Annotated in this window: 58 protein-coding genes and 1 riboswitch (1 of these 59 running past the window's edge); of the genes, 18 read left to right on the top strand and 40 right to left on the bottom strand. The window is 31.2% G+C overall.

The genetic code is table 11. From position 1 onward, the window contains the following. The 10 genes from ACWJJ2_RS18280 to hcp form a co-directional block, all read right to left on the bottom strand. Positions 1-138, bottom strand: the 5' portion of a protein-coding gene (locus ACWJJ2_RS18280; RefSeq protein WP_165411718.1) for a hypothetical protein. 21 nt of this gene lie to the left of the window's left edge; 138 of the gene's 159 nt are visible here — the first part of the coding sequence; it begins with the start codon at positions 136-138; the stop codon falls past the left edge of the window. A gap of 67 nt (positions 139-205) precedes the next feature. Further along, complete coding sequence (locus tag ACWJJ2_RS18275) at positions 206-436, bottom strand: DUF1292 domain-containing protein (RefSeq protein ID WP_165411717.1); 231 nt, start codon at positions 434-436, stop codon at positions 206-208. 369 nt (positions 437-805) lie between these two features. Then, the gene (locus ACWJJ2_RS18270) at positions 806-2,173 is read right to left on the bottom strand and encodes a CCA tRNA nucleotidyltransferase (RefSeq protein ID WP_253198084.1); all 1,368 of its coding nucleotides are present in this window, start codon (positions 2,171-2,173) and stop codon (positions 806-808) included. A gap of 35 nt (positions 2,174-2,208) precedes the next feature. Next, positions 2,209-3,072 (bottom strand): DUF6414 family protein, encoded by an 864-nt coding sequence (locus ACWJJ2_RS18265; protein WP_165411716.1) that lies wholly within the window; start codon positions 3,070-3,072, stop codon positions 2,209-2,211. A gap of 120 nt (positions 3,073-3,192) precedes the next feature. Further along, entirely contained in the window at positions 3,193-4,398 is a 1,206-nt protein-coding gene (locus tag ACWJJ2_RS18260; RefSeq protein WP_216302006.1) for a DNA polymerase Y family protein, read from the bottom strand. 186 nt (positions 4,399-4,584) lie between these two features. Next, positions 4,585-6,294: a phosphoenolpyruvate--protein phosphotransferase gene (ptsP, locus tag ACWJJ2_RS18255; RefSeq protein WP_216302005.1), complete on the bottom strand. Its 1,710-nt coding sequence runs from the start codon at positions 6,292-6,294 to the stop codon at positions 4,585-4,587. Between the two features lie 12 nt (positions 6,295-6,306). After that, positions 6,307-6,570, bottom strand: coding sequence for an HPr family phosphocarrier protein (locus ACWJJ2_RS18250; protein ID WP_216302004.1), 264 nt, complete (start codon positions 6,568-6,570; stop codon positions 6,307-6,309). A gap of 12 nt (positions 6,571-6,582) precedes the next feature. Next, complete coding sequence (locus ACWJJ2_RS18245) at positions 6,583-7,074, bottom strand: PTS sugar transporter subunit IIA (protein ID WP_165411712.1); 492 nt, start codon at positions 7,072-7,074, stop codon at positions 6,583-6,585. 304 nt (positions 7,075-7,378) lie between these two features. After that, a complete protein-coding gene (locus ACWJJ2_RS18240) occupies positions 7,379-8,215 on the bottom strand; it encodes a PRD domain-containing protein (RefSeq protein WP_216302003.1) in 837 nt (278 codons plus the stop codon). 299 nt (positions 8,216-8,514) lie between these two features. Continuing rightward, positions 8,515-10,158: a hydroxylamine reductase gene (gene hcp, locus ACWJJ2_RS18235; protein ID WP_216302002.1), complete on the bottom strand. Its 1,644-nt coding sequence runs from the start codon at positions 10,156-10,158 to the stop codon at positions 8,515-8,517. A gap of 382 nt (positions 10,159-10,540) precedes the next feature. Between hcp and ACWJJ2_RS18230 the strand changes: the two genes are divergently transcribed. The 4 genes from ACWJJ2_RS18230 to ACWJJ2_RS18215 all read left to right on the top strand — a co-directional run bounded on the left by ACWJJ2_RS18230 (position 10,541) and on the right by ACWJJ2_RS18215 (position 13,852). After that, on the top strand, positions 10,541-11,074 hold the full coding sequence (locus ACWJJ2_RS18230; RefSeq protein ID WP_216302001.1) for an ECF transporter S component: 534 nt from the start codon (positions 10,541-10,543) through the stop codon (positions 11,072-11,074). A 148-nt stretch (positions 11,075-11,222) separates the two neighbouring features. Continuing rightward, positions 11,223-12,830, top strand: a complete 1,608-nt coding sequence (locus tag ACWJJ2_RS18225) for a Na/Pi cotransporter family protein (protein WP_216302000.1) — start codon at positions 11,223-11,225, stop codon at positions 12,828-12,830. 230 nt (positions 12,831-13,060) lie between these two features. Beyond that, a complete protein-coding gene (locus tag ACWJJ2_RS18220) occupies positions 13,061-13,480 on the top strand; it encodes a YtxH domain-containing protein (RefSeq protein WP_462954361.1) in 420 nt (139 codons plus the stop codon). A gap of 30 nt (positions 13,481-13,510) precedes the next feature. Beyond that, positions 13,511-13,852 (top strand): hypothetical protein, encoded by a 342-nt coding sequence (locus tag ACWJJ2_RS18215; RefSeq protein WP_216301998.1) that lies wholly within the window; start codon positions 13,511-13,513, stop codon positions 13,850-13,852. 244 nt (positions 13,853-14,096) lie between these two features. Here ACWJJ2_RS18215 and ACWJJ2_RS18210 read toward each other — a convergent pair whose 3' ends face one another. From ACWJJ2_RS18210 to ACWJJ2_RS18200, 3 genes are all read right to left on the bottom strand, one after another. Beyond that, positions 14,097-15,416, bottom strand: a complete 1,320-nt coding sequence (locus ACWJJ2_RS18210; RefSeq protein WP_216301997.1) for a replication-associated recombination protein A — start codon at positions 15,414-15,416, stop codon at positions 14,097-14,099. A 51-nt stretch (positions 15,417-15,467) separates the two neighbouring features. Next, the gene (locus tag ACWJJ2_RS18205) at positions 15,468-16,568 is read right to left on the bottom strand and encodes a toxic anion resistance protein (protein ID WP_216301996.1); all 1,101 of its coding nucleotides are present in this window, start codon (positions 16,566-16,568) and stop codon (positions 15,468-15,470) included. A 106-nt stretch (positions 16,569-16,674) separates the two neighbouring features. Continuing rightward, a complete protein-coding gene (locus ACWJJ2_RS18200) occupies positions 16,675-18,306 on the bottom strand; it encodes a YceG family protein (RefSeq protein ID WP_216301995.1) in 1,632 nt (543 codons plus the stop codon). A 401-nt stretch (positions 18,307-18,707) separates the two neighbouring features. Here ACWJJ2_RS18200 and rsxC point away from each other — a divergent pair, with 401 nt between their 5' ends. From rsxC to ACWJJ2_RS18170, 6 genes are read left to right on the top strand one after another with little or no spacing between them, the layout of a single operon-like run. Continuing rightward, positions 18,708-20,030: an electron transport complex subunit RsxC gene (gene rsxC / locus ACWJJ2_RS18195; RefSeq protein WP_216301994.1), complete on the top strand. Its 1,323-nt coding sequence runs from the start codon at positions 18,708-18,710 to the stop codon at positions 20,028-20,030. A 15-nt stretch (positions 20,031-20,045) separates the two neighbouring features. Beyond that, positions 20,046-20,966 (top strand): RnfABCDGE type electron transport complex subunit D, encoded by a 921-nt coding sequence (locus ACWJJ2_RS18190; protein WP_216301993.1) that lies wholly within the window; start codon positions 20,046-20,048, stop codon positions 20,964-20,966. Continuing rightward, positions 20,967-21,533 (top strand): RnfABCDGE type electron transport complex subunit G, encoded by a 567-nt coding sequence (locus ACWJJ2_RS18185; RefSeq protein ID WP_165411699.1) that lies wholly within the window; start codon positions 20,967-20,969, stop codon positions 21,531-21,533. Then, positions 21,533-22,225, top strand: a complete 693-nt coding sequence (locus ACWJJ2_RS18180) for an RnfABCDGE type electron transport complex subunit E (protein WP_216301992.1) — start codon at positions 21,533-21,535, stop codon at positions 22,223-22,225. The genes ACWJJ2_RS18185 and ACWJJ2_RS18180 overlap by 1 nt, the downstream gene beginning before the upstream one ends. Positions 22,226-22,250: 25 nt before the next feature. Then, entirely contained in the window at positions 22,251-22,838 is a 588-nt protein-coding gene (gene rsxA / locus ACWJJ2_RS18175) for an electron transport complex subunit RsxA (RefSeq protein ID WP_216301991.1), read from the top strand. Positions 22,839-22,844: 6 nt separating this feature from the next. After that, a complete protein-coding gene (locus tag ACWJJ2_RS18170; RefSeq protein ID WP_216302046.1) occupies positions 22,845-23,696 on the top strand; it encodes an RnfABCDGE type electron transport complex subunit B in 852 nt (283 codons plus the stop codon). A 69-nt stretch (positions 23,697-23,765) separates the two neighbouring features. On the opposite strand, the gene ACWJJ2_RS18165 is transcribed toward ACWJJ2_RS18170, so the two are convergent. The 6 genes from ACWJJ2_RS18165 to ACWJJ2_RS18140 form a co-directional block, all read right to left on the bottom strand. Continuing rightward, a complete protein-coding gene (locus tag ACWJJ2_RS18165; RefSeq protein ID WP_216277559.1) occupies positions 23,766-23,969 on the bottom strand; it encodes a helix-turn-helix transcriptional regulator in 204 nt (67 codons plus the stop codon). Beyond that, positions 23,970-24,401, bottom strand: coding sequence for a hypothetical protein (locus ACWJJ2_RS18160; protein ID WP_216301990.1), 432 nt, complete (start codon positions 24,399-24,401; stop codon positions 23,970-23,972). A 475-nt stretch (positions 24,402-24,876) separates the two neighbouring features. Further along, a complete protein-coding gene (locus ACWJJ2_RS18155) occupies positions 24,877-25,380 on the bottom strand; it encodes a Gx transporter family protein (protein WP_216302045.1) in 504 nt (167 codons plus the stop codon). 22 nt (positions 25,381-25,402) lie between these two features. Further along, complete coding sequence (locus tag ACWJJ2_RS18150) at positions 25,403-25,789, bottom strand: NusG domain II-containing protein (RefSeq protein WP_165411695.1); 387 nt, start codon at positions 25,787-25,789, stop codon at positions 25,403-25,405. Continuing rightward, positions 25,773-26,702 carry an FAD:protein FMN transferase gene (locus ACWJJ2_RS18145; protein ID WP_216301989.1) on the bottom strand — a complete coding sequence of 310 codons (930 nt, stop codon included), beginning with the start codon at positions 26,700-26,702 and terminating at the stop codon, positions 25,773-25,775. Before ACWJJ2_RS18145 ends, ACWJJ2_RS18150 begins: the two co-directional genes overlap by 17 nt. 391 nt (positions 26,703-27,093) lie before the next feature. Beyond that, positions 27,094-27,300, bottom strand: coding sequence for a hypothetical protein (locus ACWJJ2_RS18140; RefSeq protein ID WP_165411693.1), 207 nt, complete (start codon positions 27,298-27,300; stop codon positions 27,094-27,096). A gap of 271 nt (positions 27,301-27,571) precedes the next feature. On the opposite strand from ACWJJ2_RS18140, the gene ACWJJ2_RS18135 reads away from it, so the two are divergent. Both ACWJJ2_RS18135 and ACWJJ2_RS18130 read left to right on the top strand, forming a co-directional pair. Beyond that, complete coding sequence (locus ACWJJ2_RS18135; protein WP_220286042.1) at positions 27,572-28,153, top strand: 5-formyltetrahydrofolate cyclo-ligase; 582 nt, start codon at positions 27,572-27,574, stop codon at positions 28,151-28,153. 46 nt (positions 28,154-28,199) lie between these two features. Beyond that, a complete protein-coding gene (locus tag ACWJJ2_RS18130; RefSeq protein ID WP_216301987.1) occupies positions 28,200-28,946 on the top strand; it encodes an HAD-IB family hydrolase in 747 nt (248 codons plus the stop codon). A gap of 58 nt (positions 28,947-29,004) precedes the next feature. Here the strand turns inward: ACWJJ2_RS18130 and ACWJJ2_RS18125 are convergent, their stop codons facing one another. From ACWJJ2_RS18125 to ACWJJ2_RS18100, 6 genes are all read right to left on the bottom strand, one after another. Beyond that, a complete protein-coding gene (locus ACWJJ2_RS18125; RefSeq protein ID WP_216301986.1) occupies positions 29,005-29,310 on the bottom strand; it encodes a hypothetical protein in 306 nt (101 codons plus the stop codon). Between the two features lie 285 nt (positions 29,311-29,595). After that, entirely contained in the window at positions 29,596-30,057 is a 462-nt protein-coding gene (gene ribH, locus ACWJJ2_RS18120; RefSeq protein ID WP_216301985.1) for a 6,7-dimethyl-8-ribityllumazine synthase, read from the bottom strand. 55 nt (positions 30,058-30,112) lie between these two features. After that, a complete protein-coding gene (locus ACWJJ2_RS18115; RefSeq protein WP_220286044.1) occupies positions 30,113-31,321 on the bottom strand; it encodes a bifunctional 3,4-dihydroxy-2-butanone-4-phosphate synthase/GTP cyclohydrolase II in 1,209 nt (402 codons plus the stop codon). Between the two features lie 84 nt (positions 31,322-31,405). Then, positions 31,406-32,056, bottom strand: coding sequence for a riboflavin synthase (locus tag ACWJJ2_RS18110; RefSeq protein WP_216301983.1), 651 nt, complete (start codon positions 32,054-32,056; stop codon positions 31,406-31,408). After that, positions 32,041-33,147 (bottom strand): bifunctional diaminohydroxyphosphoribosylaminopyrimidine deaminase/5-amino-6-(5-phosphoribosylamino)uracil reductase RibD, encoded by a 1,107-nt coding sequence (gene ribD / locus ACWJJ2_RS18105; RefSeq protein ID WP_216301982.1) that lies wholly within the window; start codon positions 33,145-33,147, stop codon positions 32,041-32,043. Before ribD ends, ACWJJ2_RS18110 begins: the two co-directional genes overlap by 16 nt. 293 nt (positions 33,148-33,440) lie before the next feature. Next, a riboswitch (FMN riboswitch) is annotated at positions 33,441-33,554 on the bottom strand. A 105-nt stretch (positions 33,555-33,659) separates the two neighbouring features. Next, positions 33,660-33,794, bottom strand: coding sequence for a hypothetical protein (locus tag ACWJJ2_RS18100; RefSeq protein WP_258280636.1), 135 nt, complete (start codon positions 33,792-33,794; stop codon positions 33,660-33,662). A 213-nt stretch (positions 33,795-34,007) separates the two neighbouring features. On the opposite strand from ACWJJ2_RS18100, the gene ACWJJ2_RS18095 reads away from it, so the two are divergent. Genes ACWJJ2_RS18095 through ACWJJ2_RS18085 form a run of 3 tightly spaced genes read left to right on the top strand, consistent with a single transcriptional unit; the run spans position 34,008 to position 36,254 of the window. Continuing rightward, the gene (locus ACWJJ2_RS18095) at positions 34,008-34,805 is read left to right on the top strand and encodes an amino acid ABC transporter substrate-binding protein (RefSeq protein WP_462953643.1); all 798 of its coding nucleotides are present in this window, start codon (positions 34,008-34,010) and stop codon (positions 34,803-34,805) included. A gap of 33 nt (positions 34,806-34,838) precedes the next feature. Further along, positions 34,839-35,480: an amino acid ABC transporter permease gene (locus tag ACWJJ2_RS18090; RefSeq protein WP_462953642.1), complete on the top strand. Its 642-nt coding sequence runs from the start codon at positions 34,839-34,841 to the stop codon at positions 35,478-35,480. Between the two features lie 33 nt (positions 35,481-35,513). Continuing rightward, positions 35,514-36,254 carry an amino acid ABC transporter ATP-binding protein gene (locus ACWJJ2_RS18085; RefSeq protein WP_216301979.1) on the top strand — a complete coding sequence of 247 codons (741 nt, stop codon included), beginning with the start codon at positions 35,514-35,516 and terminating at the stop codon, positions 36,252-36,254. A gap of 488 nt (positions 36,255-36,742) precedes the next feature. Here ACWJJ2_RS18085 and megL read toward each other — a convergent pair whose 3' ends face one another. From megL to ACWJJ2_RS18055, 6 genes are all read right to left on the bottom strand, one after another. Continuing rightward, positions 36,743-37,945, bottom strand: a complete 1,203-nt coding sequence (gene megL / locus ACWJJ2_RS18080; RefSeq protein ID WP_220319628.1) for a methionine gamma-lyase — start codon at positions 37,943-37,945, stop codon at positions 36,743-36,745. 367 nt (positions 37,946-38,312) lie between these two features. Next, positions 38,313-39,884 carry a sigma 54-interacting transcriptional regulator gene (locus tag ACWJJ2_RS18075; RefSeq protein ID WP_462953641.1) on the bottom strand — a complete coding sequence of 524 codons (1,572 nt, stop codon included), beginning with the start codon at positions 39,882-39,884 and terminating at the stop codon, positions 38,313-38,315. A gap of 122 nt (positions 39,885-40,006) precedes the next feature. Then, entirely contained in the window at positions 40,007-40,429 is a 423-nt protein-coding gene (locus ACWJJ2_RS18070; protein WP_216301976.1) for a ribosomal maturation YjgA family protein, read from the bottom strand. 184 nt (positions 40,430-40,613) lie between these two features. Then, positions 40,614-41,177, bottom strand: a complete 564-nt coding sequence (locus ACWJJ2_RS18065; protein ID WP_253198082.1) for a hypothetical protein — start codon at positions 41,175-41,177, stop codon at positions 40,614-40,616. 36 nt (positions 41,178-41,213) lie between these two features. After that, a complete protein-coding gene (locus ACWJJ2_RS18060) occupies positions 41,214-41,624 on the bottom strand; it encodes a hypothetical protein (protein ID WP_253198081.1) in 411 nt (136 codons plus the stop codon). A 16-nt stretch (positions 41,625-41,640) separates the two neighbouring features. Continuing rightward, on the bottom strand, positions 41,641-43,614 hold the full coding sequence (locus ACWJJ2_RS18055; protein ID WP_462953640.1) for a DUF4153 domain-containing protein: 1,974 nt from the start codon (positions 43,612-43,614) through the stop codon (positions 41,641-41,643). A 356-nt stretch (positions 43,615-43,970) separates the two neighbouring features. Here ACWJJ2_RS18055 and ACWJJ2_RS18050 point away from each other — a divergent pair, with 356 nt between their 5' ends. Beyond that, entirely contained in the window at positions 43,971-44,555 is a 585-nt protein-coding gene (locus tag ACWJJ2_RS18050) for a phosphatase PAP2 family protein (protein WP_216301974.1), read from the top strand. Positions 44,556-44,938: 383 nt separating this feature from the next. Here the strand turns inward: ACWJJ2_RS18050 and ptsG are convergent, their stop codons facing one another. From ptsG to ACWJJ2_RS18035, 3 genes are all read right to left on the bottom strand, one after another. Next, positions 44,939-46,474 carry a glucose-specific PTS transporter subunit IIBC gene (gene ptsG, locus ACWJJ2_RS18045; RefSeq protein ID WP_216301973.1) on the bottom strand — a complete coding sequence of 512 codons (1,536 nt, stop codon included), beginning with the start codon at positions 46,472-46,474 and terminating at the stop codon, positions 44,939-44,941. A 579-nt stretch (positions 46,475-47,053) separates the two neighbouring features. Continuing rightward, positions 47,054-48,196 carry a tRNA uracil 4-sulfurtransferase ThiI gene (thiI, locus tag ACWJJ2_RS18040; RefSeq protein WP_216301972.1) on the bottom strand — a complete coding sequence of 381 codons (1,143 nt, stop codon included), beginning with the start codon at positions 48,194-48,196 and terminating at the stop codon, positions 47,054-47,056. Positions 48,197-48,221: 25 nt separating this feature from the next. Beyond that, positions 48,222-49,364 (bottom strand): cysteine desulfurase family protein, encoded by a 1,143-nt coding sequence (locus ACWJJ2_RS18035; protein ID WP_216301971.1) that lies wholly within the window; start codon positions 49,362-49,364, stop codon positions 48,222-48,224. Positions 49,365-49,714: 350 nt separating this feature from the next. Here ACWJJ2_RS18035 and ACWJJ2_RS18030 point away from each other — a divergent pair, with 350 nt between their 5' ends. Next, positions 49,715-50,614, top strand: coding sequence for a DMT family transporter (locus ACWJJ2_RS18030; RefSeq protein WP_220319624.1), 900 nt, complete (start codon positions 49,715-49,717; stop codon positions 50,612-50,614). 46 nt (positions 50,615-50,660) lie between these two features. Here the strand turns inward: ACWJJ2_RS18030 and ACWJJ2_RS18025 are convergent, their stop codons facing one another. Then, positions 50,661-51,257 carry a metallophosphoesterase family protein gene (locus ACWJJ2_RS18025; RefSeq protein ID WP_258280634.1) on the bottom strand — a complete coding sequence of 199 codons (597 nt, stop codon included), beginning with the start codon at positions 51,255-51,257 and terminating at the stop codon, positions 50,661-50,663. 20 nt (positions 51,258-51,277) lie between these two features. Beyond that, the gene (locus tag ACWJJ2_RS18020) at positions 51,278-53,191 is read right to left on the bottom strand and encodes a BMP family ABC transporter substrate-binding protein (RefSeq protein WP_220286051.1); all 1,914 of its coding nucleotides are present in this window, start codon (positions 53,189-53,191) and stop codon (positions 51,278-51,280) included. Positions 53,192-53,416: 225 nt separating this feature from the next. Here ACWJJ2_RS18020 and ACWJJ2_RS18015 point away from each other — a divergent pair, with 225 nt between their 5' ends. Then, a complete protein-coding gene (locus ACWJJ2_RS18015) occupies positions 53,417-53,845 on the top strand; it encodes a CBS domain-containing protein (RefSeq protein WP_165411673.1) in 429 nt (142 codons plus the stop codon). A gap of 84 nt (positions 53,846-53,929) precedes the next feature. Here ACWJJ2_RS18015 and nagB read toward each other — a convergent pair whose 3' ends face one another. Genes nagB through ACWJJ2_RS17995 form a run of 4 tightly spaced genes read right to left on the bottom strand, consistent with a single transcriptional unit; the run spans position 53,930 to position 57,596 of the window. Next, positions 53,930-54,655 (bottom strand): glucosamine-6-phosphate deaminase, encoded by a 726-nt coding sequence (gene nagB, locus ACWJJ2_RS18010; protein WP_220286052.1) that lies wholly within the window; start codon positions 54,653-54,655, stop codon positions 53,930-53,932. 32 nt (positions 54,656-54,687) lie between these two features. Next, entirely contained in the window at positions 54,688-55,851 is a 1,164-nt protein-coding gene (gene nagA, locus ACWJJ2_RS18005) for an N-acetylglucosamine-6-phosphate deacetylase (RefSeq protein WP_216302041.1), read from the bottom strand. Between the two features lie 34 nt (positions 55,852-55,885). After that, a complete protein-coding gene (gene murQ / locus ACWJJ2_RS18000; RefSeq protein WP_462953639.1) occupies positions 55,886-56,761 on the bottom strand; it encodes an N-acetylmuramic acid 6-phosphate etherase in 876 nt (291 codons plus the stop codon). A gap of 55 nt (positions 56,762-56,816) precedes the next feature. Next, the gene (locus tag ACWJJ2_RS17995) at positions 56,817-57,596 is read right to left on the bottom strand and encodes a GntR family transcriptional regulator (protein ID WP_187351394.1); all 780 of its coding nucleotides are present in this window, start codon (positions 57,594-57,596) and stop codon (positions 56,817-56,819) included. Positions 57,597-57,671 lie beyond the last annotated feature (75 nt).

The raw sequence follows: 57,671 nt of genomic DNA, 5'->3' as shown, positions 1-57,671 counted from the left end.
TTCAAAAACACTTTCGTTATATGCGCTTTCTTCAACGGTTTGAATAATTTGATTTTTAGAATGTCCATTTTGTGTTTTTGTATCTTTCTTAATATAATCACGTAAATTTTCCTTCTTAGCTTCTTCACGACTCTTCATATATACTCCTCCTAATTACTTATTATTACTACATACTTCTAAATATGTTGCCTCTGCCACCGCAGTATTACTGCTCGCTAAACTTCTGTAATACTTTTTTAAACTCTTGGCCCTGTCCTATGGACAAGTATTCTGTTTCTCCATTAACTACAACTGACTTGTAAGCATATGCCTCATCCGAATCTTTAGGACCAACTATCACATATTCATTTCCATCCATTTTAATAGCATCGATCAGTTCTAAGTCGACTTTCTCACCATTTTCATTTAGTACAGTAATTATTTCACTAGCTTTCAAACACTACACCTTCTCTCATGTATTATTTTGTGCCTAAGTAAATGTTTTATACCAAATTTTCATAATAACTCAAAAGGAAATCTCCTAGGATAAAAAAAAATGCATCCGTATAACTTTCCCCTGTGCGACCTGAAATCATTTCCAGAGAAAGTTCATACTATTATGCATATCTATATTCGAAGGAGATACTATTCAAGCGCTTCTAACACTCTTTGAAGCAAATGGAGCATTACATTTTGATATTTCACCTATTGAAGGAACTCCTATAAAGGATTTAATACCTATGATTCTAAAAACTATGAAAAATAAGGGAAGTAAAGAACCTTTACTTGAAGAAATAGGAGAAGAGTAGTCTTCGATTTTAGTTTTTCACTTTACATATTCATCATAAATTATAGCTAAAAGTTTCTCTTTACTATTCAATTGCGGATTTTCTAATACTTTATCTAAAAGAAATCTAAGCATATCACCTATTTTTTCTCCTGGTTTAATAGAAAATTCACTCATTAAATCTCCACCGTTTATTGCAAGTTCTTTTATAGATAGTGGAACTTTAGATTCTAAGATAGCTAATGTTTTTTCTTCTACCTTATTAATTTCTTTTAATCTCACTTCTGGAAAACGTGAACCTAGTGCATCCGCTCTTTGCAAGGCGAAGAGATCACATACTAAATCTACACCCACTCTATTAATAAGACGTTTTACAGATGCATCTGTTGGTTTTGTAAGCACATTCATATGTTCCCTTACTAAAACACTAATTTCACTTATACTTTGATTATCAAATCTAAGACGCCCTAGTATTTGCTCAGATAATATAACACCTTTTTTATCATGTCCATAAAAATGACCTATCCCATCTTTGTCAATAGTGAAACAGTAAGGTTTAGCTATGTCATGTAATAATGCTGCTATTCTCACATTAAGTGAATGTGGGCATTTTTCCACAACCGACAAAGTATGTTCAAATATATCTTTATCATGATGAGGATTTTGCTGATTAAACCCTACAGCTAATTGAATCTCTGGTAGTATGACCTCTAATAGTTTAGTCTCTTCAAGTAATCTTAAAGCTTTAGTAGTATTATTAGATACCATCATTTTGCATAATTCATCTCTAATTCTTTCATTACTTACATTTAATATAAGTAACGAATTTGCTTTTATAGCCTCTAAAGTTTTTTCTTCTATTTCAAAATCTAACCTGGCTGAAAACCGAATAGCTCTAAGCATTCTTAGCGCATCTTCTTGAAACCTTTTATTAGGCTCACCTACGGCTCTAATTATTTTATTCTCTAAATCTTCGGTGCCACCAAAATAATCTATAAGCCCATCTTCCTCATTAAAAGCTAAAGCATTTATAGTGAAATCACGTCTTGATAAGTCTTCTTTTAAATTTAAAACAAAAGTAACACCATCCGGTCTTCTATTGTCCAAGTATTCACCATCTATTCTGTAAGTTGTAACTTCGTATCCATCTCCATTTATCATAACAGTAACAGTTCCGTGTTTTATACCTGTAGGCACAGTTTTGTCAAAGAGTTTGATAACCTCTTGTGGTAGGGCATTGGTAGTTACATCATAGTCCTTGGGCATGGATGTCCCGATTTTGGAATCACGTATACTTCCTCCCACTATATAAGATTCATATCCATTATTTTTTAAAGTGTCTAAAATTACTTTTACATCATTTGGTATAAACATAAAGCCTACAAATATAGTATTATCTTTAATCATTCCACTCACCCTTTATTTTCACTGTAATCTTAATTCTAAATATACATTGCTATAGGTATAATTTCAATCACAGATCCGGTAATTTCTATTTGTTTTTTATCATAATCACTAATTAAACTTGTATCTTTTAGAAATCTATTTTTAAATTCTTTAAAATACTCTTCATTCAAATAATCAAAGTATGTGCCACTTAGTAAACTATAGTTATTAATTTCATTTTCCTTTGGAATTCTTACCACCTTACCAAGGACAGTGATTTTAGCACCTTCAATATAATCTAAATTGTCTGCCATATTTTTTATCTCTAAGGGCACTACAACTTTTGTATTGCTCGTCCCTATATTACTACTAATGAATTTTAAACATTTTTCTCTTTTACAATTTTCCATATCATCTTTTAAGACCTTTAAAACTTGCTTCTTAACTCTTTGCTCTTGGCTTTCAGCACCGTTCTCCACAGTTTCCGGTGAAAAAGCCAATTGCATTTCCATAACCCTAATCATATCTTCTATATATTCTATAACTGGATTTTTATACAATTCACTAGTAAACTGAACAAAATCAAATTCCTTCATATTCTTTACATCACTCTCATTATTTATAACCTTTAACAAACTTTGGTCATTTAGTATATTTTTTATTCTTGACAGTATTGTTATTACAATTGAGACTCTTTCTTCAATTTTCTGCGACGAGAATTCATTAAGAAGTTGAACATTTAAATCTCCTTGCCTTATTTTACCACAAGTAAGTTCATATAATGGTGTATTGGTACTAATAGTTAACTGTTTTCTCGTACTTTCACTTTTGATTTCGGCAAATTCCTGTATTACAATTGTATATAAATTATTTATCATATTTTCATTAAGGTATAATGGTATAAGTGCTCGATTATCCATATTTACATATACCTCCGTTACATTTTCTCAAATAATACTTCTTACCTAGTCTATATCATTTTTTTATTATTTAGAACAACAGTGTATAATATATGTTTGTTCTCTTTGCGACTTAATAAACTATTTATTTTTTAGAAATACTGATTTCATAACTGAAGTTTCACCATATTTGCGTCTAATACTGTCTATAGTTTTGTCTATTGCCCTTTTCTTTTCATCAGAATCATTACCAATATCAAAAATTGATATTTGTTTGAAATTATCCTCACTTAGATTATTAAGAGAAACTCCTAGTAGTCTTATTGGATCTCCCTTCCATAATTCATCAAAAAGTTTTTTTACTGTTTTTAGTATTTCCTGCGTTGAATCTGTAGCACTTTTTAAAGTCGTGCTACGCGAATAATCAACAAATTCATGATTCCTTATAGTTATGCAAATACAGTAACAGCATTTTTTTATATTTCTTAATCTAGAAGCTGTGTGCTCTACTAATGCTAATAATATTTTATAGGCTTCATCTTTACTTTTAACATCTTCTGATAATGTAGTCGAATTGCTTATTCCTTTTAGCTCATGTTTATTTGACTTTACCTCTCTATTATCTATACCATTGGCATATTTCCACATCATAAGTCCACTACTTTTAAAGTGGTATTTCAAAAATCCAACATCATACTGAGCTAAATCTCCTATAGTAAATATGTTTAAATTATTAAGCCTAGGAACGGTTCTCTTTCCAACCATGAAAAGCTCACCAACTGGAAGATTCCACAGTTTCTTTTCTATTTCATTTTCATAAAGCGTATGCACTTTATCAGGTTTCTCAAAATCAGATGCCATCTTAGCTAGAAGCTTAACATTTGATATGCCCACATTTACTGTAAATCCAAGTTCATTTTTTATTCTGTCCTTAATATCCCAAGCTATCTTGAGTGCTGCTTCTTTTGAGGTATTATAACTTGTCATATCTAGAAAACATTCATCTATAGAAAATTTCTCCACATAAGGTGTATAGTCTCCAAAAATTTCTCTCATACTTCTACTACATCTTTCATATAACCTAAAGTCAGGTGATATAACTATCATGTTTTTACACTTCTTTCTTGCAGTAAATAAACTCTCTCCTGTTATTATTCCACTTTTTTTAGCTATCATAGATTTTGCGAGTACTACTCCTCTTCTAGACTCCGCGTCTCCGCCTATTACCGAGGCTATATCTCTTAAATCAATATCCGAGCCTTTTCTAAGTTTATCCGTAGCACTCCAAGAAAGAAACGCTGAATTAACATCTATATGAAATATAAGTTTCTCTTTTAATTTAATCATCTAATCTCATCCTTTACATAATGGACATTTATGAAGGCATCCTTAAAATATTTTTCACATAAATATATTATATAGAATTTTAGTGCAAAAAAGCAACCTATCCTTTATTAAGAATAGATTGCTTTAGTGAAACGATTGATTTTATTACTTATACGTTAGTATAAGCCTTATTTACTAATATAGGCCTTATGCCTTAATATTAGCTTTTATATATTCCTTTATTTCATCTGAATCTCCAAATGATAATACTGGTTCTGATAGCTTTATGCATTCTTCATAGCTAGAATTTGTAACAGTTTTACGTGCTCTTAATATTGAAGAGGCACTCATACTGAATTCATCTAATCCAAATCCAAGTAGTACAGGAATAAGATTTGTATCCCCTGCCATTTCACCACACATGTTTACCTTTATTCCTGCCTTGTGACCATTATCTATTACGATTTTAATAAGTCTTAAAACAGCTGGATGATAAAAATCATATAAATATGATATTTTCTCATTCATTCTATCAACTGCCAATGTATATTGAATTAAATCATTAGTACCTATACTAAAGAAGTCTACTTCTTTAGCTAATACATCTGACATTATTGCAGCTGATGGTATTTCTATCATAATACCCACTTCAATATTCTCATCAAATACTACGCCCTCTGACTTAAGTTCATTTTTACACTGCGCGAGTATTTTTTTAGCCATTCTAAGTTCTTGAAGATTGCATATCATAGGAAACATGATTTTAAGCTTGCCATATGCAGATGCCCTTACTAAAGCTCTTAATTGAGTTGTAAATACGTCTGTTCTATCAAGGCAAAGTCTTATAGCTCTATATCCTAAAAATGGATTCATTTCCTCGTCCATAGGTAAGTAATTCAATTTCTTGTCTCCACCAATATCTAAGGTTCTTATAATAACAGGTTTTCCATCCATTTTTTCAATAACTGACTTGTATTCCTTAAATTGTTCTTCCTCAGTTGGAAGTGCATCTTTTGACATATATAAAAACTCTGTTCTAAATAATCCTATAGCTTCTGCACCATTTTTCAAAACAGATTCTAAATCTTCCGATGATCCTATATTTGCAGCTAATTCAACTGTTTTGCCATCTATTGTAGTAGATTTCATAGTGGCATATTTAAGTAGCTGATGTTTAGATTCAATGAATTCTTTTCGGCGTTCTTTATAATCGTTTAAAGTCGCTTCATCAGGATTAATTATAACTATACCTTCTTCTCCATCTACAATAATTAAATCGCCATCTTTAATTTCACTTATGCCATTACCTGCACCTACTACTGCTGGTAACTCTAAAGAACGTGCAATAATTGAGGTATGTGCAGTTTTCCCACCTATTTCAGTTACAAATGCCAAAACTTTAGCTTTATCAATTTGTGCTGTATCTGACGGAGTAAGATCCTTTGCTATTATTATACACTCTTCTTTAATTTCTGAAATAGAAGCTACTTTTATACCCATTAGCACATTTAACACTCTTTTGCTTACATCTCTAATGTCTGCTGCTCTCTCAGTCATATATTCATTATCCATATTTTCAAAAATAGCTGCTGTTTGTGCTGCTACAGTTTGTAGTGAGTATTCAGCATTGAATTTATCGCTTGCTATTTTCTTTTGAATAGATCCTATGAATTCTGGATCCTCAAGCATACATAAATGTGCTTCGAATATTTCTGACTTCTCACTGCCTAGCTTTTCTTTTACATTTTTAACTATTTTTTCAAGTTCAGTAATTGCTTCTTGCAAGGCATCATTAAACCTAGCTAGCTCAACCTCTGAATCTATTACCTTGCTTTCCTTTATCTCTAAGACTTCTTCTCTAATAACTAATGCTTTGCCTATAGCTATTCCAAGAGATGCACCTATTGCCTTTAACATAGCTTATTCCCCCTATTTTCCAAGTCCTTCTTCTATAAGTTTTACCATAGCTACCGCAGCGGCTTCTTCATCATCACCAGTAGTTTTTATTGTTATTTCATCATCTTTAACAGCTGCCATACACATTATAGCTACTATACTTTTTGCATTATACTCATTGCCCTCTTTTACTATAAGAACTTCTGATTTAAACTTAGAAGCCTCTTTAACTACTGATAATGCCGGCCTTGCATGTATTCCACTTTCACTTTTAACTATTGCTTTTTTTTCCATCATAATATACGCTCCCTATTTTTTTATTTTTATTGTTATAACTTCATCATTTTTATCTACAGTCCCTAACTTAAATTCTACAGATTCCATTATTTCATTATCTGTAAGAACTAGAACACTTAAATTAGTTTTAGCTTTAGCTTTTATTAATTCATTATTAAAAGTTAATAATTTATCTCCAGCCTTAACTTGTTGTCCCTTTTGCGCAAAAGCTTCGAAGCCCTCACCCTTCATCTCTACAGTATCAATACCTATGTGAAGTAGTATCTCTATACCTTCTTTGCTCTTTAAAATTAAGGCATGTTTTGTAGGGAATACTTGAAGAATTTCACCATCAACTGGTGAATATAATACTCCTTCTGTAGATTCAAATCCTATCCCATTACCTAACATTTTAGATGAAAAAACTTCATCAGGTATTTCTGATATGTCAAAACATCTTCCCACAACTGGAGATTTTAAAATCATACTCTTTCCTTCTTTGCTCTTTTTTAAAAAACTAAACATTTTTATCATCCTCGCCTTTCTCTAAGGTAGATTCAATTATTAATTATTATCCACCTAAAATTTCTTTATTATGAGATTTCACTTTAAATCTTAAATAATTATATAAACATTAGTTTATGCAATCTTTCGAATTTCAAATACATTTTAAAATCCACTAAAGTAGCTTTATCTACTTTAGTATCTTTATACATTCTTTTTAAAACGTTCTAAAAAAAGACATAAACTAATAAGATGCTCATTAGCATTTTATATGGCTCATGCCTGATCTAATCAGTAACACACCTAACATTATAAACTTTGTTTTTTAATTTGATTGCTTTAATCTATGTACATGCATACAAATATATGAAGCTTCATCTTCACAAACTTCTTTTGAAAGTTTTTCTGATATAAATTCACATACTTTCTTAGAAATTTCAAAGTCTTCGCTCATCTGAGCTTTAACAGATCCCAGCATTACATTTTTTAGAACCTTATCATTATCTATTCTATCTAAAGCATACCTTAAATGAGAAACTAATCTCCCATATTCCATTGATTTTTCACTAGTTTTTATTCCAAGTAACTCTTGGATATATTCCATTACTTCTTTAACGATTCTAGTATACTTAAGGCTTTGAGACACTTCCTCGTTAACTCTTGCAGAATATATATGAAGAGTAATAAAACCGATTTCACTTTCTGGCAAAGCCACATTTAATTTTTCTTTGATAAATTTTGTTCCTTTTTCTGCTATGCTATATTCATTAGGGTATAATGTTTGTATTTCATTTAGAAATGGATTAACTATATTAATTCCAAGTTCCATTCTTTTAATTGCAAAACTAATATGGTCGCTTAGACCAACATGTATATGTGAATTTAATTTTTCTTGTAACCTATCTTCCGCAAAAGAAATTATTTCTTCTGCTACTGCCAATATTTTACCTTCTACATTTTGAATGATTTCCACATAGTTAGCTTTTTCACTATCATCTATTTTAATAAATTTCTGGTCTATGGCACTCCCTTTAGCTATAAGTTCACCAGGTTTTTTACCAAATCCTATTCCTTTACCAAAAAGAACATAGACATTATCGTCTTTCTCTGAAACAACAACATTACTACTAAGAGATTTTAATACCTTATAATCAATATTCATGTTAAAATTACCTCTTCTATAGTTTAAAATACATTTTGGAATTATTCAAGGGTTTTTTAAAATATATTCTCGAGAATTTAAATATAGCCACTTAAATTGTCGAATTTCACTTAATTTAAAGATTAATCATTATTATTTTGCTTTTAACTATTAAATTAATGTAAACTTATTATGCAATGTAATTAAATCATCTCCTGGATCGCTGCACATATACTCCCACTTATAGAAATTGGAGACTTTCCTTCTGAAATGTCATTAAATAAGTACAAGCACCCTTTTTAGGATGCTTGTTCAACTTCTTAAGCCATAAACATTTTTATATCTTCTTCTACGCTAGAAATTCCAGCTATTCCAAAGTTCTCTACTAATACATTGACAACATTTGGGGATAAAAATGCTGGTAATGTTGGTCCTAAGTGAATATTTTTAACGCCTAGGTGAAGTAATGCTAATAACACTATTACAGCTTTTTGCTCATACCATGCAATATTATATGTTATTGGTAATTCATTGATATCATCGAGTCCAAATACTTCTTGTAGCTTCATTGCAATAACAACTAATGAATATGAATCATTACATTGTCCTGCATCTAGGACTCTAGGAATTCCACCAATATCTCCAAGTTCTAATTTATTGTATCTGTATTTTGCACAACCCGCAGTTAAAATAACTGTATCTGTTGGTAATTCTTTTGCAAAATCAGTATAGTATTCGCGGCCTTTCATTCTTCCATCACAACCAGCCATTACAAAGAATCTTTTAATTGCTCCTGTTTTAACAGCTTCTACAACTTTATCAGCTAATGCTATTACTTGATTGTGAGCAAATCCTCCAACTATTTCTCCTCTTTCAATTTCAATTGGTGCACTACATTTTTTTGCATGCTCAATTATAGCTGAAAAATCTTTTGCAGTTCCATCTTTCCTATCAGCTATATGGTTCATGGAAGGAAATCCAGATGCTCCAGTAGTATAAACTCGCTCTTTATAAGAATCCTTTGGAGGAGTAATACAGTTTGTTGTCATTAGTATTGGTCCATTAAAGCTTTCAAACTCTGAATTTTGTTTCCACCACGCATTTCCGTAGTTACCTACAAGTTGATCATATTTTTTAAAAGCTGGATAGTAGTTTGCTGGTAACATTTCACTATGAGTATATACATCTACTCCTGTACCTTCTGTTTGTTTTAACAATTCTTCCATATCCTTTAAATCATGTCCACTAATTAATATTCCTGGGTTATTACGGGTTCCTATATTAACCTTTGTAATTTCTGGATTTCCGTAGGTAGTTGTATTAGCTCCATCAAGTAGTGCCATAGCATCTACTCCATATTTACCACACTCAAGTACCAATGCAACTAATTCATCAACAGATAAGTTATCATTAGTAGTTTGTGCAAGTCCTTTTTGCATAAATGCATGCAGGTCATTGTTTTCATACCCTAAGTTATATGCATGATCAGCATAAGCTGCCATTCCTTTGATACCGTAAGTTACAAGTTCTCTTAAAGATCTTACATCTTCATTTTCAGTTTTAAGAACTCCTACATTCATAGATTTGCTCTCAAATTCTTCAGAAGTACCTGTCCATATTGCACATTCTGGTATTTTACCATCTATTACTCCACCAGCATTTACGAGTTCTGCCTTAATTATTTCACGTAATTCTAATGCTTTTGTTATTGTTTCTATAAATCTAACTTTATCAAAATTTGCATTTGTTATAGTCATGAATAATCCATTTACTACAAATTTATTTACTTCTTGATTTTCAACCCCTAGTTCCCTTGCTCTTGTGCTATAAATTGATATTCCTTTTAAAACATATATTAATAAATCCTGCATATTAGCTAAATCCTCTGTTTTACCACAAACTCCTCGTGATGTGCATCCTGTGCCCTTTGAAGTTTCTTGACATTGATAACAAAACATACTCATTGTAAATTCCTCCTGTTTTTTGGATAGATAATAATTTTATAATGCCGCTTTCAAATAAATAGCCTCATATTAACTTGGTATTTATTTGAATGCACTAATTATCTTCCATATAAAAATTTAGTATTTTGAATAATTAACATCAACATAAGTAATCTGTCCTTTATTGTTGAACTACCTTTATTATAGTTGCGCACAGATTGAAAGTCGGTAACAAATGTTACAGCATTAATATTTTCTCACTGTTCTTTGTTATTATTTACCAAATATGATATTCTCCACTGCTTCTATTAGTATGCACTTATTGCTGATACCATATAATATCAGCATTTGTCTATTATTATGGTATAATTAGTATTTAAAAAACTATTTAGGAGTGAATAAAATGAAAAATAGAAATGTTACTAACCTGGTAAAAGCAAGTCTTTTTCTTGCTCTAGCTATAGTTTTTCAAGTAGTAGGAAAGACTTTACCTGGAATAAGCCAATTTTTTGTTGGACCAGCTGTTAATGCTATCCTTATACTTACAGCTGCAATTTGTGGAGGTGGTTACGGAGTATTAGTAGCTTCTTTAACTCCGCTACTCGCCTGGTTAACTGGACAACTTGCCAGCGTTTTAGGACCCTTCCTCCCCTTTATAATCATTGGTAACATAATATTTGTTCTTAGTTTTGTAATTTTAAATAAACGTGGAAAATATGGTGAACATTTAGGAGTTATAACTGGGGCTTTTATAAAATACATATTTCTATCAATTTCCGCATCAAAACTTATTCCCTTATTCAATCTAAATATGCCTCCAAAAATAGTTAATAAACTAGTTATTACTATGGGGTCACCTCAGCTTATAACTGCGCTCATTGGAGGAGCTTTTGCATTAATACTAATTGAAATTTTAACAAAAAGAAGAATCTTATAGACCTTTCTTTAATATTTCGCAATATTTGTTGAAATAATGTACATTTTTTTTTTAAAATTAACATAAATTATCGAAACTTAACACTAACTTAACATTGTTGTGATAAAATTTCATCGGAATATTCTATTTAGAGGAGTGTTATTAAAATATGGATTATAAAATGATTTTTCAACTTTTAGGTGGTTTAGGACTATTTGTATACGGAATGAAGCTAATGGGCGATGGTCTCCAGAAGGCTGCTGGCGAAAAGCTAAAAAAAATGCTAGAGGTTCTAACTAGCAATAGGTTTTTCGCTGTACTCGTTGGTGCAGGTGTCACTGCAATTATTCAAAGCAGTAGTGCTACTACAGTAATGACTATAGGTTTTGTAAATGCAGGGCTTATGAATTTATTCCAAGCTGCTGGGGTTATTATGGGAGCAAATGTTGGTACTACAATGACTGCTCAACTTATAGCCTTTAAACTTACAGATGTCGCACCCTTTGTTCTTGCAATAGGTGCTGCTTTAGTTTTATTTTGCAAGAATAAGAAAACTAAAGACATTGGCGAGATTGTTTTGGGTTTCGGTATATTATTTGTTGGTATGTCAATGATGGAAACTGCTATGAGTCCTTTAAGTGAACTAGATAGCTTCAAGAATCTTATTTTAGTTTTAGGAAAGCACCCGTTCATGGGAGTTATTGTTGGTCTTTGTATGACAGCAACAATTCAAAGTAGTAGTGCTACTATTGGAATATTAATGGCACTTGCTTCAAATAGTAGTATAACGCTTGCTGTTGCACTTCCGATACTTTTCGGGGATAATATTGGAACCTGTGCTACTGCACTACTTGCAAGTATAGGCACAACTAAAAATGCTAAAAGAGCTGCACTGTTACATTTGATTTTTAACTTTACAGGCACATTAATATTTATGGTAGCTTTCAAGTTAGTATTAAAAATTGTTCCGATGTTTGGTGGAGATGTTCAAAGACAAATTGCAAATGCTCACACATTATTTAATGTATCAAATGTGTTTATACAAGTTTGGTTTATAAATGCTTTAGTTAAAATTGTTAATAAATTAGTACCTGGTGAGGATGAAAAATCATCTGCTCTAGTACTCGAATACTTAGATCGAAGACTACTGGAAACTCCTTCTATCGCAGTTGGACAACTTATTAAGGAAGTTACTAGAATGGGTCAATTAGCCTCGGTAAATCTTTCTAATGCGATGCAATCTTTCCTTAATTGTGATGAAAAAATGATGAACTCAGTTATTGATCATGAGGTTACAATTAACTATCTTGAGAGAGAAATAACTAGTTATATGGTGTCGCTTTCAAATACATCTCTATCTGAACATCAATCTGAAATTATTACTTCTCTTTACAATGTTGTAAATGATATAGAGAGAATTGGAGATCATGCTGACAACTTAGGTGAGCTTGCTAAAAGCAGAATGGTTAATAAACTCATTTTTTCAGAAAAATCACTATCTGATGTTACATATATGTTTGAAACTGTAAAATACTGTGTTGATAACGCAATAGCCGCTTTAGAAAATTCCGACTTAGAATCTGCTCGCAAAGCAATGAACGTAGAAAAAAAGATAGATACCATGGAAAGACAGCTTAAAAAGGAGCATATATCTAGGTTAAGTCGCCTTGAATGCACTCCTGCTGGTAGCTCTGTGTATCTAGAACTATTAACCAATCTTGAAAGAGTTGGAGACCATTCAAATAATATTGCACAAATGGTTGTAAGCTCTAATTAATCATATGAAAACAAAAAAGATTAGGACCTAGTGTAAAACTAAGTCCTAATCTTTTTGTTTTAATTTGTACTTGTCAGTATATTTTTTTACATTTCCTATATGTATTGACAAAAGTCTACATATTGTATAATATACAACCATATAATGTTTTTATATTTAGAGGGGGAAACATTTATGATATTTTCAAATTGGTATAAAAAACAAAAAAAGAAAAAGAAAGAAAATTAAGAATTAAAGCTGCAAAAAAAATACTTATTGGTACCGCAGCTGGAAGTCTTAGTGGTTTATTAGGTGGTTTACTTTTTTCGCCAAAATCCGGAAAAGAAACTAGAGAAGATATTGCTCGTTCATCAAAAGAGCTTACGAGAACTATTAATAATAAAGTCTCTGATGCTAAAGATAGTGTAACAGATGCTAAAATTAAAATTAAACAAAAAAGTGCTGACCTTAAAGAATCTCTTAACAGTAAAGTCTCAGATGCCAAAGATAGTGTAACAGATGCTAAATTTAAAGTTTCTCAATATTTAAATGAAAAAAAGACTTCAAAAGTAATTTCTGAAACAAAAGATGATATGACTATAACTGACAATGAAGATTTAGATACCGTTGTAGGACAACCTGTTATAGTTGAAAATGAAACTAAAAAATAATCAAAATTTTATAGAATAGTGGTGTTATTAATGTATATAAACTTTTTTAAATTAGGACAAGGCTTATTGCTTTTTCTTGGTGTAGTCATTTTAATTATACTTATAATAGGGTTATTAAAACTTATTAAAACTATATCAAGTGTAAACTCAATTATCGAAAAAAATGAAGATAATATAGATGAAATATTGTCTGTTTTACCAAAAACATTTAAAAACTTATATGAGGTAACAGACAACATAAAAGATGTTACTGAAGTAGTAGTTAAAACAACTGCCTCTGCCATTGGTACAACAGAATATTTTGAAAAATATTTAGTATATATAGTAGATATTTTAACTATTATAAAAAAAATATTTTCAAATAAAAAATAAACAAGTATATATTACTATTAATGCGTTCACTTCGCTAAGAACTACTAATTTTATTTTTAGTTAATCTGCTTAAAAACATAAACTCGCTGTCGCTCAAACATATGTTTTTCTTAACGCATCTTAATTAAAAATAAAACAAGAAGTTCTAAAGCTCGCTTAAATGCATTATACGTAATATATACTTTTTTTTGCGCATTCAAACAAATGAGGCAGATAACATAAACTTAAGTTTATGTTATCTGCTTCATTTGTTTGAATGTGACTTAAGGCGTTCTTTAATTTTTTTCTCATATCCATTGTCAAGGGCTTCATAATATACTTTGCCAATTAGCTCATCAGGCAAATATTGCTGCGCTACATAATTCCCCTCATAATCATGCGGGTACAAATATCCTACTCCATGTCCTAGTTTCTTTGCACCACTATAACTTTGATCCCTTAGATGTACAGGTATTTCCCCTATATTTTTTTCTTCTACATCTTTAATTGCATTATTTATAGCCATATAAGATGCATTACTTTTGGGAGCTGAAGCTATATAAATTGCAGCCTGTGCTAAAATAATTCTTGCTTCTGGCATGCCTATAAACTGAACCGCTTGTGCTGCATTATTTGCTACGAGTAGCGCAATAGGATCAGCATTTCCCACATCCTCGGATGCAGCTATTACAATTCTCCTGGCAATAAACTTTGGATCCTCCCCAGCGTATATCATTCTAGCAAGGTAATGTACTGTAGCATCAGGGTCCGATCCTCGCATACTTTTAATAAACGCAGAAATTACATCATAATGCTCGTCTCTATTCTTATCATATTTTATATGCTTTCTTTGGAGACATTCCTGAACAACTGCAAGGGTTATTTTTATTTTACCATCTTCATCTCTTTCCGTAGTGAGTACTGATAATTCCAAAGCATTAAGTGCACGTCTTGCATCGCCATTTGCCATATCTGCAAGATAACTTATAGCTTCACTCTCCATACAAATATCGGTGTTCCCAAATCCTACTTCTTTATCAACAAGCGCACGTGCAATAATCTTTTCAATATGTTTTTTCCTTAATGGTTCTAATTTAAATAGCATAGATCTAGATATTAATGCATTATTGACTTCAAAATACGGGTTTTCCGTAGTTGCTCCAATTAAAACTATTGTGCCTTTTTCTACAAAAGGTAACAATGCATCCTGTTGAGCTTTATTAAATCTATGAATTTCATCTATAAATAATATGGTTTTAGTATTGTACATGCCTAAATTATTCTTAGCGTCAGCTACCACTTCTCTTAATTCTTTTAGCCCATCTGTTACAGCATTAAGTCTAACAAAATTAGATTTCGTTGTATTTGCAATAACTTTAGCCAAGCTAGTTTTACCTGTACCTGACGGGCCATAAAGTAGTAACGAAGTTATCTTATCCGCTTTTATAGCTCGGTGTAAAAGCTTTCCCTTGCTTAAAATATGCTCTTGCCCTACATAGTCTTCTAATTTTTCAGGTTTTAATCTCTCAGCGAGCGGTGCTTCTTTTTGTAAGTTCTTTTGTGCTTGTAATTCAAACAGATCCATATAATCACCTTTAAATCTTTCGTTTAGTTTAAAACGCTCTATTATAATTAATTAGCTTAAAGATTTTTGTTTTAGTTTTTCTGTCATATCATGTAATTTAACTATTCCGGCTTCTCTTAATTTTTTATTCTCATCTTCAATGTTCTTTGTTTCCTCTATCCCTTGCATAATAGTATTCCAAGTTTTCTCTAGCGTTTCTATTTTTACACTTGTTCCTCCAGCGAGTTTCGCTATGTCAACACTTTGACTTCTTATATTTTCGGCATTTTTCATTAATAATTCATTAGTAGTTCTGTCAAGCTCTGCTAAAGAATCTGATACTAGCTTTTGCTTTTTTAAAGCAATAGCTTGAATTATTCCATTTTTGAATACAGGTATAGTTATTATAAAAGCAGAATGAACTTTAGATATCAACTTATAATTTCCTCTTTGAATCATTTTAATTTGAGGGGCAGTTTGTAATGATACCATCTTAGCCATTTCCAAATCATAAATTCTCTGTTTTAACATTTCAACAGTGGCTTTAGCATTCTCGTAATTTATCATATTTATTTGTTCACCACTCGCTGCTAACGCCTCAAGTCTAGGAATATCTCCATTTTCATTTTTTTCAACAACCATATTTCCTGCTGCAATGTATTTTTCTAATTCTCCATAATACTCAAAATTCTGATTATATAAGTTTTCAAGTGATAAGTTAGAACTATTTATTTCCGCCTTATAACCACTAAGCGCCGTGTAAATTTTGTCTATTTCTCCTCCGATGGTTTTATACTTACCCATCATTTTGTCAATTGCCTTACCTGGTTTACTAAATAGCTTTGCAAGAAAACCCGTTTTGTTTTCCTCAAAATCTTGCTTATCAAATTTCTTCATTATACTTGTAAGTTCTTTTATCATAACACCTGAGTCTTCAACACTACTGCTTTTAATAGAATTTAATATTTGATCCGCAAATTTTGATATTTGCTGAGCCGGTTCATTTCCAAATTCTAATATTGCATTTGCATCTTTAATATTTATATTGGCTGCAATTTGCATCACTTGTGGTGAGACTTTAAGCTGCTGACTTATGCTTATTGCTTTTTGCTCTATAGCCTTATCTTCAATGTTTTCATCCTCGATTTTAAGTATTTGATTATTTTTTTCCATGTTTTTCTCCCCCTAATATCTCGTGCGCCTATGTTTTTCTAACTTATTTTTAAGATTTTTGTGCTATAGCATAAAAATCAGCTTTCACTTTTCAACTATCAAAATATTAACTACGAAACAAATTTTCAAAAAAACCTTTCTTCTTCTCAACATGTTTTTTAAAATGCAACTTAAAACTTACATTTTCTAATCTATGAATGTCATATTTCTCAGGAAATATAAAATTTTCTATGTCGTTATACCCTGAAGGGTTATATATAATTATATCTATTCCCATAGAATTCATAAAGGCAAGCATTATACAATCTTCGAAAGATAAGTTCCCATTTTCTTCATTATTATAAACTACAATTTTAGGAACTTCTTCTGGGTAATCATATGCTTGCAGTAATTCAAGTAATGTTGTATCTAAATTTATTAACACTGAGAAAATATCCACTTGCAAATCCCTTAAATCTTCCTGTTCAACGTTTATTATTACAGGATTAAGGCATAAGTCTTTAATTTTCTCTGCCATAGTTTTTTGAAGTCCAGACCTGAGCTCCTTGTATTTCCACCAAGATGAATTAAGCATTTCCGAAACATTGAACCCTGAAAAAATATTACTCGGGTATATTTTATTAAATTTTCCATATTCCAAATGTACTACATCCATTATAGGTAGTTCATTATAAAACTTAGTAAATTTCCCAGTTGATACCTCGTTAATTTCCTTCCAGTAAATATCAATATTTTCATGAGTGCCACAAATTTTTGAGAACATGTTGGGCACGACTACAGTTGAGTCTTTAACCTTAAACCCTTCCCTTATGTATGCCTTTTCCTTAATCCAAATATATATTTCCTCATATGTAGTATTAAGGGTTACTGCCTCTACATTATAATCTGAAAACTGCCACGGTCTATAAAACCCAGAATCATCCGTATACAATGTCTTATTAAGCTCTTCTTTAGCATTGTATGCAGTGGTCTTAATTCTATCCTCAATATTAGAAGGGAACGGTTTTATTTCATAGTTACAATTATAAACAATTTCATTTGAAAAAGCATTATATTTATCAATTTCATGAAAAGCTCCAGCGTTTTTCGGATTAAAGTATAAAATATCGCAACCCAAGGTTGATAATAATATTAAATAAAAAACTTCTTCTCTTGAAATTTCTCCATAAAAGACTACCTTAGGATTAATTTTCATATAATCAAACTCTTCGAATAACTCTTTAGAATAAATATTTATCCAATGAATCACATAATTGATAATAACTTTAATTTTATGATTATCAATTATTTCATTGCTCTTAATATAATACTCTATTAGTCCCTTTAAATTATTTTTAATTTGTCTGAGCAAAACTTTATTAGATAAATTCGGAAAAAGTCCATTATCACTTATTAAATTTATAATTAAGGATACATCTAGAACTTCTCTTTTGAATACTTTTATCCAAATGTCATTTAATACATTTTGAAGTCTTATGCTAATGTCTTTATCTAATCCCTCACCAAACCGTATGTAACATGACCCTATTTTCTTTAATTCACTGTCTAAACTATGTAAATTTTCATAGTAATCTTTCTCATTATTTTTTATACCTATAAACCTATAAAAATAATTGGGAATAGTAACAACATTAGAATTATATTCAAATTTGCTTCTTTTATAAATCTCTGTTTTTAAACTATTTATGATATCCTCATTAATGTCTAAATTCACACTTTGGATCTCCAAATTATTCAAACTATTATTCTCCATATTCACCTTACCTTTTCAATTATATTTTCTCGTAAATATAGTTTATTATCCATATTAAGTATACCATATTAATCTTATATTTTTCATTGTAATATTCCTTAAGAACACATTTTATACCAGTGGAGTTATTGGAATAATCTCACTTTTTCATAAAAGTTTTTTTTCATAAAAGGTATTCTTTTATACATACAAAAGGTATAATATATATGGTATAGTGGATTTTAGTTGTAACTGCATTAAGCTTTTACACTTTTTTATTTTTTACAATCTTAGCTATAATTTTATAGTAGTATAACAGTTAATTATTGTTATACTACTATAAACCACTAAAGAGGGTAACAATTGATAATTGTTATGCCTCTCAGAGAACTACAAGGAGGTTTATTATGGGACTTTTGACTTTTAAAAAAGGTATTCACCCGAGTGGTAGTAAAGACTTAAGTATGCACAAAGCAATTCAAGATTTGCTTCCAAAGGGCAACTTAGTATTTCCTATGCAACAACATATAGGTGCACCTTGCGAACCTTTAGTAAAAAAAGGTGATAAAGTATTGGTGGGACAAAAAATAGGTGAATCCAAAGCTTTTGTATCTGCGCCAATATATTCAAGCGTATCTGGAACTGTAAAAGACGTAGCGCCGTGGCTACATAGTAATGGAACAATGGTATTGTCTGCCATTATCGAAAACGATAACACTTATGAAGAAGTGCTAACTATGACACCTCACAATGATTATGAAAAGCTATCAAAAAATGAAATCGTAACTATCATTAAAGAAGCTGGTATAGTAGGTATGGGTGGGGCATGTTTTCCTACACATATTAAGCTTACTCCTCCAGAGGGAAAAATTATCGACAGCATTATAATAAATGCTGCAGAGTGTGAACCATATTTAACTTGCGATTACAGAATGATGATGGAAAAATCCACTGAAATAGCTCTCGGCTTAAAAATTATTCTTCAAATGTTCCCTGGTGTAAAGGGATATGTTGGAATAGAAGATAATAAGCCTGATGCAATTGAAGCTATGAAAAAAGCTTGCAAAAGCATGGATAATGTACAAGTTACTCCACTTATTACAAAATATCCTCAAGGTGCAGAAAAACAATTAATTTATGCAATTACTGGTAGAGAATTACCTTCTGGTAAGCTCCCTGCAGACGTTGGATGCATAGTTCAAAATGTTGATTCTGTGTTTGAGATATATAACGCTGTAGTAAACGGTAGACCACTTATGGAGCGAGTACTAACCGTAACCGGAGAAGCAGTTAAAGAACCACTTAATTTAAGAGTAAAATTTGGAACTTCTATAGAAGAAGTTATCGAGGCTGCTGGTGGATTTAAAGAAGACCCCGTTAAAGTAATATCCGGTGGACCTATGATGGGAATGGCTTTAAGTTCATTAAAAACTCCCGTTATTAAAGGAACCTCGGGGATACTTTGTTTAACAAAACAGCAAGCTAAATTAGAACAAGAATCTAGCTGCATAAGATGTGGAAAATGCATGAACGCTTGTCCTATGTTTTTAAACCCTACAAAACTTAACTCTTTAGTTTTAAGAGGTAAGTACGATGAATTTGAAGAATACCATGGTATGGATTGCATTGAGTGTGCTTGTTGCTCTTATGTATGCCCAGCAAAACGTCATTTAACTCAAACTTGCCGTGAAGGTAAACAAACAGTAAATATCAATAGACGAAAAAAATAGATAGAGGTGACTTATATGTATACAGTATCTTCATCCCCACACATAAAATCAAATGATTCTGTGCAGGGCATAATGAGAGACGTAATAATAGCATTACTACCTGCTACCTTTGCCGGCATATATTTTTTTGGAATGCAAGCATTTTTAGTTACATTGGTATCTGTGCTATCATGTATTGCGGCAGAGGCTTTATGGCAGAAACTAACTCATAGAAAAATTACAATAGGAGATCTTAGTGCTGTGGTAACTGGTTTATTACTTGCATTTAATTTGCCCGCTGCTGTTCCGCTTTGGCTTCCTGCAATTGGAGGATTTTTCGCAATAATTATTGTAAAACAATTTTTTGGTGGAATTGGACAAAATGTAATGAACCCCGCTTTAGCCGCTAGAGCATTTTTACTTGCTTCTTGGCCAGTTCACATGACTAATTTTACCGTTGATGGTACTTCCGCTGCTACGGCACTTGGAATACTTAAAACTGGTGGTGACAATTTACCTAGTCTAATGAACGTTTTTATTGGTAATGTCGGTGGTTGCATTGGTGAAACTTCTGTACTTGCATTACTAATCGGTGGAGCCTATCTACTATATAGGAAAATAATAAGCTGGCATACTCCAGTAGTATTTATTGGTACTGTATTTGTTTTAACTGCTATATTAGGTAGAGATGGTTTAATGACTGGAAATGCATTATATGAAATTTGTGCTGGAGGCTTAATGATTGGTGCTTTCTTTATGGCAACTGATTATTCAACTTCGCCAATGACTAAAAAAGGACAACTTATCTTTGGACTTGGATGTGGAGTTTTAACCACAATTATACGTTTATATGGTGGTTATGCTGAAGGAGTATCCTACTCTATATTAATAATGAGCTTATTTGTTCCATTTATTGATAAGTTTACTGCTCCACGTATTTTTGGGGAGGTGAAATAATTGAAAGAAAATATTAAATTAGGTTTGATTTTACTTTTAATTACTGGAGTTGCGGGCTTCTTACTAGGCGGTGCCTATGAAATAACAAAAGCACCTATTGCTAATTCGATTGCTGCTGATAAGCAAGCTGCTATGAAAGCAATATTACCCACAGCTGATAAATTTGAAAAGACAGACGTGAAAATCAATGAAAAGATTTCTGAGGTTAACTCTGGCCTAAAGGGTAATGAAATAGCTGGTTATGCTATAAAAGTTGCTCCAAAAGGATACGCTGGCCCAGTAGAAATCATGGTTGGAATATCAAACGAGGGAAAAGTTACTGGGATTAAAATTTTAGCCCACACTGAAACTCCTGGTCTTGGTGCTAATGCTCCAGAACCTAAGTTTTCAGATCAATTTAAGAATAAACCTATAAACGAAAAATTAGAAGTTGTAAAAGTAGCTCCTTCAAAGGACAACCAAATACAAGCTATTACAGGTGCAACTATTACATCAAAAGCTGTAACTCTTGGTGTTAGCGATGCTATTGATTTTTACAACTCTTCATTGAAAGGAGCTGAAAAATAATGAGCGTATTTTCTGAAAGATTAAAAAATGGTATTGTAACCGAAAATCCAATATTTGTGCAAGTTCTCGCTATGTGCCCTACCCTAGCTGTTACCACAAGTGTAAAAAACGGCATAGGTATGGGACTAGCATCTACAGCAGTGTTGATTTTTTCTAATCTTTTTATATCATTATTAAGAAATGCAATACCTGATAAGGTTCGTATACCAGCTTACATTACAATAATAGCTGCTTTTGTAACATTAATTCAGTTTTTATTGCAAGGTTTTGTTCCATCTCTATATAAGTCACTCGGAATTTTTATTCCACTTATAGTTGTTAACTGTGTAATTCTTGGAAGAGCTGAATCATATGCTTCAAAACACAAAGCACTTCCTTCAATTTTTGATGCTATCGGAATGGGACTTGGGTTTACAGTAGCTTTAGCAATTCTGGGTGCAATAAGGGAATTACTAGGCGCTGGTTCAATATACGGATTTAAATTATTGGGAGCCTCTTTTCAACCTGCTATAATTATGGTTCTAGCACCTGGAGCTTTTATTACTCTAGGAATTTTAATGGCTCTATTAAACCAAAAAGCAATTAATCAAACAAATAAAGTTAATGATAAAATTGCACATTTTCATGAAATTGATCCAGTGACTGGCGCGTGTACTGGATGTGGGTCTTGTGCTCATAGTTGCAAAAAATAATTTTTTTTAAGAAAGGTGGATGGAAATGAGACTTTTTTCAATTTTTATAAGTGCATTTTTGGTAAATAACTTCTTATTAGTTAAATTCCTTGGAGTATGTTCTTTTCTTGGAGTTTCTAAAAAAACCGAAACTGCAAAAGGTATGGGACTAGCAGTAGTATTTGTTATGTTCTTAGCCTCATTCATGACTTATGGAGTCTATAACTGGATTTTAGTTCCTTTGAACATAACTTATTTATCAACACTATCATTCGTGCTAGTTATTGCAGCACTCGTGCAATTTGTTGAGATGGTTATCAAAAAAACTCAGCCAAGTCTCTATAAAGCGCTCGGAATATTTCTTCCATTAATAACAACTAATTGTGCTGTGCTTGGTATGGCTGTTATCAACATAGGTGAAAAATACAACCTAGTAGAATCCATGGTTAATGCCCTTGGAGCATCAGCTGGCTATATGCTTGCCATTGTACTTCTTTCAGGGTTAAGAGAAAGAATGGAAGAGAATGATAATATGCCACTAGCCTTTAGAGGTCTACCTATTTCATTAATTACAGCCGGACTCATGGCCATCGCATTTTTAGGCTTTAGTGGTTTAAAATTGGGGGGTATTTAAATGGATATAAATAATTTAATTTACCCAGTAATAAGCATTGGTGGTATAGGCCTTGTATTTGGTATAGTACTTGGTTATGCTAATAAGAAATTCTACGTAGCTGTTGATCCTAAAATACCACTAGTTAGAGAAGCATTGCCTAGTGCAAATTGTGGTGCATGTGGATTCGCTGGTTGTGATGCTTATGCTGCAGCTGTAGTTGAGGGCGGTGCACTCCTAAATGCATGCAGCGTAGGTGGAGCTTCTGTCGCTGAAAAAATCGGGGAAATAATGGGCGTATCCGTTGAAACCGCTAATCCACAAGTTGCCTTTGTTAAATGTAAAGGAACTTGCACGGTTGCTAAAGAAAAATATGAGTATGATGGAATCAAAGATTGCCGCCAAGCAGTTATTGCTCCTGGTGGTGGTCCTAAAGCTTGCGCTGATGGTTGTTTGGGTTTTGCAAGTTGTGTAAGAGCTTGTGAGTTCAATGCCCTTCACGTCATTGATGGTGTAGCTGTAGTATATAAGGATAATTGTGTAGCTTGTGGCGCATGCATTGCAGTATGCCCTAAGAATTTAATAGAATTAGTTCCAGCTACTCAAGAAGTACTTATTGAATGTAACTCAAAATCAAAGGGTAAAACAGTAAAAGATAATTGCGGTGTTGGATGCATTGCTTGCGGAATGTGTGCGAGAGTTTGCCCATCTAAGGCGATTGTTATGGTTAATAACTTACCTGTAATAGACTTTGAAAAATGTACACAGTGTGGACTATGTTCTACTAAGTGTCCTACAAAGGTTATTTCAAAACCATTAAAAGCTCGTGAAAACTTAAGTAAAGTCACTATTAAAGACGAGAGTGTAGTAAGTAAATAAAAAAGATAAGCAGAAGGGTTTAAACCTTCTGCTTATCTTTTTCATTTTATTTATCTAAAGTTATATTTATTAATCAACAAATTTAAATAATTCTTCAACTGTCGTATTGAATACCTTGGCTATATCCATAGCTAATTTTAAGGATGGGTTATATCTCCCATTTTCTAAATGCACTATAGTTTCTCGTCTAACCTCCACTAATTTTGCAAGTTCAGCTTGCTTCATTAATGCTTTCTCTCTATACTCTTTAATGTTTGTATTTAGAATTGACACTTATTTGCAAATCCCCTTTCTATCATAATACATAAAGGATAATAATCTTATTATAGTGAATATAAATATGATTATCATTAACCAGACTCCTATTGCAAACTTTGAAATAACAAGCTCCTTATAAATTGTAAAAGCTGGAGATGTAAGTCGGTAGCTGAATATAACAATTGAAATTACTAAAAAATTCATACCAATCTTATTTACTTTAGATAATATACTGATTCCTAATTCATCAGTTATACCACTTAATCTTTTTTCATTATAGAAAAATATGGCCACCATCATAATTTCAAAAAGACCTTGAATAAACATGGAAGCACCCTTGTCAGGATTGATTACATTTAGTTTATACAGTAAGAAAACAATTAATTGATATAATGCTACTCCTAATTGCAGAACAAGCTTTGATTTAATACTCATTTTTGGATCCATAAAAGAAACCTCCCTAAAGTTATATATTTATAACATGTATGTTATAAATATATAACTTTAGGGAGATTTTGTCAACATAAAAGTTTAGATTCTATAATAGATTGTTTTCCCTATAGGCAGTGAGTAAGATTGTCCAAATCTTCCTTTTAGTATAAGCAGTGAAAGAGCTTGTGCCACATCAAATTTTCGTATGAATAATGAAGGAGAAAATCTGATGTGGACCAGCCTTTAACTGCGACGTCTTATTATGCCCAAAAGATGAAATTTCTCAGGAGTGACTTGCAATACGAAACGTAAAAACTATTGAAATTTGATTTAGAAATTCTTCTGTTGCGAATGTAAAATCCTCGTAAGACTGCCAGGACGGCGAATGTGAGTGCTAGAGAATTTCACATGAGCAAAAGACTAGAATTCCTTAATCAAATTTCAAGTTTCGAGTTCGTATTGCAATGCTCACAAGAGAAATTTCATACTTTTATTTTAGTGGTAATATTTCTTCTAATCTACTTTTTAAAATACTAGATAGAATTCCAATAAAATACCCTGTAACAATCGCTGAAATTAATAATACCGGTAAATACACATATATTCTTAAATCATTAATTATAAAAGCGGCCACAAGTAGCTGACCTACATTGTGAAAAACAGATCCACAAACACTTATTGAAGGTATACTTAAGTGATTCTTAAGATACTTGTAAAGCAATACCATTACTATATTACTTAGCACTCCGCCTGCAATGCTAAACATAAAGGCTGACATGCTTCCACCAAAAATAGAACCTAATAAGGTTCTTAAAATCATTATTAAAAATGCTTCTTTCCACCCTAGTAATATTAATGCAACTAACGATATAGAATTAGCAAGCCCTAATTTTATTCCTGGAAATAGCACTGGAATCTGGGCCTCAATTAAATAAATAACTAATGCTATTGCAACTAACATACTGAGTAAAACCATTCTTTTAGTCTTTCCCATATTTTCACCTACATTTTTTAATTTAAAAAGTCCCACCATCAATACCTTTATTTGCTTCGCCTTCAATACTAATCATAAGTTTATTAGGTAAACATACAATCATCCCACCTGGCTCTGATATACTTCCACTTTTAACACACTCTTTATGTGCACAATCAGAATCTTTTACCTTAACACCATCATGAGTAACTAGTATGGTATTATAATGGCCATCTTTTGTTTTTATAGTAAACTCTTGTGGCTCTTTTACCTTATTTAAATCAATAGTTCTAATCACTGTACCGGCGCTTTTAATAACTGCAATATTTTCTGACCCCTTGATTGCGATTTTGTATATTAAAGCTACACTAAAAGATATTACTACAATAATTAAAAGTATTATGAAAACTATTTTATCGCCCTTTTTCATAAATAAACTCCTTGTTCGTTAGGTTAAAACTATCTTTAAGGCCTGATGTAACATATATTTTTTTATCCGAGGTAACAAAAATAGCATCTACACCTTTAATAGACTCTATCAATTTAATCCCTTTTTCAAGTCCCATGATATAAGTACTTGTAGATAGTGCATCTCCATCAATTGATTTATCCGATACTATAGTTGTACTTATGATACCTTTATCTGCTGGATACCCAGTTTTAGGATCAAATATATGATGATACCGCACACCATCCTTTATAAAATATCTCTCATAATTGCCTGATGTAACCACGGATTTATCAGTAAAACTAACAGTTCCTAAGTATTCTCCACGCGTATCTAATGGATTTTGTATTCCTATATTCCAGCTAGTTCCGTCTGGTTTGCTTCCTACAGCATAAACATTACCACCTAAATTTATAAGCGCACTGCTAATCTTATTATCTATTAAAACCTTCTTTATTTCATCAGCCGTATATCCCTTTGCTATAGCGCCCAAATCTATAGCTTGGCTCGCTCGCCTTAACTTGATAGTTGAATTTTTTTCATCCAGAATAATATCATTATAATCAACTAGCTTTAATTTTTCATCAATTTCATTTTTTGTTGGAACTCTCTCCTTGTCAGTACCTATACCCCATAGCTTTACAATTGGTTCTATAGTTACATCAAGAGCACCTCCAGTTAATCTACCATATTTAACAGCTTCTTTTATTACGTAATATGTATCGGCGCTAAGTTTCTCACCTGAAATTCCAGATTTAGCATTTAATTTTGTAATTTCAGAAGTTTCAATATTAACAGACATTTTATCTTCTATATCATTTACCCTCTTTAATGCTTTCTCGGTTGCTTTTTCTGCGTTTCCACCATATACCTTTAATTGAACAATTGTGCCCATTAGGTAGGTCTCTTTTTCAACAGGTTTTGTATTACCTTTGCAAGATGTTAAAAGTATTGAAATAGACAATAATAACAGTATACGACATGTTTTACGTGAACCTTTTATGGTACATCACCACCCCTAGATTGTTTTTAAATACAATATATATTATAGCATATATGTATTTAAAATAACCTCCCTATATTACTTGAAATATCCATAAAAACACGTAAAAAGTTCTTTATGTCTTTGTAATTTTACAAACACTATTACAGATATAATAATATCAGACTTTTCAGAAAGCTACAATCATTTTTCAACTTTATCAATTTAAACTGCATTATAAAGAATAAAGGTATAGAATTAAAACTCTATACCCATTTTTGAATAATATTAAATTTATTTAATTCTAATAATCCCTTTGATCCCCATTTAAAATATTCTCTATTTCTACTGCTATTTCACGACCTTTTTTGTAAGAATTAAGCCTATCCTGTGGGATAGAGTCTTTATATCTGTCCTCACCTGAAAGAAAATCTACGATTCCTTTCTTTGCACTTGGCACATCTCCAACGTGGTCTATTCCATTAACTTCTCTTATTTTTGAATTGTCCATGAATATTCCTCCTTATATTTCTTAAAGATACCTAGTATTTTTTAATACTCCTGCATCTTTAATATTATAATTATAGACTTCCCAATTTATAATTTTTAATGTATTAATGCATTACTTGAGACTTATGGAAGTGTTATTTTGCTTAAGATTGGTTATCTAAAATAATATAAACTTATATATAATTCTATAAATTGCATATATGATAAACATATGTTATACTAATTTAAATTTTATAGTATAATATTTAAATAATTTCTAGGGGAGGGTACTTATGGAAGATAATCTTAAAGATACTTTAAGAAAAAATATGCTACATCAAAGAAAAAGTATGAAGATTCAAGATGTAAGTAATTTTAGCAATAAAATTATAGGCACAATTATGGAGTTACCTGAATTTATAAATTGCAAAAATATCATGTTATACCTAAGTTTCAATAAAGAAGTTGATACCTATCCTCTTGCTAAGTGGTGTTTGGATAACGGTAAAACAGTAATTGCACCCTATTGCATACAATCTAAGCGAGAAATAATACCTTTTAAAATAAATAATCTTACTACTGATCTTTCTAAATCTAGTATTGGTGTTATGGAGCCAAAACATGACTCATTAGATAAAGTTAATATTGAGGATATAGATTTAATAATAGTTCCCGGCGTAGTATTTGATAAACATTGCAATAGGATAGGTTTTGGTGCTGGTTATTATGATAGATTTTTACCTAAAAAGACGAAACTTACTCCTACTATAGGCATAGCCTATGACTATCAAATAGTTGATAAAGTGCCCACTGGTGAATATGATGTGCCATTGGATTTCATAATCACTGAAAAAAGAATAATATTTCCCGAATAGCTAATTATAAATTTCTTAAATTTCTTAAAATAATTATATTATACCGATGTTGGAGGTGATCACTTTGAAAAAAAGAATAGCTGCTTTCTTTGATATTGATGGTACTCTCTATAGAGATAGTTTAATTAGTGAGGTATTCAAAAAATTGATTAAAAGCGAAATAATAGAAAATGATAAATGGTACAAAGAAGTAAAACCCTATTATGTTAAATGGGATAAGCGAATAGGAAATTATGATAATTACCTGCTTAAAATGGCTGATATTTATACCGAGGCCATAATTGGACTTCATAAGTGTCAAATCGAGTTTATTGCTAAGCAAATTGTAAAGCAAAAAGGGGATAGGGTTTATACCTACACCCGTGATAGAATTAAATGGCATAAGAGCCAGGGTCATATCATTATCACTGTATCAGGCAGTCCAATAGAACTTGTACGCGAAATGTCTATAAAATACGGGTTTGATGATTATATAGGAACAAAGTATCAATTGAATAAAGATAATATTTACACTGGTGCTATTATTCCTATGTGGGATAGTGTTAGTAAGCATGCCGCCATAGAACATTTTGTTTGTAAATATAATATTGATTTGGATCAAAGTTATGCTTATGGAGATACTTCCGGAGATTACTCTATGTTAAAGTTAATTAGTAACCCTACAGTAATAAACCCTACTAAAGAACTACTCCTAAAAATTCTAGACGATGATGCATTAAAAGAAAAAATTAATATAATGCTAGAAAGAAAAGATGTGGTTTACAAGCTAAAACCAGAGCACATTGAAATATAATATTTTAATCTAAAAAATTAAAAACAGAATGGAAGTCCGCAACCTTCCATTCTGTTTATTATTTTTTGGTTGAAAATTTCTTTTTGGATACTACCGAATAAACAATCCATATGAGAAATAAACTTCCAATTGTTATATTTGTTATTACATTTTTTAATAAAGGTAACCCTTGTCCGAGGAAAGTACCAATTAGAATCATTCCTCCCATTGAAATTAAAACAAGCTTATTTAGTTTTATATATTCATCTAAATTTTCGCCCTTATATTTTTTCCCCTGCTTCTTCTCAAAATTCAAACCAGAAACAACAGCCGATGCACCCATCATAATAAATATAATAGTAAATACACTATCGCCTATACCCATTTGGACTACCCCCATTCTACTTATCTTTAAGAATAGTATATCATAAGTATAGATGAAAGCGAAAAAAGTCTAGGGGTGCATAACAGTTAATAATTGTTATGCACCCCTAATGAATACCCAAAGTAGTACCTAAAAATCAGCTGAATAGCAACTTTGGAATTTCTCCGAAGTGACTTGCAATAAGAAACGTATAAACTATTAAATTTGATTTAGAATTTCTTAATCGAATTTCCAGTTTTAAGTTCGTTTGCAATGCACGCAGGAGAATTTTTTTGTTCTATTATTTTAAATTTCTTTTAATAAATTTGCCATTTCTATTGCAGTTACTGCAGCATCATACCCTTTATTACCTGCTTTTGTACCCGCTCTTTCAATAGCTTGCTCGATATTCTCAGTAGTAAGAATTCCAAAAATAATTGGAACTCCTGTTTCGAGTGATACAGATGCAATTCCCTTAGTTACCTCACCAGATACATATTCATAATGAGATGTAGCGCCTCTTATTACTGCTCCTAAACATATCACACCATCATACTTACCAGACTTAGCCATTTTTTTTGCAACTAGAGGTATTTCAAATGCACCAGGCACCCATGCAATTTCAACATTTTCTTCTGTAACTCCGTGACGTTTTAAACCATCTAGTGCTCCCGTTAATAATTTTCCACCTATAAATTCATTAAATCTTGCTACTATAATCCCAAATTTTAAACCTTCTGCTATTAATTTACCTTCATACGTTATCATTTCTATTCCTCCTATTAATTTAATATCATATTGTTTACTTGAATGTGCTTAACACTTATACTCGTTCAGGGTCAAGTAAATGTCCCATTTTTTCTCTTTTAGTTTGCAAATAGAACTTATCTTTTTCATTGTGATTCATCACTATTGCTACTCTTTCAACTATGTCAATACCATAGCCTGAAATTCCTGTTATTTTTTTAGGATTGTTAGTCATGAGTCTTATTTTTGTAGCACCTAATAGTTCCAATATCTGAGCTCCAATGCCATAATCTCTCATGTCTACAGGGAAACCTAAAGCTACATTTGCTTCTGCGGTATCCATTCCTTTATCTTGAAGATTGTATGCCTTTAGCTTATTAATTAACCCTATTCCACGTCCTTCCTGCCTCATATAAAGCAATATTCCATTTTTCTCTTTTGCTATTGCTTTCATGGCCGCATCATATTGTTCTCCACAATCACATCTCATAGAGCCTAGTGCATCTCCAGTAAGACACTCAGAGTGCACCCTAACAAGTACAGATTCACTACTTCTTACATCACCTTTGACTAATGCTACATGATGCTCTCCATTTATCTTATTAACAAATCCATAGATAGTAAATTCACCATATCTAGTTGGCATTTGTGCCTCCGTAACCATTTCTACAAGGCATTCAGTTTTTCTCCTGTAAGCAATTAAATCTACTATGGTAATCATTTTTAAATCATGTTTTTTCACATAATCCATAAGCTCTGGTACCCTAGCCATTGATCCATCTTCATTCATAATTTCACAAATCACACCTGCAGGATATAACCCTGCAAGTCTTGCTAAATCAACAGCAGCCTCTGTATGACCGCCCCTATTTAATACGCCACCCTCTCTTGCTGCTAGAGGAAATACATGGCCTGGTCTATTGAAATCTTTTGATGAAGCCTCCGAATCTATCACCTTTAATATAGTAGTTGCCCTCTCTGCAGCTGATATTCCTGTAGTGGTAGTTACAGCATCAATAGAAACAGAAAATGCTGTTCCATGCACATCAGTATTATTTACCACCATCTGATTTATATTTAACTTATCTAATCTATCTTTAACTATAGGCATGCATATAAGTCCACGTGCATACCTAGCCATAAAATTTATGTTTTCCTGAGTAGCTTTCTCGGCTGCTATAATTAAATCTCCTTCATTTTCCCTATCTTCATCATCTACCACAACAACCATTTTTCCATTTTTAATATCTTCTAAAGCTTCTTCAATAGTATTAAATTTATACATTTTTCCACCCCTTAATTATCACTTTGTGCTGTAATCATCACTTTTGGCGATGTAATGTTATTTGCTGTGTCTACAACTGATTGCTTATACAAATCCATTTTTTTCGAGAAAATCCATACCAATAGATTTCTTTTTTTCTGGAGCTTCACCATATTTAAGCAGTTTTTCAATATACTTCGCCATCATATCACTTTCAAGGTTAACCTCGTCACCTACTTTTTTACTAATTAAAGTAGTTTCACCTCTTGTATGAGGTATAATTGATACTTTGAAAATGTTTTCATCAACATATGCTACAGTTAAACTAATACCGTCAATTGCAATCGATCCTTTATGTACAATATACTTTAATATATCCACTGTAGTTTCTACAGACACCCAAGTGGCATTTTCTTCGATGCAAAAATCTACAATAGTTCCTATTCCGTCAATATGTCCACTTACTATATGGCCTCCTAACCTATCACTAGCCATTAATGCCCTTTCCAAATTGACATGAGAACCAGATTTCAATTTCCCTAAATTACTACTTCTTATAGTCTCCGCCATTACATCTACACTGAAGCTATTTTTATTAAATTCTGTTACGGTAAGGCACACTCCATTTGTGCTAATACTGTCACCAATCTTTATTCCACATATAACCTTTGTAGCTTTTATGGTAATTCTCGCAGACCTCGCACCTTTTTCTATAGACTTTATTTCTCCAATTTCCTCAATTAACCCTGTAAACATCTATTCACGTACCCTTCTATCATAATGTCCTCGTTAAATCTAGTTACTTCAGTATCCGTAAGCAATATAGCATCACTTACATGTTCTATTCCCTGTCCTCCTACTGGAGTCTTACCTGTTGTTCCGCCGAATATTTTCGGGGAAATAAAAGTAATAACCTTATCAACGATGCCTTCTTCTAATGCAGCATAATTTAGAGTACTGCCACCCTCAATCAAAATACTATCTATCCCCATATCACCTAGTACTCTCATTAAATAGTTTAAATTCACTCGGTTATTTTTACTTGGCGTTATAATAACTTGTGCGCCTTTTTGTTTAATAGCTTCAATTTTTGTCTCTTTCGCAAATTTTGTTGTAACGACAATAGTTTTTGTTTTTTCATCACATTTTAACACCTTTGCATCTATTGGTATTTTTGCTGTGCTATCTATAATTATCCTTATTGGGTTTTTGCTAATTATGCATTCTCTTCTTGTAGTAAGTTCTGGATCATCACTTAGGACAGTTCCAATTCCCACCATAATTCCAGTTACCATATGCCTTAATTCATGCACATACGCTCTAGATTTTTCATTACTTATCCACTTTGACTCACCAATAGAAGTTGCTATTTTTCCGTCTATTGTCATAGCAGTTTTCATGATGCAAAATGGCTTTTTATGAGTTATGTATTTTACAAATATTTCATTTGTTTTCTTTATTTCAGTTTCCATTATGCCCGTAGTTACTTCTATGCCACTACTTCTTAGAATTTCTATTCCCTTCCCTGCAACTAATGGGTTAGGGTCTATCATTCCAATTACCACTTTAGATATTTTATTTTGCACTATAGCATCAGCGCAAGGTGGCGTTTTACCATAGTGTGCGCAAGGCTCTAAAGTTACATACATTGTTGCACCTTCTACATTTTCTTTGGCATTTTTAAAAGCATTTACTTCTGCATGTGGTCCACCAAAATATTCATGATACCCCTCACCGATTATCCTATTATCTTTTACAATAACAGCGCCAACCAATGGATTAGGATTTACAAACCCCACCGCTTTTTTAGATAATTCAAGAGCTCTTCTCATATAATAATTATCCAATTTATCACCCCTAATTCTATAATTCTGGTGCCAATCTTCATAAATATTTCTCTCTTAGTATGCATAACTTTGATCAAATAAAATCATATATGTGGCTAAAATAATAAAAGCCCTGAAAACAAAGTTTTCAGGGCTCAATAAGCTAATTATATATCTAGTCAAATCATCACCTATCGGTGCTGTTAAATCATCACCTACCGGTGCTGTTCACTAAATATATTCACAATAAAATATAAAAGCAGTATTAACTATTTTTCATAGTTAATAAATGAAAATCTCCTATATTTATCATTATTCTCCTTCTCTCATCCAGACTTTACTGTCGGCTCTGGAATTAAACCAGATCTACCTTTCGGCTCGCGGGCTATACCGCCGGTTGGGAATTTAACCCTACCCTGAAGGATCTATTAAATTTTCAACTTAAGAATACCACTTTGTTATTTTAATGTCAAGCGAATCTTATAAATATAAACAATTAATCAAAATATTAGCTATAAACACTTTTAAATGATTTATTTGTTTTTTTTATTTCTTGTTTCATTATTTTTAATATTTACATCATTCGTATGCATATCTTTGTCATTATCAGTTCTCTTAATTCCTACTGAAGATAATTGCTCATTAGTAAGTTTCTGCTTTATACTCATTTAAAACACTCCCCTTTCTTCATTTATATTTTCCACTGGAAGAGAGATTTATACTACTATGATTTTCCCATCTATTCTAAAAAATTTATAAATTTTTATCTTGTAATAATTTTATATTTATATATAAGTTAATTAATCTTTAATTTACCGCTTTACATAACTAACGTAATAAAGTAATATTGTATTTATAGAATTCATAAAGGAGTGTTAATAATGAAAATTAAATTTAACTTACTAATTGTGGCAATACTTTCAACCGCTATTTTATCTGGCTGCGGAAACACCCCCACAGCTGATAATTCTTTAAAAGATATACAAGACAAAAAAGAACTAATAATTGGTCTTGATGATAACTTTCCACCAATGGGATTTAGAGATAAAAGTGGTGAAATTGTAGGCTTTGACATTGATATGGCAAAAGAAGTAGGCAAGCGAATGGGCGTAAAAGTAACCTTTAAACCAGTAGAATGGGACGGAATTATATTAAGTCTAAACAATAAAGATATTGATGCCATATGGAATGGATTAACAATAACAGAAAAGAGAAAAGAACAAATTGCTTTTTCTAAAGTATACCTTCAAAATAAGCAAACAATTATTGTAAAAAACAAGTCAACTATTTCTAAAAAAAGTGATTTAACTGATAAAATTGTAGGTTTGCAAATGGGTAGCAGCAGTGAAGCTGCACTTGCTAAAGATTCACTACTTACTAACTCACTAAAGGAGGCCAAGAAATATTCAAACAATACAGAAGCGCTACTCGATTTAAACGCTGGTCGTATTGATGCTGTTATAGTGGATGAGGTAGTTGGAAGATACTATGCTAGTAAAAAACCTGGTGATTATAAAGTTATTAATGAAAATCTAGGAGTAGAAGATTATGGCGTAGGTATAAGAAAAACTGATACAAGCCTTACTGCAGAAATAAATAAACAACTAGATGAAATACAAAATGATGGAACTGCCAATACTATATCAAAGAAATGGTTCGGCAAAGATATAATCAAATAATAATTATGAATTTTTTCTGAAGGAGTGTTAGATTTGGCTAATTTTATAGACATTACAACTTATATTTTAAAAGGGAGCCTCTTTACAATTGAATTGTATTTTGCAACAATAATCTTTTGTTTGCCTCTTGGAATAATAGGCGCACTAATCAAAGTTTCAAATTTAAAAATACTTAGTAAGATTGTGGACCTCTATACTTGGTTATTTCGCGGAACACCCTTACTTCTCCAACTGTTTTTTACATATTTCGGGTTACCTATTATAGGCATTAAATTTTCTCCTTTTACTGCAGCCGTTCTTACCTTTTCTTTGAATTACGGAGCTTATTTTACAGAAATATTCAGATCCGGTATTCAATCTATAGATAAAGGCCAATACGAGGCCGCTAAAGTCTTAGGCATGAATTATAGACAAACTATGTCAAAAATAATACTACCCCAAGCCTTTAAACGGATAATTCCACCAACTTGTAATGAGGCGATTACTCTAATAAAAGATACCGCTTTAGTAGCTGCAATTGGATTACAAGATTTACTAAGAGCTGCTAGGGAAATTGTAACTAGAGATTTTACAATCGCTCCTTTTTTTATTGCCGCAATAATATATTTAATCTTTACTTCTCTTATTGTGTTGGCTTTTAAAAAGCTTGAAAAAAAATATTCAATTTACGAATAAAGAACAATGTGATAAATAAAGGATGGTGCTACTATGGATTTACTCAAGATATGTAAAATAAATAAAAGTTATGATAAAACCCAGGTTTTAAAGAATGTATCTTTAAGTTTGAAAAAAGGCGAGGTAATATCAATTATCGGTCCTTCTGGCTCTGGGAAAAGCACTCTGCTTAGGTGCATAAGTGGTCTTGAGCATATGGATAATGGACTCATTGAATTTAATGGCGTAACTATTGCAGAATCTAAAAAGAAAATTAATAATATTGAATCAATTAATGCTGCTAAAAAAATAGGTATGGTTTTTCAAAACTTCAATCTATTCCCTCATAAAACCGTTCTTGAGAATATAATTGAAGCTCCTATTATAGTAAATAATATAGATAAGAAAGATGCTATAGACATTGCAGAAAAATTACTTTTAAAAGTGGATTTAATAGATAAAATAAATTCTTATCCTTGTACTCTCTCTGGTGGACAAAAGCAAAGAATTGCAATTGCTAGATGTCTTGCAATGAATCCAGAATTAATTCTTTTTGATGAACCAACTTCTGCATTAGACCCTGAACTAGTCAGCGAAGTGTTGAAGGTCATTAAATCTCTTGCCATTGATAAAATATCACTCATAGTAGTTACCCATGAAATGCAATTTGCAAGAGAAATATCAGATAGAATTATTTTCATGGAAAATGGAGAAATACTAGCGAACTCCACTCCTGAATTACTATTTTCTAATTCTAACCATGCCAGGGTAAAACAATTTTTAAACCTTGCATAGCTATGAAATCAAACCTTTATAAAAATTATAAAAAATTCAACTATAGGAATGACACTTTTTCCATGGCTTCTATGTCTTAATTCACAAATCAATTAATTATTAAATCACATTTTTCTAACATGTATTATATAATATTTAGAATTAATATATAAAAAGGAGCATTACTGATCACAATTTCAATTAAATCTAAATACAATAAATTTTTGGCATCTTGGGGAATAATAAATTTTTATGGCCCCCTAACTTCAAGAAAATCAACATTTAAGGAAATTAATAACCACAATAACAAACAAAAACACCCAATCAAAATATCCGATATAAGCATGATTAGAGGGTTTAATTAATATAAGATAGAAATGAAGATACTGATGTTATATGGAATGGATTAACAATAACAGATAATAGAAAATAAAAAAACAGGAATTATTATCTACGTGGTAACATGTGAGATAATAATTCCTATTTTCACTTATTTACTATACTAATTACTATTTAATAATTAAATTAAGAGCTTGGTCTAGATCGGCAATAATATCCTCAACATTTTCAAGACCTACTGCCAATCTTATTAAACCATCACTTATACCAGCTTCTAATCTTTCCTCTGGTGAATATGGTGAATGAGTCATTGAAGCAGGATGTTCAATTAAAGTTTCAGCATCTCCTAAACTAACAGCTATACTACAAAGCTTAGTGGAATTTATAACCTTTTTACCTTCTTCAATTCCACCCTTTATTACAAAAGCAATAATCCCGCCTGGAAGATCCATTTGTTTTTTTGCTAATTCATATTGAGGAAAACTTTTAAGTCCTGGGTAATATACGTTTTCTACTGCTGGATGGGCTTCTAAAAATTCAGCTACAGCCATTGCATTTTTGCAATGTCTTTCCATTCTTATTTCTAGTGTTTTCATTCCTCTTATAATCAAAAATGCATCAAAAGGACTTAAACTAGCTCCAGTCATATCCTTAACACCAAATAATCTAACTCCGTCAATAAATTCTTTAGATCCAACAGCAAAACCAGAAATTACGTCTCCATGCCCATTTATAAATTTAGTTCCAGAGTGTACTACAACGTCTGCACCTAGTTCTAATGGTCTTTGTATGTATGGAGTGCTAAATGTATTATCCACTATAACCATACAATTTTCTTGTGCGTGGGCAATCTTTGATATTTCCTCAATATCTGTTATAAGCAATGTTGGATTTGCAGGTGTTTCTAAGAAAATAACTTTTGTATTTTCTTTCATAGCATTTCTAACATTTTCTGGATTTGAAACATCAACAAAAGTAACTTCAACACCATATCTAGAAATACCATGAGCCAAAAATGCATGAGTACAGCCATAAAGCGTTTGTGCTGCAATTATATGATCTCCAGCCTTTAACGCTGTCCACATAGTTGAAGATATAGCTCCTATGCCTGATGCCATAGACATACAAGCTTCTCCACCTTCAAGCATGGCCAATTTTTCTTCTAAAACTGTATTAGTAGGGTTCCCAAGTCTTGTATAAATATAGCCATCTTCCGTTCCTGCAAATCTATTTCCACCTTGCTGTGCTGAATCAAAAACAAAAGTAGCTGTTTGATGTATTGGAGTAGCCAATGCACCATATTGATCTTTCTTATTTCCTCCATGTATAGCTTTAGTTGCAAATCCACTATTACGTAAATGTTCTCTATCCATTACAATTCCCCCCAAAGTAATTTTTTCTTTATATACAAATATATAAGCAATTTTCCCGCCACTTTAACCAAAATATTCCTTTAATTCATATATCAAATTCACAATTCAGCACCGCAGGTAATGATTTAACTACTGTTTCCTATATTATTTTTAATATTTTAAATAATACTATAAAAAATTCCAGTGTATTCAATTAAATTTTATTGAATACACTGGATTTTTTTATAACCACTAATGAAGTAATTATGTAAAATTTTCTTTACATATGGAAATATTTCTTTACATTTCAATGCTGGAATATTAGCAAAAAAAATTATATCCATGTTATCCCATAGTTTAACGACATTTCAGCTCTACAGGAGATGATTTACTTATCACGTATTTTATATTTGTTAATCTTATTTATAATAGTAGTGTGTGAAACCCCTAATTCCTTTGCTGTTTTTCTCAAACTTTTATTTTTTGAGAGTGCTGTTACTATAGCCTGTTTTTCACAAATCTCAACTACTTCTTTAAGCTTTAAACCTTTATTAACATCCAAATCATTTTTATTTTTTTCAATGCTCACCCCTACTATATCTCTAAGGATATTCTGTGAAGATATAAATTCTCCATCACACAAATTCATTGCCCTCTCAATTACGTTTTGTAGTTCTCTTATGTTCCCTGGCCAATTATATTGGAGTAATTTATTTATAAATGAAAGCTCTGTGCCCTTTATTTCCTTGTTTAATTTTTTATTGAATTTGCAAATGAACAAATTAACTAAAGACGAAATATCCTCCAGTCTATCTCTAAGAGGTGGAATAACTATTGGAATAACATTTAATCTGTAATATAAATCTTCTCTAAATTTCTCTTGTTTAATCATCTCTTCTAAATTCCTATTAGTGGCTGCAATAATTCTTACATTTACACTTTCTTCTTTTGTACTACCAATCTTCCTAATAACACCCTCTTGAAGAACTCTTAAAAGCTTTGCCTGTAAAGCTACAGACAGTTCTCCTATTTCATCTAAAAATAAGGTTCCACCATTTGCTTCTTTAAAAAGGCCTTCTTTTCCGCTATTCATTGCTCCGGTAAAACTTCCCTTTTCATAACCAAACAACTCGCTTTCTATCAAATTATCTGGAAGTGCTGCACAATTTATAGTTATAAATTGGCTGTTTTTTCTGCTACTTAAGCTCTGAATTGCCTTTGCAAATAACTCTTTTCCGGTACCACTTTCTCCTCTAAAGAGTACAGTAGAATCACTCTTAGCTACAGTTTCAACTAGTTTTTTCACTTTCTTAATTTCATTACTATTGCCTATAATTTCCTTAAATGCGCCTTCAGTCGTCCCAGCGATAATATTTGCGATTTCTATAGCTTTGTGAATATCCTTAATAGATGCAACTGCCCCTACGGTAATATTATTATCATCTATAATTGGTCTACCTGTAGTTAGGTAATGTACTTCTCCTCTTTTTGTTTTAATATTTACTTCTACGTTATCATACTTTATCCCACTATTTACAAGTTCTAAAGCTGGGACATCTTGACCTATTAGTTCCCTAACATCTGTCCCTATAACCTCTTCTTTTCTACAATGATATACTTTCTCGCAATAATTATTGAAAAGATCTATTTGAAATTTTTTGTTTATTACCATTATTCCTTCATCTACTGAATCTAAAATAGCTAAAAGCTTTCTTTCATTTTCTTCATAATTAAGTAAGTTAATTTCATTAATCATGACAACATCTTCTATTGCACAAAGCTGTTTTTTTAATGCTTCCTTCTTGATAGCACCCATATTTTGCATCTTAACACAAATCTTTTTAGGAAACACTTCTACAGAAAGGAGGTTTATTTCCGCCTTATAAATTTTTTCTAATATTATTACAGTTATCCCCAATCTATCTTTAGTTATTATCTCGAATCTAATATTTTTCTCCATATTATTTCCTCCTGACTTCCTTTAAATCACTTATCTCTTTCATGTAAAATTATAACATATAAATAGGTATCCACTAAGATATAACTGAATTATACTTAAAATCAGAAATTACCATTTACTATTTAATCTATCTCCGAAGGTTTTATTTCCTTATGTTTTTGAATTGCACCGCCCAAAATTTCAAAAATTACGCCTACTAAAATTCCTATAGCGTATCCTATTAAGTCACTCCATGAAAATACATATCCTAATACCAATCCACCTAAAGTTGTTTTTCTGATATTATCTATCCAGTTAGCATGATATAATTGGCTCATCTCAATAAGATAGCAAAATGATATTCCTATTAATGCAATTATCTTTGTTTTCATCTCTCTAAAAATAAAACCAAAAGCAATAAAAATCATCAACGCCCACAGAGCATCGCCCAAATATATATTCAAGATAGATGGTATGGCATTAGCCATCTTTCTTGAACATAATCCTAAAATAATTACAATTATTATCATGACCGAATACAATAACCTATTACGTTTGTAGGTCATACCTTGCCCTCTCTCTTCATATATTTACAATTCCCACCTAAAAGCTTAAAAGTCAATAAAAAATTCTAGTTATTCCTAACCCGGCTTTCCTTTAAGCGGGCTAACATGAATAATCCTTTCTTTTTTATTAGTTTTTAGTTCCCAGTCTAAGAAGATTGTGAAATAATAATATATTTTTTTAATTTTAGTTAAAACTTATTATATCTGATTTCTGAATGCCACGTGGATTGTAAATATAATCTATTTGCACTCTGTTTTCATCTAACCATTCTATCTTGTATTGATCATTTGAGAATGGTCTAACCACATCATCTGTCGAAATGGATTCATTTAAAGGTTTTATAAAAATGACATATTTTTGTTCGTAAAAATTACTGCTTCCACTCATCAAACATGTGGTTTCTTCTGCTACCAAAGTTTTCCCGCTATTTTTATATGGCGTTTGAAAGTAAAAATATTTATTTGTTGAGAAAATGAGCATATATAGAAATATAATAAAAATCGAACAAATAACGGATAAAATACCGTAAATTTTTTTTAGCAATTTATACTTATTGTAGTTAAAAAAATAAATTGGTGATACTAGCAAATTTAAACTGAGAATCAACCTTATAAAATTCGCATTCAAACCCAATATAAGCAACTGTAGCCCCCAAAAATGTTCTATCAAAAATTGAAGTATTAGGAGTACTAAAGATAAACTCCAAACCATTTTAAACTTTGATTTTATCTTGATTTTATTTTCCATGTCTTGCCCCCATTAATGTAAGAATACTACCCAATATTATATTAAATTTTTACTATAGCCATCAAAAACATACCAACATAAACATAACTGAATTATACTAAAAAGCATAAATCCAACAGTTGCCAAGTACGTCTCTCCTAAAATTAATACTTGAGCAATAAGGCTCATAATTAATATCCCACCTATTACAGCAGACACAACCCATGACCTACTATTTCCTTTTCTAAAACTAAAGATTGCTGCTATAATATTTCCGAGTCCAAATACTAGGATTGCAATAATACCAGGAGTAACCCAGCTATCAAATGGAACTTTTGATAGCCATTCTTTTGGATACTCAATAAATATTCCATCACTTGAACTTACCATCATTACTCCAATGCAAATAGCGCCCACTGCTAACATCAAGTCGTAAACCCCTAATAAATTTCCTCTTATTTTTTTCAATTTACATTACCACCTTTTACTCTATAACCTTTCTAGCTCTATATTTAGAATAATTAAATTCATACCAGGAATCGCCTTCTAATAACTCTTTCTTCATATTGTTTATATAAGTATTTATCTCACTAGAAATGAAAGCGTTAGAATCATCTTTTAGTCTTAATATCTCTGGAATAGCATCATATGATAAAGTTTTTAGATATTGTACATCCATTTTCTGAGTTTTATAATATATGTCTATATTTTTTTCGGCAATTATTCTATCAACATTAATATAGTTCACTAATATAAACATACTCAAAACAATTACTATTAAAATCTTATTAAGTGGTATTCTTCTATTCCAAATGCCAACTACCGCTACTATAAATAACATAAATAACATCAGCATAAATATATGAACGAAAATCCTTAAATAGGTAAATCCATAAGTTTGCTCATATAAAGACATCTTATAATGAGCTGAAACTAGCATGTTTAATGTAAATGCTACAAGCACGGTTAAAAATACATCGGATATTATATTTATTGTCTTATTGTCCTTTTTAATAAATTTCATACTGCTTAGTAATATTGTAAAATTAATTATTGTAACAGCCACAAGCTCAAAGAACCCTTTTCTTGCATATTCTGAATAAGTAAATTCGTGAGGAAGAAAATTATCCCCTCCACCATAAAGATAAGAAAACTGTACTATTGAAAATAAAAGATATACTATATTTATCATAAAAATGATTGTTAAAACAGTAACTGGCTCCCATTGTATATCCTTATTTTTAGTTCTGCCCCCATCACAGCTATATTTAAAGCTCCATATATATGAAAATATAATTATGAAAGTTATGATAATAACTAATAAACTGCCTATGATTTTACCTACGTCTATATCCTTAATTCCAATTGAAAAATTGGTTACATAGTCCTTGAATACCATATCTGCTGATGTTAATAAAACTAAAATAACAATTAATAATGGGATAGAAATAATTACTCCTCTTAATATATTTTTCTTCGTAGAACTTATTTCTTTTTTATTTCTCGTAGTTATACTACATTTACTAAATGTAAAAGGCTTACAAGCATTCTCTACAATAGCTTTAATGCCTATGCTAATCACTTTCTTTATTACATCTGCACTATCCCATTTTATATTCTCATACCTAATTAATACTGTACTTACTCCAGCAAGTACCAATATCATAATCCCGTTAAACAAGTTCAAAACATTATTAGAGTGAATAGAATAATTTAATGCTATTAGCAATGTAGGAATAATGGTAATATATCCAATACTATTTTTAATCCTAATCTTTTCTCTTACACTCCATAAAAAAAATCCCATGAACATAATATAAAAAATAGGAATAGAAACACCAATTTGTTTACCATTAAAAAATCTTTCACAAATTATTGATAAAATAAGTGCAATGCCCATAGTATATATTTTTTCATGTATACCAATTTGGGAATCTATGTTTTTTATTTCCTTCATACGTTTTTTCTTTAATAGTTGCATATTATTATACTTATAATCTGGATAAGAAAACAACAAGTCTTCCACTGATTTTAACCAACTTTCACTATAATCTTGCTCTATACATTCTTCCAATAAAATTCTCAAATAATTTATATCACTTCTACGAAATTCTTCTTTTTCAGATAAAGAAATCCATTTTAGACCATCCATATCTAAATTACCTACAGATTTTTCAATTTTTTTTGTTGAAAAATCAAAATTATCACTTACACTTTCTATATTAACTAAATAAGTTTCTGTATATAAACAAGACTGTGTATTAAGTTTAAAAACAACTTTATAAGGCATATTTATTTCCTCTGTAATCACGCGTCCAATTGCATTATCAGCACTTTCCCATCCATTAATTTCTCCTTTTACAAAAAAATTAATATCTTCTTTATTTTCTTTATGACCATATGCCATAAGAACCCTATTATCTTTTATAATAATAGCTTGCACAAACCTCTTCTCCATTATAAGTACCCCCCGCAATTTTAATGTTCTATCCTGCATTCAAACATATTCCCTGATATGCATTTCAACTCTCTACAAATTCTATATTACTACTATACGAGTTATTTATCAATATATTTTTATTGTTTTTCAATAAAAATATATTGATTTGCGTTTATATTCAATTTTACAATTCTATAATTGTAAAATATGAATAATATCTTACTCCTGTGTTAACAAATAATATAAATGTAGCTTTTAATTGTAAATTTTGATATAATATTAGCTGATGCTTATGACTTAATTGGAATTTTATACATTAACTATCGAATGAATATTAATGTTCAATGTAATATAGAAAGGATGATTAAATTAACATGCTTTATTATTTAGCAACTTCTATGAATTTGGGATGGAATCAATTTTATATTGCTGTTTCAAAATCTTCTGACCCTGAATTACAGATTTTAATAACCCTATTGGTTTTTATTATATTATATCTTTGGAACAACAAATTGGAAGCCATTTGCTGTGTATTTAATATTGGAATTACTGGCTTTACCAATTTGATGCTTAAAAACACTGTACAACGATCTAGACCCCTGGGAGTAAGATTAGTTGAAGCTGATGGCTATAGTTTCCCTAGCGGCCATTCTTCGATTTCTACAGCTATTGGTATTGTTCTTATTTACTTTATACTTAAGCGGATGAAGAATAAAAAAATTGCCTATCTACTTAGCTGTTTTATATTCGCATATTTAATTCTTGTAGGAGTTAGTAGGGTTTATGTGGGTGTTCACTATCCAACAGATGTGCTTGGTGGATGGGTTATCGCTATACTATGGTCTTTCATTAGTCTTGCAGCTTATAGGTTTTGTATGAACAAAGGACTAAACGAGTATTTAGATAAACATTTCACTATTAAACTTAATATTTTTAAACATAAACCAAAATCTAAATAGTTTTACTATACTATAAAGCCCTAATTATTCATAATTGAATAATTAGGGCTTTACCTTTAAATATTTTTTTTATTATTCTTTACAACTTTACCATATTTTTTTATAAATAAAAATCTTCAAATTAGTATTCTCGCAGGCTCTAGTGCATGGATCTCATATGTGGTTTTATATTCAAGATTTATTGGTGAATGCTTAATCTATAATAAAACTATATTTTCCATTAATTTGAGCTTAATGATACTAGCCTTAATATTAATATATTATCTATTAATAAACACTAGAAAGCAATACAGTTCAGTATAAGCATAAAAAAACATTAGATAAGTATATTACTTATCTAATGTTTTTTGTGTTAAAATTTATTTTTAATTGAAGTTATAATATTATTTATCTAAACCCTTAGCTATAACCTCTTTAACCTCTGTTTTTATATGCTCTGCTCTTGTTCCAAATATTGCTTGAATGCTGTCACCAACTTCAAGAACTCCCGCAGCTCCTAATTTCTTAAGTTCTGCCTTATCAACATTTTTAGCATCTACAACACTTACACGTAAGCGAGTAATGCAAGCATCTAAATTTGTTATATTTTCTTTTCCACCTAATGCTTTTAATACTAATATTGCATGTTCTTGACCTTTAAGATTAGTTTTTGTAGTACTTGTGCCTTCTTCTTCATCTACTTCACGACCTGGAGTTTTAAGATTCCATTTTCTTATAACAAAACGGAATCCGAAGTAGTAAATCACTGCTAATGCTAATCCTACAGGAATTACTAACCACCAAGCTGTTCTATTTGGAATTACACCAAATAACAAGTAATCTATAAGTCCACCTGAAAATGTCATTCCTATTTTAACATTTAAAAGCTGCATTGTCATAAATGATAATCCTGCAAATACGCAGTGAATTCCGAACAATACTGGTGCTACGAATAAGAATGAAAATTCAATTGGTTCTGTAATACCTGTTAAGAAAGAAGTTAGAGCTGCTGACCCCATAATACCAGCTATTAACACCCTTTTTTCAGGTTTTGCTTCATGAATCATTGCAAGTGCTGCTGCTGGAAGCCCAAACATCATAAATGGGAATTTACCGGCCATAAAGGTTCCTGCTGTAAATGATACTCCATCTTTTAACTGAGCCATAAAAATAGCTTGATCTCCGTTAACTACTTGACCAGCTTTGTTTATATACTCACCAAATTGATACCAAAATGGATTATAGAAAATGTGATGTAATCCAAATGGAATTAATGATCTTTCTATTACTCCAAATACGAAGGCTGATACTGTTGGATTAGCCTCAATCATACTTTTTGAGAAGACATTTAAACCATGTTGAATTGGAGGCCATACAAAACTCATTGCAATACCTATTCCAATTGCAGCTACTGCTGTAGCTATAGGTACAAATCTCTTACCTGCAAAGAATCCGAGGTAAGAAGGTAACTCAATGTTGTAATATTTTTTATATAATTGTGCCGCTACAATACCTATTATAATACCGCCAAATACTCCTGTTGAAAGTGTTGGAATTCCTAATACGTTTGCAAACTCTGGATGTGCATGACCCACTGTTAAATCTAGAGTGACTCCTGAGACAATACCTAAAGTTTTATTCATTATTAAGAACCCAACTATTGCTGCAAGTCCTGCAACTCCTTCGCCCTCGGCTAGACCTACCGCAACCCCTACTGCAAATAATAATGCAAGATTACCAAAAATAACATCGCCAGACTGTTCCATAATTTTAGCTACTAATTGGAACCAACCAGCATTAAATATCGGTGCATTTGCTAAAAATTGTTCACTTTGAAACATATTACCGAATCCAAGCAGTAACCCTGCAGCTGGTAATAGCGCTACTGGTAGCATTAAAGCTTTTCCTACCTTTTGTAAAACACCAAAAGCTTTTTTCATTTATATTCCCCTCTCTTTTGTGGCATGTATCAAAAACAAAAAACATGAGCAAAGTCATTATAATATTATAGCTTCACCTAAATGTAGCCATAATATTATAACAACTTTTGCTCATGCCTGATTGTATCAGTAACACGCAATTTTAATTATTAAATTAGTTTTCAGTGTAAACTTTTACACGATGATTCACACTCATTATCGTCTTATATATACATGATATCATGCATTATTAATTTTTTCAACATTTTTTTAACATTTTTAATAAAAATCAGCTTTTAATGTCCTCTGATCAAGTTATATTAATTTTCTATAAACTAAAAATAAGCTAACAAAGTGATAAATCATTTTGTTAGCTTATTTTTTGCAATTACATCTTTAGTTTTTTATATTACTTCTTATTTAACTGTGTTACCATTTTGATTCTTTTTCTGAGTTTTATCTTTAGTATCCTTAGAACCTGATTTTTTCTCTGTACCTTTTTTAGCTATGTTAATCACCCCTTCAATATGTGTTTATTATATTATTATTAACACTTTATTTAATTTAATACACATGATTGATTAACTAACATAAATATATTTATTTATAAATTTCCATATCCAAAATAGCCTTCTCAACTAGACTATCAATATCTAAAACTGATTCAGATTTAATTATCTCAATTAACCTTGGTTTTGTTTTTGGATGTTTAGGAACAAAAATTGTACAACAATCCTCATAAGGTAAAATAGAGGTTTCGTAAGTTTCTATTTTTCTTGACACATCTATAATATCTATTTTATCCATAGCGATCAGTGGTCTAAACACTGGTCTATCAGAAACATCATCACTTACTACAAGTCCCTCCATAGTTTGACTAGCTACCTGCCCTATGCTTTCTCCTGTAGTTACTGAATTTATGCCATATTTTTCGGCTAGAGCACACGCAAGCCTCATCATAAATCTTCTCATAATTATTGTTAATTCGTCTTCTCTACACTTTTCTATAATTTGCATCTGGATTTCAGTAAAAGGTACAACATACAAAGTCAATTTACCGGTGTATTCTTTTAAAATACTAGTTAATTGCTTTACCTTATCCTTTGCTCTTTCACTAGTATACGGATGGCTATGATAATAAACTGCATGAAGTTCTACCCCACGTCTTGCCATCATGTAGCCTGCAACAGGTGAGTCTATACCTCCTGATAACATAAGCATAGTACTACCATTCATTCCATAAGGTAATCCACCCACTGCCTTTATTCTTTTAGCATAAATGTATGCCATATTTCTTATTTCAACATTTATTGTACACTCTGGATTATGTACATCTACACTTACGTCTTCGTTATTTTGTAATATATAACCCCCTACTTTTCGACTTACGTCCATAGACCCTGGGCTAAATTTTTTGTTTGCTCTATTAGTTTCTACTTTAAAAGTTTTAGCGGCGCTTTCTATCATGTCTAAAAGTGCTTGCTTTTCAATACTCTCCATAGAAGCTTCAACCTGTGTAACTACGCAAACCTCCATTACTCCAAAAACATTTTTAACCTTCTCTATAATTCCCTCCATCATTTCTGAGTATATAAACCATCTTCCTTGATCTTCAACAAATTCGTAATTTAAGTCTCTTATAGCATTTTTTATATTGTCTTTAAGTTTTTTTTCGAATTTACCTCTGTTGAGCCCTTTTAAAAAGATTTCTGGTGCAAATTTTACTAAAATTAATTTTCTCATCTTTTGACACTCCTTCTGTAATGCATTATCTTTTGTTCATCTTTCTTAAAAACTTTAGTGATTTATTTAATTCGATTATAACATAGTCTATTTCATCCTTATTATTGCACTCTGAAAAACTAAACCGTATAGTTCCACCTTGCTCCTCTAAACTTCTTCCAAGTGCCTTTAATATTTCACTACTTTTATGATTTTTAGAAGAACATGCTGAACCTGTAGACACATATATCCCTTTTGCTTCTAATGCATGAAGTAATACTTCTCCTTTAATCCCTTTAAATGAAACACTTAATATATACGGTATAAAATGATCTTCTAGTTTGCTATTAATTATAACATCATCTAACTTAGACAGTTTTTCTATAAAATATTTCTTTACCTCTAAAACACTGTTAAAATTCTCATGTTGATTTTTGCAGCTAGTCTCTACTGCAGTTCCAAATCCCACAATTCCAGCAAGATTTTCTGTACCAGATCTTAAATTTCTTTCTTGTCCTCCCCCATTTATTAAGCTACCCGGTATAAGTCCTTTCCGTATATATGCAAATCCAATTCCGCGTGGTCCATGTATTTTATGTGCACTAGTCGATAGTAAATCAATATTACACTTTTGTACATCAATAGGAATCTTTCCGTAACTTTGTACTGCATCCACATGAAATTTAGCCCTACTACTTTTCTCTTTAATTCGTTTTCCTATAAGCTCAATATCCTGCACTACACCTACTTCGTTATTAACGTGCATTACGCTAACAATTTGAGTATTCTTATCTATACTGTCTATAAGATTTTCTATATCAATTCTACCACTTTCATCTACATCAATATAAGTAACCTTTATTCCTAAATCTTCTAACGCCTTAAATGTGTCTAATACACTTGGATGCTCTATTTTAGTAGTTATTATATTTGAAGATGTTTTAGCAAACCCCTTTATAAGAAAATTATTACTTTCACTTCCTCCTGATGTAAATATTATTTCCTCACTGCTAGCATTTATGCTACTCGCAATATTTACCCTTATCTCTCTAAGTTTTTGCTCTGCCTTAAACCCCAAACTATGTGCTGAAGATGGATTACCATAATAATTTCTCATAGTACTACATACATCCTCAATAACTGCTTCATAAGGCTTAGTAGTTGCACTGTTATCTAAATATATTTCCATGCTTTTATCTCTCTCCTCTAAATATCGTTAAAGAATCCACTAACTGTATATATTAATTCTTACTATTTCGCTCTGTTTTATTTAATTATAAATATGTTAATTATTAATGTCAATAAATAAAAAAATATCCTAGAAAGGGTGAACCTGATATGGAGCTGATGATTATAGAATGGTTTAAGAAAAAAATTGAATTATCACTTATTACGATATAATTTATAGGTTAATGCTTACTTTTATGGTAAAATAAATTTATTGGAACATATAATTTATCAACTGACATTTGAGTAATTTCACAAAATTTAAATCGCTTAACCTTAGTATTACACATACAAATTGAAGGAGTGATAACCATGAAAATTACTGACAAAAAAAAGAGTATCCTTGCCGATATGTCTTTGCTTTTAGTTGCAATTTTTTGGGGCGGTGGTTTTATAGCTGTAAAAGGTGCTTTAGATAGTCTTACACCCTTTTATATTATGGCAATGCGTTTTAGTATTTCTGCGATTATTATGCTTTTAATTTTCAGAAAGAAGGTTAAACTTATTACTAAAAATGAACTTAAGGTTGGTACTTTGGTTGGACTTCTCTTGTTTTTAGGCTTTGCTGCTCAAACTATTGGTATGAAATATACAACTGCTGGTAAAAATGCTTTTTTAACTGGAACTAATGTAGTTATTGTGCCCTTCCTTTATTGGATAATTAGCAAAAAAAAGCCAGATACATATTCATTAATATCTGCATTTTTGTGTTTTGTTGGAATAGGAATGCTAACCTTAGATGGAGGTATACGTATTGGACTGGGTGATGGTTTAACTCTATTATGTGCGGTATTTTTTGCAGCTCATATAGTTTCTGTTGGATTTTTCACTGAAAAAGTTGATGCTATATCACTTGTAATAATACAGTTAGGTGCCGCTGCAGTATTTTCAATTATAGCCGCTTTAATTTATGAACCAATGCCACAATCATTAAATTCAGATACAATATTTGCAATTAGTTATTTAGCAATTTTTAGCACAATGATTGCATTTATTATACAAAATGTAGCTCAGAAATATACCACTTCTACTCATGCTGCTATTATCTTATGTTTAGAATCTGTTTTCGGTTCTATTTTATCTGTTGTAATGCTTAATGAGATATTTACATCAAAAATGATTTTAGGATGTTTAATTATATTTGTTGCAATTATAACAACAGAAACTAAATTAAATTTCTTAAAAATCAAGAAAATATCCGCTACTCCATAAAACAAATATAAAGAGCTCATGGGCAAAACCATTGCCCATGAGCCCTTTATATTTCAATAATATGATATTTAAATGCATTTATAAGAGTGGTGGTGTTATAAATCATTTTTCTATCACCTTTCCCATAGACCAAATGCTGATGAGCGTAAAAGAAATATTTCGGAGAGTATTTATTTAAAATATCGATAAATACTTCAAATCCCTGATGACAAAGATCCTTTCCATCCCCCATACCTTTTGCAGGTGAATGGGTGACTAATATATCAAACCCTTTATTCTTCCATAAACACAATTTTAATTTCGAAACTCTTTTTTGCATTTCCTTTTGAGAATATTGAAAAGGGCCTTTATTATAGTCAATAGATCCTCCAAGGCCTAGTATTCTAATATTTTTATATACTATTATCTTATCATCAATAGGGATACATCCAGCTGGTGGTTTTTCTAAATATGATATATCATGATTACCGTTAACATAAAATACAGGTGCTTTAATCATATTCGCTAGATATTCTAAATAATCTGCTTTTAAATCTCCACATGAAATTACCATCTGAATTTCTTTAAACCTTTCACAATCAAAATGATCCCAAATGTAACTATCTTCTATATCTGAAACTAATAGAACTTTAACTTTAATCACCTACTTATCTTCTGATTATTCTACTCCTCCACCGGAAGTTTTCCTACAACATTGTCTACAAACCAGTCCATATATAACATATCCTCGTAGTTTCCTATATCACCATCATTTATCCTAAGTTGACCTTTTGTATCGTGCACCGGACCAGTAAAAGTGTGGAATCTGTTTTCAATAATTAATTCGCGCATTATAACTACTAATTTTTGAGTTTGAATTGGTACATTATGTTTTGAATATATAATATCCACAAGTCCCGAGTCCATCCCCCACCAAAAACTTACTCGTTTAGATTCAGTACTAAAAATACCTTTAAAACTACCATTTACTATATTTCTAAGTATTTTCTCATAGAACTGTCCCCAATCCCATGTAATTAAAGCATAGTTCACTTCCGGTATCCATTTATCCTCTTTTTCACTATACTTTAGTGAATATAGTCCAAAATCTCTTGACCCCTTACCTAAAGCTGTTAGGTCATTTTGCATTATGAGATCTGCACCGAGCCTTTGAAGCCCTTGAATTAATTCCTTTGAATGATTGATATCCCCTGTTTCATTAAGCCAAGAAATCATAACTTTCGCATTCGGATTTACAGTTTTAACACCTAATGAAAAAGCATTAATCCCCGTTATAACTTCTGTTTCATTATAAATATCTATATATCCTATAATATTTGATTTTGTAATAGCCCCGGCAATAAGCCCTAGTAAAAACCTTGGTTCATGAGAACGCCCAAAATAAGTACTTACATTTCTAAAAGCCTTTACGGGAGAGCAGTTAAAAAATTTAATATTGTCATACTTTAAAGCCGCCCTCAAAGTTATATTAAGATAAGATGGACATGTAGTAAATATAATGTCATAATCTTTTTCACATAACTCCCTTAATCTTTCATAACTATCACCCTCAGTTTGAAAATTATCTATAACAAAAGTTTCTATTTCACCTTCTAATTCATTTTGTGCATACAGTCTTCCTAGATTATGAACATAACTCCAACCTGATGTATCAATAGTCTTTTCAAAAATAAAAGCTACTCTTAATTTTTTATGTGGGCCTACTAAATTTGTAAATGAAGTAATAACATTTTTCCTGCGCACATCAAAAGGTTCCGTTTGGATTTCTACTGCATTGTTTCTTGAAAGTATTTTAAGTTCTCCTAAGAACTTACGAACCCTTGATTTTCTCTTTGTTTCTATGAATTCGTCTGAGATTCCATAAATTTTTATATATTTTAAAAACGCATCTCCAGTGGTAATATTTAATTTATCTCCACCTAATTCGTAAAAGGTATTTCTAAAAGGTGAATAAACATTTTTTAAAAAATGCTCGTATTTATTTGAAAATAAGTTAAGCTTCGGATTATATCCATCCAAATACTTCAAAAGCTCGGTAAAGCTACCCTCCCTGGAAAACCAAATAGCATTTATCCCAGTCTCATTATTAAAGTTCAAAAACTCATAATATATTATGTTATTTAAATCATTCTCATCCTTTTTAGGAACTAGCCTAGTAACATCGCCCTCTATCGCATAGGCATCCACGTATTTTAATACACTTACACGCTTATTTCCCTCCATAACATAAAATTCATTCATATACTCATAAATTTTTACAGGGTCAATTATTCCATCTTTAATGTGATGAGCATAGACCGCTTGCCATTTCATAGAGAATTCGCTATCAATACTAGCTAGAGGAAGAAAGTTCGTTGCAAAATCCCTACTCCTTGTATAAAAATAGGATCCTATTATTTTTTTTAATGGAATGCTTTTTATTCCTAAAGGGACTTCCGCTACTATATCTATTTTTTTTAAAATACTATCTAAGGATAATATATGGCCAGAAGCCCCTCTTGATATGTCCATGTGATATTTAACTTTAGCCAATTTGCTAGCCTTTTTATATTCTTCAACAGATGAAAAACTGATCATACACTCACTCCTTAATTTTTCCAGCTATCCATACCATTACCACAACAGCCTATTATGGTAAATATTCTTTTATATATTATAATATACCAAAATGTATTTAACAACATTTTGATAGATACTGATATGTTTAATAGATTATTAATAAATAACTCTATTAAACATGTTATAATAATATTGTAAGATATCTAACAACCCAAAATATAAATCTTTAAAGGATGGTAAAGTATGAACATAGCATTTTTTCTTACACCTAAAAGTGAACTTGTTTATGAAAAACCAAGCTCTACAATGAGGCAAGCATTAGAACGGATGGAGTACCACAGATACACATCTGTGCCCTTAATAAATGAAACAGGTAATTATGTAGGTACTTTAACAGAAGGTGATTTATTATGGAAACTAAAGAATACTCCAAATTTAAGTTTTAATGATACAAATAAAATTTTAATTGAAGATATCCCAAGGCATATCTCTAACAAAGCAGTATTAATTAGTGCAGATATAGAGAGCTTAATATCACTAGCGAAGGATCAAAACTTTGTCCCCGTTGTAGATGATAATGGTGTTTTTATAGGAATAATTAAAAGAAGTGATATAATAACTTATTGTTATAATTTATTATACGAACATAATGAATTGAAAGCTTTAATTTAATTAAAGCATAAGCATACTAGAATAAATATATAATTTAAATAAAACACCTATACTAGCTTAATATCTAGTATAGGTGTTTTACTTTTATAAATTACTAGCAGCCTTTTTATCTAAAATTATTGTTACATCATTATGAAGCTGCAGAATTGAAGCAGGCATATTAGGATTTATTTTACCTTTAACAGCTCTTTCTATAGCTTCAGCCTTATTTAAGCCGTTAGCAAGTAAAATAATTTTCTTAGAGTTCATTATTGTCTTTATTCCCATACTTATCGCTTTTACTGGTACATCCTTTCTTGATTTAAAAAACCTAGAATTAGCTTCTATTGTTTGTTCATTAAGATTAACTAAATGCGTTTCTGCCTCAAAGGTTACATCTGGTTCATTGAATCCAATATGCCCATTTCCACCTATACCAAGGATCTGCATATCTATGCCGCCAACTTCTTTTATTTTATTTTCATAGCCTCTGCATGAAGCCTCAATATCCATTGCCATACCATCAGGCACGTTAATATTTTTTACGTTTACATTTATACTATTAAACAAATTATTAATCATATAATTATAGTAGCTTTGAGGATCTTCTCTATTAATTCCATAATATTCGTCCAGGTTAAAAGTTCTGACCTCATTAAAATCTACTTCTTTTTTGTTATACAACGCAATTAATTCCTTATACATGCCAAGTGGAGTATCTCCAGTAGCTAGGCCCAATACACTATCAGGCTTTAACATAACTTGGCTTGCAATCATCAAAGCAGCTTTTTTACTCATTTCTTCATAATTATCTAAAACTAATATTCTCATATTCGCACCACCTTATAATAATACTCAAAATTTTACTTTTGAGTTTCGTAAACTATTTTGCCTTCTACTATTGTTAAAAATACATCTATATCATCATCAAAAACAACTATATCTGCATCGAATCCAGCCTCTAACCTGCCCTTTTTATTATCTATATTAATAACCTTTGCCGGAACATGCGATGCCATTGCCACTACCTCATAGATTTCTAAATCACTATGATTTAACATGTTTTTAACAGCCTTATTTAAGGTTAAAACACTACCTGCGAGTGTTCCATCCTGAAGTCTTGCAGCTCCATTTTCAACTGTTACCTTCTGTCCACCAAGCTCATAATTGCCACTCTTCATACATCCAGCTCTCATAGAATCTGTTATAAGTACCATTTTATCTTTATGTTTGATATTTATGAGCATCTTAAAAATTGCTGGATGAACATGTATTAGATCCGCTATTAGCTCGCATGTTATATCATTTGTGAAAATTGCACCTACAATTCCTGGTTTTCTATGATTTAAGGGAGTCATAGCATTGAATGTATGAGTCGCATGTGTTATGCCATCCTCAATAGCACGTACAGCCTCTTCATAACTTGCATCTGAATGACCTACTGATAATGTAATTTTAGAATTACTTTTTACTTTTTTTATAAAACTATGATTTTCATCCTTTTCTGGCGCAAGGGTTATAATTTTAATAATATCTAAATAATCCTTTATAATATCATAATTGGGCTTTATAATATTATCCGCCTTCTGAGCCCCTTTGTACTTCTCATTTATGAAAGGTCCCTCCATATGTGCCCCTAGAATCTTTGCCCCTTCATTTTCTAATGACATTGCCTGTCTAATAGCATCTAACGCACTATATATACTAATTGAGTCCATAGTCATTGTAGTAGGTAGATAAGATGTTACTCCATTTTCAGCTATTGTAGTACTTATAACCCTCAATGCCGTAGCCGTTGCATCCATGGTATCATAGCCTCCGGAGCCGTGAATATGAATATCAATAAAGCCAGGTGATACATATTTACCCTTAGCATCTATCACTAGTATTTCTTCCTTATACTCTTTTTTATACTGAAGGAAGTTATCATTATTTATAATGTCTATAATTTTTGTATCGAAAATTATTACACTATCATAAATTATTCTATCTCTCATAATAAGTTTTCCATTAACTATAGCTTTAATATTAATCACCTCATCAAATATTTGAATATAATTATTATAATGTTGCTAATGCCTTAGCTACATTTCCCTTGGTCTTTTCCAAGGCTTCTTTTGCTTTTTTAAGGGTTACATCTTTTTTAATTTTAACAATACACACTTTAGGGTCATATTCGCAGATTTCTAGATTTTTATTCACTAGGGCATCATCCACACCTGTGGCAAGCTTTACTATTTCGCGTACACGTTGTTGTAACTTTTTATTAATAGGTCGTACATTAACCATCAAGTTAGTATAAGTTTTGCCAAGTTTTATCATGGCCACAGTGCTTAACATATTTAAAACCATTTTTTGTGCAGTACCTGCTTTCATTCTAGTTGACCCTAGTATTACTTCTGATCCAACCTCTATAGCTATAGTAACTTCGCAAATATCTTTGATTTTGCCCTTTGAATTACATATAAGTGCTATAGTTTTGCAACCCATTTCTTTAGCGTATTCCATAGCGCGTACAACATAAGGGGTATTACCACTAGCTGTTACGCCGACTATTACATCTTTTTTATTTATATTTACCTTTTCTAAATCTAGAATTGCCAGTTCTGGATCATCCTCCGTATGTTCAAGCCATCCACTTATTGCCTCTTTTCCACCAGAAATAATTCCTTGAACCATAGAATCCGCGGTACCAAATGTAGGAGGACATTCTGATGCATCCATTACTCCTAATTTTCCACTTGTGCCACTACCAATATAAAAAAGCCTCCCACCATCTTCAAAGCTTTCAACTATTAGTTCCACAGCTTTCTCTATATTACTTAGCTCATTTTCAATAGCTATAGCTACTTTTTTATCCTCATCATTCACTTTCTTAAGAATTTCAAAGGTGTTCATTGTATCTAAATTAAATTTATTTTCATTATTTCCCTTCATAAAAAACCTCCTTATTTATCTATGGGGTATATGACAATTCTGGATTGTTTTCCTATTATTTTAAGTTTATTTGATATTTATACTTATCACTTCTATATATGGCTTTGGTATATTCAATTGGAGTTTCATTTTCTAAATAGGTGGTTCGCCTAAATATTAGTGCCAAAGCATCATTTTCTTGGTTAAGAAGGTTACTTTCATATTGATTTAACATTGTAGGTTCAATTGTTTGTTTCGCTTTATCCGGATGATGACCATACTTTTGACGAAAAATTTCATATAGTGATTTATCTTCAATAATTTCTTTAGTCATTCCATTAAATAAAAAATATGGAAGCCACGCTGTTTCAATTGCTACTGGTTGCTGATCACTAAATCTCAGTCTTTTAATTTCAATAATTTTATTTTCATCTTCAGGCATTTTCAGTTCAAGCTTGCATTTCTTTGTTGCGTCTATTACCTTAAAAGATAATATTTTAGTTTTTGATACCACTCCATTTTCTTGCATTTGCTCAGTAAATCCTTTGAGCCGTGATATTTCACTATTAACCTTTGCAGTAGACACAAAAGTCCCTTTTCCCTGTTCTCTATAAATTAACCCCTCATTTACTAAGGACATAATAGCCTTATTTACGGTCATTCTGCTGACCCCTTGAATTTCACACAGTTCTCTTTCTGTTGGAATTGATTCCCCTGGCTTTAAAACTTCATTTTCTATCATTTCCTGTAATATTTCTTTTATTTGATAATGAAGTGGTATAGGGTTATCCTTCGAAATTTTTCTCAAATTTTTCCCTCCTTGATTAATAATATTTTTTGGTAAATTAGTGCACATATGCAATTTATATGTTATTATGTTGTTATGTTGTATATACCAATTATATTTCAAATTTGTTTTTTTTACAACCTA

The organism is Clostridium sp. CM039, assembly GCF_055081075.1.
The sequence above is the reverse complement of the archived record's forward strand: the minus strand, read 5'-3'. Positions and strand labels throughout refer to the sequence as shown.

What these genes read in the sequence shown, in the direction of transcription:
- ACWJJ2_RS18270 (WP_253198084.1), bottom strand. Translation starts at nt 2,173, where the DNA reads ATGATTAAAGATAATACTATATTTGTAGGCTTTATGTTTATACCAAAT.
- ACWJJ2_RS18265 (WP_165411716.1), bottom strand. Translation starts at nt 3,072, where the DNA reads ATGGATAATCGAGCACTTATACCATTATACCTTAATGAAAATATGATA.
- ACWJJ2_RS18260 (WP_216302006.1), bottom strand. Translation starts at nt 4,398, where the DNA reads ATGATTAAATTAAAAGAGAAACTTATATTTCATATAGATGTTAATTCA.
- ptsP (WP_216302005.1), bottom strand. Translation starts at nt 6,294, where the DNA reads ATGTTAAAGGCAATAGGTGCATCTCTTGGAATAGCTATAGGCAAAGCA.
- ACWJJ2_RS18250 (WP_216302004.1), bottom strand. Translation starts at nt 6,570, where the DNA reads ATGATGGAAAAAAAAGCAATAGTTAAAAGTGAAAGTGGAATACATGCA.
- ACWJJ2_RS18245 (WP_165411712.1), bottom strand. Translation starts at nt 7,074, where the DNA reads ATGTTTAGTTTTTTAAAAAAGAGCAAAGAAGGAAAGAGTATGATTTTA.
- ACWJJ2_RS18240 (WP_216302003.1), bottom strand. Translation starts at nt 8,215, where the DNA reads ATGAATATTGATTATAAGGTATTAAAATCTCTTAGTAGTAATGTTGTT.
- hcp (WP_216302002.1), bottom strand. Translation starts at nt 10,158, where the DNA reads ATGAGTATGTTTTGTTATCAATGTCAAGAAACTTCAAAGGGCACAGGA.
- ACWJJ2_RS18230 (WP_216302001.1), top strand. Translation starts at nt 10,541, where the DNA reads ATGAAAAATAGAAATGTTACTAACCTGGTAAAAGCAAGTCTTTTTCTT.
- ACWJJ2_RS18225 (WP_216302000.1), top strand. Translation starts at nt 11,223, where the DNA reads ATGGATTATAAAATGATTTTTCAACTTTTAGGTGGTTTAGGACTATTT.
- ACWJJ2_RS18215 (WP_216301998.1), top strand. Translation starts at nt 13,511, where the DNA reads ATGTATATAAACTTTTTTAAATTAGGACAAGGCTTATTGCTTTTTCTT.
- ACWJJ2_RS18210 (WP_216301997.1), bottom strand. Translation starts at nt 15,416, where the DNA reads ATGGATCTGTTTGAATTACAAGCACAAAAGAACTTACAAAAAGAAGCA.
- ACWJJ2_RS18205 (WP_216301996.1), bottom strand. Translation starts at nt 16,568, where the DNA reads ATGGAAAAAAATAATCAAATACTTAAAATCGAGGATGAAAACATTGAA.
- rsxC (WP_216301994.1), top strand. Translation starts at nt 18,708, where the DNA reads ATGGGACTTTTGACTTTTAAAAAAGGTATTCACCCGAGTGGTAGTAAA.
- ACWJJ2_RS18190 (WP_216301993.1), top strand. Translation starts at nt 20,046, where the DNA reads ATGTATACAGTATCTTCATCCCCACACATAAAATCAAATGATTCTGTG.
- ACWJJ2_RS18180 (WP_216301992.1), top strand. Translation starts at nt 21,533, where the DNA reads ATGAGCGTATTTTCTGAAAGATTAAAAAATGGTATTGTAACCGAAAAT.
- rsxA (WP_216301991.1), top strand. Translation starts at nt 22,251, where the DNA reads ATGAGACTTTTTTCAATTTTTATAAGTGCATTTTTGGTAAATAACTTC.
- ACWJJ2_RS18160 (WP_216301990.1), bottom strand. Translation starts at nt 24,401, where the DNA reads ATGGATCCAAAAATGAGTATTAAATCAAAGCTTGTTCTGCAATTAGGA.
- ACWJJ2_RS18155 (WP_216302045.1), bottom strand. Translation starts at nt 25,380, where the DNA reads ATGGGAAAGACTAAAAGAATGGTTTTACTCAGTATGTTAGTTGCAATA.
- ACWJJ2_RS18150 (WP_165411695.1), bottom strand. Translation starts at nt 25,789, where the DNA reads ATGAAAAAGGGCGATAAAATAGTTTTCATAATACTTTTAATTATTGTA.
- ACWJJ2_RS18145 (WP_216301989.1), bottom strand. Translation starts at nt 26,702, where the DNA reads ATGGGCACAATTGTTCAATTAAAGGTATATGGTGGAAACGCAGAAAAA.
- ACWJJ2_RS18140 (WP_165411693.1), bottom strand. Translation starts at nt 27,300, where the DNA reads ATGGACAATTCAAAAATAAGAGAAGTTAATGGAATAGACCACGTTGGA.
- ACWJJ2_RS18135 (WP_220286042.1), top strand. Translation starts at nt 27,572, where the DNA reads ATGGAAGATAATCTTAAAGATACTTTAAGAAAAAATATGCTACATCAA.
- ACWJJ2_RS18130 (WP_216301987.1), top strand. Translation starts at nt 28,200, where the DNA reads ATGTTGGAGGTGATCACTTTGAAAAAAAGAATAGCTGCTTTCTTTGAT.
- ACWJJ2_RS18125 (WP_216301986.1), bottom strand. Translation starts at nt 29,310, where the DNA reads ATGGGTATAGGCGATAGTGTATTTACTATTATATTTATTATGATGGGT.
- ribH (WP_216301985.1), bottom strand. Translation starts at nt 30,057, where the DNA reads ATGATAACGTATGAAGGTAAATTAATAGCAGAAGGTTTAAAATTTGGG.
- ACWJJ2_RS18115 (WP_220286044.1), bottom strand. Translation starts at nt 31,321, where the DNA reads ATGTATAAATTTAATACTATTGAAGAAGCTTTAGAAGATATTAAAAAT.
- ACWJJ2_RS18110 (WP_216301983.1), bottom strand. Translation starts at nt 32,056, where the DNA reads ATGTTTACAGGGTTAATTGAGGAAATTGGAGAAATAAAGTCTATAGAA.
- ACWJJ2_RS18100 (WP_258280636.1), bottom strand. Translation starts at nt 33,794, where the DNA reads ATGAGTATAAAGCAGAAACTTACTAATGAGCAATTATCTTCAGTAGGA.
- ACWJJ2_RS18095 (WP_462953643.1), top strand. Translation starts at nt 34,008, where the DNA reads ATGAAAATTAAATTTAACTTACTAATTGTGGCAATACTTTCAACCGCT.
- ACWJJ2_RS18085 (WP_216301979.1), top strand. Translation starts at nt 35,514, where the DNA reads ATGGATTTACTCAAGATATGTAAAATAAATAAAAGTTATGATAAAACC.
- megL (WP_220319628.1), bottom strand. Translation starts at nt 37,945, where the DNA reads ATGGATAGAGAACATTTACGTAATAGTGGATTTGCAACTAAAGCTATA.
- ACWJJ2_RS18075 (WP_462953641.1), bottom strand. Translation starts at nt 39,884, where the DNA reads ATGGAGAAAAATATTAGATTCGAGATAATAACTAAAGATAGATTGGGG.
- ACWJJ2_RS18070 (WP_216301976.1), bottom strand. Translation starts at nt 40,429, where the DNA reads ATGACCTACAAACGTAATAGGTTATTGTATTCGGTCATGATAATAATT.
- ACWJJ2_RS18065 (WP_253198082.1), bottom strand. Translation starts at nt 41,177, where the DNA reads ATGGAAAATAAAATCAAGATAAAATCAAAGTTTAAAATGGTTTGGAGT.
- ACWJJ2_RS18055 (WP_462953640.1), bottom strand. Translation starts at nt 43,614, where the DNA reads ATGGAGAAGAGGTTTGTGCAAGCTATTATTATAAAAGATAATAGGGTT.
- ACWJJ2_RS18050 (WP_216301974.1), top strand. Translation starts at nt 43,971, where the DNA reads ATGCTTTATTATTTAGCAACTTCTATGAATTTGGGATGGAATCAATTT.
- ptsG (WP_216301973.1), bottom strand. Translation starts at nt 46,474, where the DNA reads ATGAAAAAAGCTTTTGGTGTTTTACAAAAGGTAGGAAAAGCTTTAATG.
- thiI (WP_216301972.1), bottom strand. Translation starts at nt 48,196, where the DNA reads ATGAGAAAATTAATTTTAGTAAAATTTGCACCAGAAATCTTTTTAAAA.
- ACWJJ2_RS18035 (WP_216301971.1), bottom strand. Translation starts at nt 49,364, where the DNA reads ATGGAAATATATTTAGATAACAGTGCAACTACTAAGCCTTATGAAGCA.
- ACWJJ2_RS18030 (WP_220319624.1), top strand. Translation starts at nt 49,715, where the DNA reads ATGAAAATTACTGACAAAAAAAAGAGTATCCTTGCCGATATGTCTTTG.
- ACWJJ2_RS18020 (WP_220286051.1), bottom strand. Translation starts at nt 53,191, where the DNA reads ATGATCAGTTTTTCATCTGTTGAAGAATATAAAAAGGCTAGCAAATTG.
- ACWJJ2_RS18015 (WP_165411673.1), top strand. Translation starts at nt 53,417, where the DNA reads ATGAACATAGCATTTTTTCTTACACCTAAAAGTGAACTTGTTTATGAA.
- nagB (WP_220286052.1), bottom strand. Translation starts at nt 54,655, where the DNA reads ATGAGAATATTAGTTTTAGATAATTATGAAGAAATGAGTAAAAAAGCT.
- murQ (WP_462953639.1), bottom strand. Translation starts at nt 56,761, where the DNA reads ATGAAGGGAAATAATGAAAATAAATTTAATTTAGATACAATGAACACC.
- ACWJJ2_RS17995 (WP_187351394.1), bottom strand. Translation starts at nt 57,596, where the DNA reads ATGTGCACTAATTTACCAAAAAATATTATTAATCAAGGAGGGAAAAAT.